The sequence below is a fragment of the Streptococcus infantis genome (genome assembly GCF_047463175.1).
Lineage (GTDB): Bacteria > Bacillota > Bacilli > Lactobacillales > Streptococcaceae > Streptococcus > Streptococcus infantis_AC.
Window position 1 is genome coordinate 172,738 of sequence record NZ_JASHEJ010000001.1, and the last position, 57,671, is coordinate 230,408.

At 35.4% G+C, this 57,671-nt stretch carries 65 protein-coding genes and 2 pseudogenes (1 of these 67 running past the window's edge); 58 read left to right on the top strand and 9 right to left on the bottom strand.

From position 1 onward, the window contains the following. Positions 1-453, bottom strand: partial view of a hypothetical protein gene (locus QM859_RS00890; protein ID WP_024388626.1) — the 5' portion only. The gene continues 378 nt to the left of window position 1, outside the view; the window shows 453 of its 831 coding nt (coding positions 1-453); its start codon is at positions 451-453; the stop codon falls past the left edge of the window. Between the two features lie 103 nt (positions 454-556). Between QM859_RS00890 and QM859_RS00895 the strand changes: the two genes are divergently transcribed. Continuing rightward, positions 557-2,425 (top strand): XRE family transcriptional regulator, encoded by a 1,869-nt coding sequence (locus QM859_RS00895; protein ID WP_414261778.1) that lies wholly within the window; start codon positions 557-559, stop codon positions 2,423-2,425. 240 nt (positions 2,426-2,665) lie between these two features. On the opposite strand, the gene QM859_RS00900 is transcribed toward QM859_RS00895, so the two are convergent. Then, positions 2,666-2,794: a hypothetical protein gene (locus QM859_RS00900; RefSeq protein ID WP_257375206.1), complete on the bottom strand. Its 129-nt coding sequence runs from the start codon at positions 2,792-2,794 to the stop codon at positions 2,666-2,668. A 39-nt stretch (positions 2,795-2,833) separates the two neighbouring features. Between QM859_RS00900 and QM859_RS00905 the strand changes: the two genes are divergently transcribed. Beyond that, the gene (locus QM859_RS00905; protein ID WP_414261780.1) at positions 2,834-3,439 is read left to right on the top strand and encodes a hypothetical protein; all 606 of its coding nucleotides are present in this window, start codon (positions 2,834-2,836) and stop codon (positions 3,437-3,439) included. A 41-nt stretch (positions 3,440-3,480) separates the two neighbouring features. Here the strand turns inward: QM859_RS00905 and QM859_RS00910 are convergent, their stop codons facing one another. From QM859_RS00910 to QM859_RS00930, 5 genes are all read right to left on the bottom strand, one after another. Beyond that, the gene (locus QM859_RS00910; protein WP_414261781.1) at positions 3,481-5,436 is read right to left on the bottom strand and encodes a DNA polymerase; all 1,956 of its coding nucleotides are present in this window, start codon (positions 5,434-5,436) and stop codon (positions 3,481-3,483) included. Positions 5,437-5,670: 234 nt separating this feature from the next. Beyond that, positions 5,671-6,219 carry a DUF2815 family protein gene (locus tag QM859_RS00915; RefSeq protein ID WP_046391433.1) on the bottom strand — a complete coding sequence of 183 codons (549 nt, stop codon included), beginning with the start codon at positions 6,217-6,219 and terminating at the stop codon, positions 5,671-5,673. A 4-nt stretch (positions 6,220-6,223) separates the two neighbouring features. Continuing rightward, entirely contained in the window at positions 6,224-7,345 is a 1,122-nt protein-coding gene (locus QM859_RS00920; protein ID WP_139658613.1) for a DUF2800 domain-containing protein, read from the bottom strand. Continuing rightward, positions 7,338-7,661 (bottom strand): hypothetical protein, encoded by a 324-nt coding sequence (locus QM859_RS00925; protein WP_125841166.1) that lies wholly within the window; start codon positions 7,659-7,661, stop codon positions 7,338-7,340. Before QM859_RS00925 ends, QM859_RS00920 begins: the two co-directional genes overlap by 8 nt. Beyond that, positions 7,636-7,770 (bottom strand): hypothetical protein, encoded by a 135-nt coding sequence (locus QM859_RS00930; RefSeq protein WP_255296299.1) that lies wholly within the window; start codon positions 7,768-7,770, stop codon positions 7,636-7,638. Before QM859_RS00930 ends, QM859_RS00925 begins: the two co-directional genes overlap by 26 nt. A 309-nt stretch (positions 7,771-8,079) precedes the next feature. On the opposite strand from QM859_RS00930, the gene QM859_RS00935 reads away from it, so the two are divergent. The 42 genes from QM859_RS00935 (at position 8,080) to QM859_RS01140 (ending at position 46,186) form a co-directional block, all read left to right on the top strand. Further along, on the top strand, positions 8,080-10,365 hold the full coding sequence (locus tag QM859_RS00935; RefSeq protein WP_414261782.1) for a phage/plasmid primase, P4 family: 2,286 nt from the start codon (positions 8,080-8,082) through the stop codon (positions 10,363-10,365). 278 nt (positions 10,366-10,643) lie between these two features. After that, on the top strand, positions 10,644-10,925 hold the full coding sequence (locus QM859_RS00940; protein ID WP_006153521.1) for a VRR-NUC domain-containing protein: 282 nt from the start codon (positions 10,644-10,646) through the stop codon (positions 10,923-10,925). Then, a complete protein-coding gene (locus QM859_RS00945) occupies positions 10,906-12,273 on the top strand; it encodes an SNF2-related protein (protein ID WP_414261783.1) in 1,368 nt (455 codons plus the stop codon). Before QM859_RS00940 ends, QM859_RS00945 begins: the two co-directional genes overlap by 20 nt. 1 nt (position 12,274) lies before the next feature. Further along, on the top strand, positions 12,275-12,757 hold the full coding sequence (locus tag QM859_RS00950; RefSeq protein WP_142557328.1) for a hypothetical protein: 483 nt from the start codon (positions 12,275-12,277) through the stop codon (positions 12,755-12,757). A 185-nt stretch (positions 12,758-12,942) separates the two neighbouring features. Then, complete coding sequence (locus QM859_RS00955; RefSeq protein ID WP_139658617.1) at positions 12,943-13,170, top strand: DUF7678 domain-containing protein; 228 nt, start codon at positions 12,943-12,945, stop codon at positions 13,168-13,170. Positions 13,171-13,226: 56 nt separating this feature from the next. After that, on the top strand, positions 13,227-13,421 hold the full coding sequence (locus QM859_RS00960; RefSeq protein ID WP_049520278.1) for a DUF6900 domain-containing protein: 195 nt from the start codon (positions 13,227-13,229) through the stop codon (positions 13,419-13,421). A gap of 49 nt (positions 13,422-13,470) precedes the next feature. Next, positions 13,471-14,508, top strand: a complete 1,038-nt coding sequence (gene metK, locus QM859_RS00965; protein WP_414261785.1) for a methionine adenosyltransferase — start codon at positions 13,471-13,473, stop codon at positions 14,506-14,508. A 1-nt stretch (position 14,509) separates the two neighbouring features. After that, positions 14,510-14,875 (top strand): HNH endonuclease, encoded by a 366-nt coding sequence (locus tag QM859_RS00970; protein ID WP_156672182.1) that lies wholly within the window; start codon positions 14,510-14,512, stop codon positions 14,873-14,875. Between the two features lie 263 nt (positions 14,876-15,138). Continuing rightward, positions 15,139-15,570, top strand: coding sequence for a helix-turn-helix domain-containing protein (locus QM859_RS00975; RefSeq protein WP_125841173.1), 432 nt, complete (start codon positions 15,139-15,141; stop codon positions 15,568-15,570). 1 nt (position 15,571) lies between these two features. Continuing rightward, on the top strand, positions 15,572-16,828 hold the full coding sequence (locus QM859_RS00980) for a site-specific DNA-methyltransferase (RefSeq protein ID WP_414261786.1): 1,257 nt from the start codon (positions 15,572-15,574) through the stop codon (positions 16,826-16,828). After that, the gene (locus tag QM859_RS00985; protein ID WP_414261787.1) at positions 16,825-17,997 is read left to right on the top strand and encodes a DNA cytosine methyltransferase; all 1,173 of its coding nucleotides are present in this window, start codon (positions 16,825-16,827) and stop codon (positions 17,995-17,997) included. Before QM859_RS00980 ends, QM859_RS00985 begins: the two co-directional genes overlap by 4 nt. Positions 17,998-18,056: 59 nt before the next feature. Further along, positions 18,057-18,269: a DUF4314 domain-containing protein gene (locus tag QM859_RS00990; RefSeq protein ID WP_368396542.1), complete on the top strand. Its 213-nt coding sequence runs from the start codon at positions 18,057-18,059 to the stop codon at positions 18,267-18,269. A gap of 277 nt (positions 18,270-18,546) precedes the next feature. Beyond that, positions 18,547-19,020 carry a phage terminase small subunit P27 family gene (locus QM859_RS00995; protein WP_001007670.1) on the top strand — a complete coding sequence of 158 codons (474 nt, stop codon included), beginning with the start codon at positions 18,547-18,549 and terminating at the stop codon, positions 19,018-19,020. Next, complete coding sequence (locus QM859_RS01000; RefSeq protein ID WP_414261788.1) at positions 19,017-20,609, top strand: terminase large subunit; 1,593 nt, start codon at positions 19,017-19,019, stop codon at positions 20,607-20,609. Before QM859_RS00995 ends, QM859_RS01000 begins: the two co-directional genes overlap by 4 nt. A gap of 65 nt (positions 20,610-20,674) precedes the next feature. Further along, positions 20,675-20,968 carry a type II toxin-antitoxin system RelB/ParD family antitoxin gene (relB, locus tag QM859_RS01005; RefSeq protein WP_061421032.1) on the top strand — a complete coding sequence of 98 codons (294 nt, stop codon included), beginning with the start codon at positions 20,675-20,677 and terminating at the stop codon, positions 20,966-20,968. After that, positions 20,961-21,299 carry a type II toxin-antitoxin system RelE/ParE family toxin gene (locus tag QM859_RS01010; protein ID WP_061421031.1) on the top strand — a complete coding sequence of 113 codons (339 nt, stop codon included), beginning with the start codon at positions 20,961-20,963 and terminating at the stop codon, positions 21,297-21,299. Before relB ends, QM859_RS01010 begins: the two co-directional genes overlap by 8 nt. A gap of 69 nt (positions 21,300-21,368) precedes the next feature. Next, positions 21,369-22,655 carry a phage portal protein gene (locus QM859_RS01015; RefSeq protein ID WP_414261789.1) on the top strand — a complete coding sequence of 429 codons (1,287 nt, stop codon included), beginning with the start codon at positions 21,369-21,371 and terminating at the stop codon, positions 22,653-22,655. Then, positions 22,648-23,346: a head maturation protease, ClpP-related gene (locus tag QM859_RS01020; RefSeq protein ID WP_414261791.1), complete on the top strand. Its 699-nt coding sequence runs from the start codon at positions 22,648-22,650 to the stop codon at positions 23,344-23,346. Before QM859_RS01015 ends, QM859_RS01020 begins: the two co-directional genes overlap by 8 nt. A gap of 18 nt (positions 23,347-23,364) precedes the next feature. Continuing rightward, entirely contained in the window at positions 23,365-24,570 is a 1,206-nt protein-coding gene (locus QM859_RS01025; protein WP_045616002.1) for a phage major capsid protein, read from the top strand. Positions 24,571-24,572: 2 nt separating this feature from the next. Further along, the gene (locus QM859_RS01030) at positions 24,573-24,830 is read left to right on the top strand and encodes a head-tail connector protein (protein WP_414261792.1); all 258 of its coding nucleotides are present in this window, start codon (positions 24,573-24,575) and stop codon (positions 24,828-24,830) included. After that, on the top strand, positions 24,830-25,183 hold the full coding sequence (locus QM859_RS01035; RefSeq protein ID WP_414261793.1) for a head-tail adaptor protein: 354 nt from the start codon (positions 24,830-24,832) through the stop codon (positions 25,181-25,183). The genes QM859_RS01030 and QM859_RS01035 overlap by 1 nt, the downstream gene beginning before the upstream one ends. Further along, positions 25,161-25,529, top strand: coding sequence for an HK97 gp10 family phage protein (locus QM859_RS01040; protein ID WP_414261794.1), 369 nt, complete (start codon positions 25,161-25,163; stop codon positions 25,527-25,529). Before QM859_RS01035 ends, QM859_RS01040 begins: the two co-directional genes overlap by 23 nt. Positions 25,530-25,536: 7 nt before the next feature. Beyond that, on the top strand, positions 25,537-25,863 hold the full coding sequence (locus QM859_RS01045) for a hypothetical protein (RefSeq protein ID WP_414261795.1): 327 nt from the start codon (positions 25,537-25,539) through the stop codon (positions 25,861-25,863). A 2-nt stretch (positions 25,864-25,865) separates the two neighbouring features. After that, positions 25,866-26,435 carry a major tail protein gene (locus QM859_RS01050; protein ID WP_045616007.1) on the top strand — a complete coding sequence of 190 codons (570 nt, stop codon included), beginning with the start codon at positions 25,866-25,868 and terminating at the stop codon, positions 26,433-26,435. Positions 26,436-26,446: 11 nt separating this feature from the next. Continuing rightward, positions 26,447-26,866 carry a hypothetical protein gene (locus QM859_RS01055; RefSeq protein WP_414261797.1) on the top strand — a complete coding sequence of 140 codons (420 nt, stop codon included), beginning with the start codon at positions 26,447-26,449 and terminating at the stop codon, positions 26,864-26,866. A gap of 182 nt (positions 26,867-27,048) precedes the next feature. Further along, entirely contained in the window at positions 27,049-30,102 is a 3,054-nt protein-coding gene (locus QM859_RS01060) for a phage tail tape measure protein (RefSeq protein WP_414261798.1), read from the top strand. After that, positions 30,099-30,821, top strand: a complete 723-nt coding sequence (locus tag QM859_RS01065) for a phage tail protein (protein WP_414261800.1) — start codon at positions 30,099-30,101, stop codon at positions 30,819-30,821. Before QM859_RS01060 ends, QM859_RS01065 begins: the two co-directional genes overlap by 4 nt. After that, a complete protein-coding gene (locus QM859_RS01070) occupies positions 30,822-35,168 on the top strand; it encodes a phage tail spike protein (protein WP_414261801.1) in 4,347 nt (1,448 codons plus the stop codon). Continuing rightward, positions 35,122-35,328 (top strand): hypothetical protein, encoded by a 207-nt coding sequence (locus tag QM859_RS01075; RefSeq protein WP_001090723.1) that lies wholly within the window; start codon positions 35,122-35,124, stop codon positions 35,326-35,328. Before QM859_RS01070 ends, QM859_RS01075 begins: the two co-directional genes overlap by 47 nt. Continuing rightward, complete coding sequence (locus QM859_RS01080) at positions 35,328-35,579, top strand: hypothetical protein (RefSeq protein ID WP_049520299.1); 252 nt, start codon at positions 35,328-35,330, stop codon at positions 35,577-35,579. Before QM859_RS01075 ends, QM859_RS01080 begins: the two co-directional genes overlap by 1 nt. A 12-nt stretch (positions 35,580-35,591) precedes the next feature. Beyond that, complete coding sequence (locus tag QM859_RS01085; RefSeq protein ID WP_045616014.1) at positions 35,592-36,020, top strand: phage holin family protein; 429 nt, start codon at positions 35,592-35,594, stop codon at positions 36,018-36,020. Continuing rightward, entirely contained in the window at positions 36,010-36,954 is a 945-nt protein-coding gene (locus tag QM859_RS01090; RefSeq protein WP_000451462.1) for an N-acetylmuramoyl-L-alanine amidase family protein, read from the top strand. The genes QM859_RS01085 and QM859_RS01090 overlap by 11 nt, the downstream gene beginning before the upstream one ends. 153 nt (positions 36,955-37,107) lie before the next feature. Beyond that, a complete protein-coding gene (locus tag QM859_RS01095) occupies positions 37,108-37,236 on the top strand; it encodes a putative holin-like toxin (protein WP_173276792.1) in 129 nt (42 codons plus the stop codon). Positions 37,237-37,580: 344 nt separating this feature from the next. Further along, positions 37,581-38,822, top strand: coding sequence for a recombinase family protein (locus QM859_RS01100; RefSeq protein WP_185757939.1), 1,242 nt, complete (start codon positions 37,581-37,583; stop codon positions 38,820-38,822). Beyond that, positions 38,749-40,071: a recombinase family protein gene (locus QM859_RS01105; RefSeq protein WP_462217805.1), complete on the top strand. Its 1,323-nt coding sequence runs from the start codon at positions 38,749-38,751 to the stop codon at positions 40,069-40,071. The genes QM859_RS01100 and QM859_RS01105 overlap by 74 nt, the downstream gene beginning before the upstream one ends. 96 nt (positions 40,072-40,167) lie before the next feature. Continuing rightward, positions 40,168-40,767 carry a hypothetical protein gene (locus QM859_RS01110; RefSeq protein WP_414261802.1) on the top strand — a complete coding sequence of 200 codons (600 nt, stop codon included), beginning with the start codon at positions 40,168-40,170 and terminating at the stop codon, positions 40,765-40,767. A gap of 286 nt (positions 40,768-41,053) precedes the next feature. Further along, on the top strand, positions 41,054-41,755 hold the full coding sequence (gene pcfF, locus QM859_RS01115) for a lantibiotic protection ABC transporter ATP-binding protein PcfF (RefSeq protein WP_070678834.1): 702 nt from the start codon (positions 41,054-41,056) through the stop codon (positions 41,753-41,755). A gap of 4 nt (positions 41,756-41,759) precedes the next feature. After that, positions 41,760-42,500: a lantibiotic protection ABC transporter permease PcfE gene (pcfE, locus tag QM859_RS01120; protein ID WP_123159203.1), complete on the top strand. Its 741-nt coding sequence runs from the start codon at positions 41,760-41,762 to the stop codon at positions 42,498-42,500. Beyond that, on the top strand, positions 42,500-43,240 hold the full coding sequence (gene pcfG / locus QM859_RS01125) for a lantibiotic protection ABC transporter permease PcfG (protein WP_061564359.1): 741 nt from the start codon (positions 42,500-42,502) through the stop codon (positions 43,238-43,240). The genes pcfE and pcfG overlap by 1 nt, the downstream gene beginning before the upstream one ends. Before the next feature lie 72 nt (positions 43,241-43,312). Then, entirely contained in the window at positions 43,313-43,972 is a 660-nt protein-coding gene (locus QM859_RS01130) for a response regulator transcription factor (protein WP_004252839.1), read from the top strand. Beyond that, positions 43,963-45,330, top strand: a complete 1,368-nt coding sequence (locus QM859_RS01135) for a sensor histidine kinase (RefSeq protein ID WP_414261803.1) — start codon at positions 43,963-43,965, stop codon at positions 45,328-45,330. Before QM859_RS01130 ends, QM859_RS01135 begins: the two co-directional genes overlap by 10 nt. A gap of 379 nt (positions 45,331-45,709) precedes the next feature. After that, positions 45,710-46,186, top strand: a complete 477-nt coding sequence (locus tag QM859_RS01140) for a GNAT family N-acetyltransferase (protein WP_414261805.1) — start codon at positions 45,710-45,712, stop codon at positions 46,184-46,186. Positions 46,187-46,233: 47 nt separating this feature from the next. Here QM859_RS01140 and QM859_RS01145 read toward each other — a convergent pair whose 3' ends face one another. After that, positions 46,234-46,566: an Rgg family transcriptional regulator gene (locus QM859_RS01145; protein WP_414261806.1), complete on the bottom strand. Its 333-nt coding sequence runs from the start codon at positions 46,564-46,566 to the stop codon at positions 46,234-46,236. Between QM859_RS01145 and QM859_RS01150 the strand changes: the two are divergent. The 13 genes and pseudogenes from QM859_RS01150 to QM859_RS01205 all read left to right on the top strand — a co-directional run bounded on the left by QM859_RS01150 (position 46,554) and on the right by QM859_RS01205 (position 54,899). After that, a pseudogene (locus tag QM859_RS01150) lies at positions 46,554-46,944 on the top strand (VOC family protein). The gene QM859_RS01145 and the pseudogene QM859_RS01150 sit on opposite strands and share 13 nt — an antisense overlap. 64 nt (positions 46,945-47,008) lie before the next feature. Next, entirely contained in the window at positions 47,009-47,323 is a 315-nt protein-coding gene (locus tag QM859_RS01155) for a TfoX/Sxy family protein (RefSeq protein WP_250307174.1), read from the top strand. 361 nt (positions 47,324-47,684) lie between these two features. Beyond that, positions 47,685-48,437, top strand: a complete 753-nt coding sequence (locus QM859_RS01160) for a CPBP family intramembrane glutamic endopeptidase (RefSeq protein WP_414261807.1) — start codon at positions 47,685-47,687, stop codon at positions 48,435-48,437. Positions 48,438-48,525: 88 nt separating this feature from the next. Beyond that, positions 48,526-49,017: a phosphoribosylanthranilate isomerase gene (locus QM859_RS01165; RefSeq protein WP_414261808.1), complete on the top strand. Its 492-nt coding sequence runs from the start codon at positions 48,526-48,528 to the stop codon at positions 49,015-49,017. 261 nt (positions 49,018-49,278) lie between these two features. Next, positions 49,279-50,085 (top strand): alpha/beta hydrolase, encoded by an 807-nt coding sequence (locus QM859_RS01170; protein WP_414261809.1) that lies wholly within the window; start codon positions 49,279-49,281, stop codon positions 50,083-50,085. A gap of 11 nt (positions 50,086-50,096) precedes the next feature. After that, complete coding sequence (locus QM859_RS01175; RefSeq protein WP_414261810.1) at positions 50,097-50,225, top strand: ADP-ribosylglycohydrolase; 129 nt, start codon at positions 50,097-50,099, stop codon at positions 50,223-50,225. 104 nt (positions 50,226-50,329) lie between these two features. After that, positions 50,330-50,947: an SAP domain-containing protein gene (locus tag QM859_RS01180; RefSeq protein WP_414261811.1), complete on the top strand. Its 618-nt coding sequence runs from the start codon at positions 50,330-50,332 to the stop codon at positions 50,945-50,947. 40 nt (positions 50,948-50,987) lie between these two features. Then, a pseudogene (locus QM859_RS09040) lies at positions 50,988-51,101 on the top strand (ADP-ribosylglycohydrolase family protein); the annotation flags it as partial. A gap of 308 nt (positions 51,102-51,409) precedes the next feature. Continuing rightward, a complete protein-coding gene (locus tag QM859_RS01185; protein ID WP_414261812.1) occupies positions 51,410-52,381 on the top strand; it encodes a DUF6892 domain-containing protein in 972 nt (323 codons plus the stop codon). A 199-nt stretch (positions 52,382-52,580) separates the two neighbouring features. Next, positions 52,581-53,462: a diacylglycerol/lipid kinase family protein gene (locus QM859_RS01190; protein ID WP_414261813.1), complete on the top strand. Its 882-nt coding sequence runs from the start codon at positions 52,581-52,583 to the stop codon at positions 53,460-53,462. A 45-nt stretch (positions 53,463-53,507) separates the two neighbouring features. Beyond that, positions 53,508-54,386 carry a DUF4300 family protein gene (locus QM859_RS01195; protein WP_414261814.1) on the top strand — a complete coding sequence of 293 codons (879 nt, stop codon included), beginning with the start codon at positions 53,508-53,510 and terminating at the stop codon, positions 54,384-54,386. Positions 54,387-54,400: 14 nt separating this feature from the next. After that, entirely contained in the window at positions 54,401-54,583 is a 183-nt protein-coding gene (locus QM859_RS01200) for a hypothetical protein (RefSeq protein WP_414261815.1), read from the top strand. Between the two features lie 4 nt (positions 54,584-54,587). Continuing rightward, positions 54,588-54,899: a hypothetical protein gene (locus QM859_RS01205; RefSeq protein WP_414261816.1), complete on the top strand. Its 312-nt coding sequence runs from the start codon at positions 54,588-54,590 to the stop codon at positions 54,897-54,899. Positions 54,900-54,951: 52 nt separating this feature from the next. Here the strand turns inward: QM859_RS01205 and QM859_RS01210 are convergent, their stop codons facing one another. Next, positions 54,952-55,971, bottom strand: coding sequence for a hypothetical protein (locus QM859_RS01210; RefSeq protein WP_414261817.1), 1,020 nt, complete (start codon positions 55,969-55,971; stop codon positions 54,952-54,954). A gap of 251 nt (positions 55,972-56,222) precedes the next feature. Here QM859_RS01210 and QM859_RS01215 point away from each other — a divergent pair, with 251 nt between their 5' ends. Then, on the top strand, positions 56,223-57,239 hold the full coding sequence (locus QM859_RS01215) for a hypothetical protein (protein ID WP_414261818.1): 1,017 nt from the start codon (positions 56,223-56,225) through the stop codon (positions 57,237-57,239). Positions 57,240-57,671 lie beyond the last annotated feature (432 nt).

The window sequence follows — 57,671 nt, forward strand, 5'->3', positions numbered from 1 at the left end:
AGTTAGAATATCCTCAATGTTAAATATATCGGTAAAATTATCAAAAGTTTTTCCAGCTCTCTTACCGAAACAAATACTAACGCCTACAAAAGGTGCATTTGTACTTTCACTCCATTTATTAGCCCAACAAGTAGCAGCAGTAGTCATCCTTTGAAATGCTTTGCAGCCAAATTCATCTATAAACCTTTTATGCCCATACCAATTTCCAAAGTAGTCAGCATTTAATAACTTTGCAGAAATTTTTATTGGAGCCCCTTCTGATAAATGAATAATCACATCTGTTTTATTTTTACTGTCTTTGCTACCTATACCTTTTACATCTTGAATTATAGCTCCTGGTACAATACCTTCGTCAATCATCCATTTGGGTAATTGACTTGGCAAAGGTTGGTTAATATTCTGTTTTACAAATTCCACAATATTATTTTCAAATTCATCAGATCTTTTAGACATGGCATTACCTCCTAATTTATAAAATAATTATATCAAAAATCGTAAGCCTTTACAAAATGTGTTATAATCTTATTAAAAAATACACTTACTTAAAGGTGATTCATTGTTCGATAAATATATTTTTGATACTTACCATGAGTTAATCATAAAAACTGTTAGAGGATTCATTTTCAATAATAAAGATAATACTGATTTATCTACTTACATGGTGCCCGAACCTAATGGATATATTGAGTTTGATGATTTCGAACTATATAAGATTTACTATGAAGTAGTTGATAATTCTAAACTGAAACTTGAAATTATTGTGATTGCGGATGTTATTGTTCGTCAGTACATCAAAGGTGAAATGGAACTAGATACGAAATCGAAGTACGTTTCAGTCTATGTAGATATGGAGCTTGATTCAGGTATTAAAGTTTTTAATATTTACAATGCAGAGTTCAAATCTGACCAATATAAAAAAAATAAAAATTTGATGCTTAGTAGGGATTGGGTTCCGTACATCCCTAAGAAAGAATTTGATAACATTGCAGAATCATTTCTAAAAAAATATTATCCTGTAGCACTTAGGCAGCCAACTCCTATACCGGTAGAGTTAATTGTCGCTGAGATGGGACTTTCGATACATCGAGAGAAGTTAACATTTGACGATTCAGTTTTTGGTAAAATGGTTTTTAAAGATACTAAAGTAGAGGTGATAGAAAATGACCAACTTGTCTCGAAGCATTTTAGCAAAGGAAGTATATTGGTAGATAAAGATGTTGTCTATAAGAGAAATGTTGGATCTTTCAATAATACTGTCATTCATGAGTGCGTGCATTGGGAATTACATAAAGTATTTCACGAAGTAAGAATGATACTTGATAATAGATACTCAGTATCTAGTAGTTGGACAGAGGAAAATCAGGCAGATTCTAGCATGTGGTCTCCACTTGATTGGATGGAGTGGCATGCTAATGGGATTGCTCCTCGAATCCTTATGCCAAAAGTTCAAACGAAAATTAAGATTAGAGAGTTATTTCAAACTTTAACCTTAGTAAATCCTGACATCAGTCGCTCTGAACTTGTACGTGAAGTGGTTGATGAACTTGCTGAATTCTTTAATGTATCCAAGCAGGCAGCAAAAATTCGAATGATTGACTTGGGCTTCAAAGAAGCAAACGGTGTTTACAATTACTTAGATGATAGGTATATGCACAATTTCGCTTTTGAGCTTGAAGCTTTTGATAATGGAAGTAGCTATACAATCACTTCGAATGATTTATGCTTTGAATATTGTTTTAATGAGTCATTCAGACAAATCATTGATGGAAATAAGTTTCTTTACATTGATAACCATCTTTGTTTAAAAGATAAAAAATATATATCCATGACAAAAGATGGACCAGTGATGACTGATTATGCTTATGAACATATGGATGAATGTTGTCTCCTTTTCAAGGTAAAGTCGAAGAAATATACTACCATATCTGACGAAGACTATTATGATTATGTATTGAATCGTGGGGTAACAAGAGAGAGCGAAATAAAAGCTGACTTTGTGGAGATTTTACAGAATCCGAGTTTAATGGATCAGTTACCACCTTTAGAAATGGTGAAACTTTCAAAAAATATTTCTGATTTATTAAAGGAATTACCTTTTGAATTCTCTGGGACATTACGTAGTCACAGAAAGAGGAAAAAATGCTCTCAACCATTATTAGCGAATATTGTTGGTATTACGGAAAAAACTCTCAGAAGTTATGAAACCAAAGAAGATAATCTACCTAAGCTTGAGTTAGCATTGGCATTTTGTTTTGCTTTAAAACTTATGCCTCCTATAAGCGAAGATATGCTTGAAAAGGCGGGACACAAATTAACTAAAATTCACCAGCATCAAGTTTATAAACTGTTACTAACGACAAGTTATTACAAACCATTAGCTGAAATAAATACGATATTACAAGCAGCACAAATGAAGACACTATAGACTATCAAATTTTTGATGGTCTTTTTTTTTTTAATCCAAAAAGCGGAAATTGAATTTCCGCTTTTTGCTCATTAATTGATTATTTCAAGGCTTTTTCTTATCAAGAACATTATAGCCAATAGGGTTTAGATACGGAAGTCTAGACTACCTGTTTTTTAGGGTTGCAAAGATCTATACTTATGTTGTAAAGATTAATCCTACATTTTATTGACTTCTTAAAGATACTTTGTAATGGGGAAATTATCCTACGTTATAGGCTTTAACTGTGTCTTTAAGAAATAGCAGTTCAGCTATAAAGCCAGCTGACCATGATTTAGCAAAGGAACTGCTGATGTGGTCAGAAACAAAATTTAATAGTTCTTTTGGCATGTCCAATTCCTTTGTGTACGAAGGAAAAGGAGACAACACATGTCAAATAATGAACAAAATCGAAACTCAAAATATACTCCAGATCGCTATCAAAGTGAAAAGTCTTATAATGGTGTAGAACCTACAGATACACAAGTATTAGCTCCTTTCGTTTTTAGAGATAAAACGATGCTAGTTAACGAGGATGTAAATCGAGATAATCTCAAAACATTTAATATCTATGGAAAGCGAATTCTTGTTGGATTTGTACCTGTTGAGCGAGAAGAGTTTGCGAATGTCCTTCGTGTCTTTAACATGGATACCAATGAATACTTGAGCCGTCATTCTAAAGGTAAGCATGATGATTTATCTTTAGATGAGATGTTACAGAATATGGATAATGATGAGAAATTTGGATACGATCCAACTGGAATCCCATCTCACGAGGAGAAACTGATGCTTATTGAAATACTTGAAGAATTGATTGATGTTGTTTATCAACGTAATGAAAAGTACGGTAAAATCCTCAAACTGATTTACCATGATTTCACGATAAGCAAACAGGAAATCATTGAAAAACTTGGTCTGAAAAAGACCCAAGGGTATGATGCAATCAAGAAAGCCCATGCACTCGCAAAGGAGGTATATAATGAACTAAATCAATAATTGAAAATCGCCATCTCAATTTCTGAGGTGGCGATTTTTTGCTAATCTTTCTGATAGAATAAGCATTCGTATCCGTCAGCACGAAGGTTAATATCAGACAACCAATCTGGTGCAATCCCCATTAATGACGCAACTTCATCGAGTTTTTGTTCCATTGGGCATTCTATAATAACTTCATCATGTACATGGCCTACAATTTTAAACTTTTTCAGTTGCTTCAAAGAGTAAGCAAGAATATCACGACTGATGGCTTGGACGATATTCTCCACAAATTTTGGGCCGTAACTTTCGAGTCGTTCCCAACGTTTGGCAGTTCCAGTTCCTTCGTAAGTGATGGACTCTCCACCGAACTGGTTCTCGCCAATTCTTGGCTTGATATACGCTAATTTACGACCAGAAGGAAGGGTGATGAACAATATGCCACTTTTGACTTCAAATTGAATATTTTGAGTAGATGTTGGAATTTGTTCCTTTACAGCAGTCTTTACAGCATTATCGACATCCCACCATAAGAGAACGATATTGGGATTTGCTTGTCGCCATGAGTTAACAAGTGGTTGGAGTTCGTCCTCTGATAGTCCCATATCAAGTGCACCCATGGCTTTGAGTGCACCAACTGCTCCACCATAGCCACAGGCCAACTCCGCAATCTTCCCTTTTTGACGTAGGTCTGCATTTTGACCATGTTTCTCAACTGGCACACCGAACATTTGTGACGCAGACATACAGTAGATATCCTTACCTTGTTCAAAGACCTTACTACGCCATCTCTCACCAGCTAAGTGGGAGAGTACACGAGCTTCGATAGCTGAAAAGTCGCAAACAATGAATTTCTTTCTTTCACTTGGAACGAAAGCTGTACGGATAAGTTGCGATAAGGTATCCTGAGTATCGTAGAGTAGCTCAGTAGCTTCTAAGTCACCTGTTCTGAAAAGTTCTCTAGCTTCCTCTAGGTCACGAAGGTGATTCTGTGGTAAGTTCTGAAGTTGCACCAAACGGCCAGCCCATCGACCAGTTCGGTTTGCTCCATAGAATTGAAACATCCCCCTTGCTCGACCGTCCTTACAAACACAGTTCATCATCGCTTGGTATTTGGAAACACTTGATTTGGTAGCTTGCTGACGAAGTTTGAGAACTTGAGCAGTTGTTTCATCAACTGTTTTGAGAAGTTCTTTCACAGCTTTTTTGTCTAGAGAATCTGTTGCTACTTCGTGTTCTCGTAACCAGCCAATCATCTGCAGAACAGAGTTGGGATTTTCAAGGCCTGTTAAGGTTTTTAGTTCTTCTTGGATTTTAGCTTTGCTCTCTGAATCAATTTTGATAGCCGACTGAACAAAGTCAATGTCAATACCAATTCCACGGTCATTGATAATCTGATCTTGGTGGTACTCATCCCACATAAAGGCAGGTACTGGGAAGTTTTTTAGCCGTTCCTTGATGGCCAATTCGACCTCAACATCACGTCTGTTGTAATCGATAAAAGTAGACCACTTGTCAGGCGCGTGATGAGGGAGGTTACGTGTCCGTCCACCGTTAATTTTCGTCTGCTTACAAGGTACGCAGAAGTAGCGAATGAGGTCAGTCCCCTCTCTCATCTTTTGGTCTTTGAGTTTGAGAACTGTTCCAACTCCCTCAAGGGAGAGTGGAAGTCCTAAATAGGCTGACCAAATCATGCTACACCTCCATGAAATTGGTGAGAGAAATCCATCTGATAACAATTCGGGATGAAGTTTCTTGAGCCAGTTGGATAGACAAATTCGTTCAAATGAAGCGTTGAAAGCCCATTTGATAACATTATCGTTTACTAAAGCTTCAAGAATATCTTGTGGTAACTTCTCCTTAGTTAAGTCGTAAACAGTCACTGGTCTATTATTGACAGATACAGCAAACAAAAGGATTTCAAAACTGTCATCTTCCGCATAGCGATAGACACCAGATTTTCGTAGGTCAATCTCACAATAGGTTTCGATGTCAATGCTGAGTTCTTTAATTGGCATAGTACGTCCTTTCTGAAAAAGGTGACAGAAGTACTGCCACCTAAAGTTCTATTTATTTTTTCGACTGAGTGGTGTTTGGCTAAGTTTTTCTTTATTTTGCTTCGCCTTTCGTTCCAATTCATTTCGAATATCATCTCTAATAGTCATATACCCGAAGTATAGTCCGATAAGCACCCAAAGTCCCATAATTGTACAAGTTAAAATAGTATACATCATCAATCTAATTCTCCATTTCTAGTTCAAAAAGTCATCATCATCTTCAGTCGCAAAATCATCCTCAGCACGAGTGCGTCCTCCGAGCGGCTCACCATCACGTAATTTTTGTAAGTTATTCAAACCGCAAGCAATACCTTTGTTGCCATTAGAATTGAAAGCATAGAAGGTAATAGAAGCACGACCGTAGATACCTGAGTACAATTCTGAAGTATCAATGATTTCTTGACGATTGCCATCAACCACACCAGGTTTATGCGGAGAGTTAGCATTTACGAAGTAAGCATTTTTGTATGCTTCATCATCAGGGCGTTCAAGGTCACCGTCACGAAGTGGAGTTTTCAGAGTAGATAATGCAGGTACAGATTTGCCATTGCCTTTGAGTTTTGACTCACCTTCTTTGTAAGCTTGCTCAATGGCTGCTTTAATCTTGTTAATGGTGACAGTATCCTCTTTTGGAATAATGAGTGAGGCACTATACTTGGGAGTGCTACCATTGATAGATTTTGGTTCGTTGGCATTTAAGTAGCTGAAGCGAGTGTTTGGTCCTGTAATTACTTTAGTTGTCATATAGTTATTCCTCTTTAAATTCATTTTTTGCTAGATTCATCTCTTGACGGCTATCGTCAATTGGAACGAGTGTTGGTTTACCACTTGGTTTTATTACGAGACCACCAAGTAGGTCGTTAAAAGTTTTCTTGCCAAGTAACTTTGTCATGGCAGTGATAGTGAGCAGCTTCTTCTCATAAGGATCATAGCCTGCTTCAATCACAGCTTGGCTAACGGCTGACTCATCTGAGAATTTACGAACTGAGCGACCTTCAACCAGTTTGTATCCTGGGATAGGATATCCATCTGTGGCTTGATTTAATGCATAAGCTTTGATGTCGTTTGCCCATGAAATCAACAAGTCTAGTTTAGGCAAAATCTCTGCAATGTCCTCGTTATCAAGAGTAGCTGGATTTGCAAACTCCATCTTGGCAAGAGCCAAATTATCCTCCGAACGTTTGCGACAGATATTCTTTAGTTTACAGAATTGGCAGTGTTTACCAGACTGCATATCCCCCTCACCTTTGAATGCAAGTTCAGCTTTTGGAGCGAGTACATTTTCAGCCCATTTAAGCAACTCAGTCTTTTCTATCTCAAAGGTAGATATGTTATGTTTTCGTGGTTGAAAGATAGTCATGGTAACTTTATCAAAATCATAAAGACCGTCAAACATCTCAAGAGCACCAAGTGCATAACACATCATTTGCGGGTTATAGTCTGCATCAACTAGAACACCAAGTCCGTGCTTATAATCAATAACCTGAAGAAGTCCGTCTGCCACAATAAGGCAATCTCCAGTTCCAAATCCTTCAGGTACCCACTTAGAAAAGTCCAGTCGTTGTTCGACAAGAACTGTAGGGTCACGTGAGTAGCCTCTGGCTTTCTCGATTTGTTCCATGACATAATTGCAGTATTCTTCTGCGCAATCCTGCATTTCATGATTGTAAAATGCTAAATCCTCAGTTGGATCACGCGCATTCCTACCTAAAGCTTTCTCGACTAGATAAGCACATAACTCGTGAGCATCCGTACCTTCAAGGGCAAACTCAGAGTTTACATCTGGCATATCTTCAGTTAACCGAACGGAAGGTGGGCAGTTCAACCAACGATGTGATGCAGAAGCAGATAGAATGGCGTGGTTAGTCATTACCAATCCCTCCAGCTTCTTCAAGGACTGTCGCAAAGTATTTAGGGTCAAGAGCTGATAGAGAAGAAGCACCGTAAGCATTTAGAAGAGCACGAACCTCATTCTTAAAGCCATCTTTTGCCTTTATAGCAAGGACTGCACGGACATCCTCCAGTTGAATTTCCCTTTTTGATTCAGATTTTGGTGATATTGGTTCAGGAACTGTTTCATTATCATTAGATAGGAGTTTTTTGAACTCATCCACCAAGCGAAGGTAGTACTTTGCGGTTTCTTCCATATCATGAATTAGTCTATTCAGTTCTTTCATTTTGCTCATTGTTTTCTTCCTCCTTTATCTTACGAGCGAGTTGCTTTGAGATGACGCTGATGGCAGTTAGAGTATCGACCAGTTCATCATTGTGATTCACAGTTATTTCTTTAGTCATTTTGTGACCTCCTATCTTATTAGGTAGAGATGTGAACAGTAATTCCGGTTTTTATTAAAAATTTTTTTGAATCGATGTTTTTCATCTCTTACACCTATATAGGTAATACTGGGTTGAAATTTTCCGCTTTTTTATAAAAATTTTTTTAATTTGTTATGCAATAAAATAATCTTCCTCTAGCTATATAAAGGAAGATTATTTTTTTTGAAAAAATTTTTATTAAGAGGCGGAAAAATGAGTCGTAGTTCTACCTATTAAGGTAGGAGGGAAAATCTCCCCATATCATTAATTACATTTGGAGGGCGCATAATGCAATTTACCTTATCTCATTCTGGACAGACTGGGGTTCAGACAACCACGGTCTATCCCAATCAAGTAACCATTATTGATGAAATATCATTACAAACTGTTGTGCAATTTGACCATGTGGCAGGGATATTCTTAAACAATGCACGCTCAAATGCCAATTTTATCAAGTCGGACGTTTTGGTCATGGATATTGATAATGACCATTCTGAAAATCCAGATGAATGGATGACAGTTGAGCGATTAAAAGAAATCTTTGCGGATTGCAACTTTGCCTTGGTAACTAGTCGAAGTCATATGCAGGTAAAGGCAGGAAAAGTTCCAAGACCTAAATTTCATATCTACTTCCAAATCAACGAGGTGGCAGATAAGGATATCTATGTGGCCATGAAGGAAGAACTTTGTAATCAGTACAAGTTCTTTGATGATAATGCCAAAGATGCGGCACGTTTCTTCTTTGGAAATCCACAAGCAGAAGTTGTTTGGCATGATTCATGGCTAACTATTGATGAAGATTTGTTTCAAGCTGTTTCTATTGATGACGAGGAAGATTTTGATGCAGAATTCTATACTCCACCAAGTGGTCCAATCCAGCAAGGGAGTCGTAATTCAACAATGTCGGTTTTTGCGGCTAAGATTCTCAAACGTTTAGGCGTGACCCAAGAAGCAAGAGATGGCTTTGATGAGCAGGCACAGAAATGTGTACCGCCACTTGATAAAGCAGAGTTGGATACCATCTGGGGAAGTGCAATCCGATTCTACAACAGAACTATTAAAACCTCGCAAGGTTATGTGGCTCCAGATGCTTTCAATAGAGAAACATTAAAACCGGATGATTACTCGGATGTTGGGGAAGCGGGAGTTCTTGCTAGAGAGTATGCCAAGAAGTTAGCTTACACCAATGCAACGGACTATCTTTACTATGATGGAACTCACTGGCGTGAGAATAAGCAGTTGGCATTAGGTGCAGTTGTACACTTTACCGATGAACAACTTGCTGAAGCGAATGTACTCTTGGAATCTGCAGAGAAGCAACTTCAGTCTTCAGGTATTGAGGAATTGACCATTAAGGCAGGAGGAAAGCGTCTAGAAAATGCAGTTGAAACTCCACTCCAATTAAAATATTTAAAAGCCTATCTTGCAGCCAAAGAGTTTCATAAATTTGTTATGAAACATCGTGACTATAAGAATTTGATGGCTGTCTATAATACAGCAAAACCAATGCTTTCAGTAGAATTGTCAGAATTAGATAGTGATGACTTATTACTCAATACCCCAGAGGCTACCTATGATTTACGAAAAGGAATAAATGGGTCACAAGAACATAATCCTGAAGACTATATAACTAAAATAACCGCAATCTCTCCTAGTGATCAGGGACTGGGATTATGGCAGGAAACATTGGCTACCTTTTTCTGTAATGACCAAGAATTAATTGATTATGTTCAAGAAATAATTGGTATGGCAGCTATTGGAAAGGTCTACCAAGAACACATGATTATCGCATACGGTGGTGGAGCAAATGGCAAGTCTACTTTTTGGAATACCATCGCTCGTGTGCTAGGGAGCTATTCAGGAAAACTATCTGCGGATGCTTTAACCATGTCAAACAAGCGTAACGTGAGTCCTGAGCTTGCTGAGCTAAAAGGGAAACGACTGGTCATTGCTTCTGAGATGGCAGAAGGCATGAGACTCAATACAGCTGTTGTTAAGCAGATTACTTCAACTGATGAAATCCAAGCTGAGAAAAAGTACAAGGATCCTTTTCACTTCGTGCCGTCACACACGCTAGTTCTTTACACTAACCATCTGCCTAAAGTAGGAGCGAACGATGATGGAACGTGGCGACGTTTGGTTGTTATTCCTTTTAATGCTAAAATCACTGGCCGCTCTGACATCAAAAACTTTGCGGACCATTTGTATGACAATGCGGCACCAGCAATTTTATCGTGGATTATTGAAGGAGCGGAAAAAGCCATCAAAGCAAATTTTAAAACATCAGTTCCAAAAGCAGTAATAAACTCTGTCAAATCTTACCGTGAAGCTAATGACTGGTTGGGGCATTTCATCAATGAAAGTTGTGTCGTGGGAGAAACATTAAGTGAGAAATCAGGAGAACTGTACAGTAAGTATCGTGCATATTGCCTTCAAAATTTGGAATACACACGAAGTACAACTGATTTCTATGCTGCACTTAATCAAGCTGGTTACGAACGAAAACGAACTAATAAAGGGAATTTTATTATGGGGTTATCATTAAAAGCTGATGACGATGATTTTCTAAACTAATGACTTACACAGTGAGGCTGTATCACCAGTAGATTTTAAATGAAGTATTTTTTGAGTGTAAGTCGTTGAAGTATTCAGTGAAAAATAATTTGTGAAGTATGGTCAAAAAGTTTATGGATTAAGTTCCATGACTTCCATTTCTTTGTTTAGTGTAAGTCAATGATGGTCTTTTCTAAAACTATCTCTATAGGAAATATAACTAAGAAAAAGTATATAAGGAAAGTTTAGGATATGACCTCATTAGACCTCCACCATTTAAATCTGATGAGAGGACAAGTATGAGAGAAAAAGTGATAGAACAAAAGTTAGCAAGCGAGGTTTTAAAGCGTGGTGGTATCTGTCCAAAGTGGGTATCACCTTCCTTTTCAGGAGTACCTGACCGATTGGTATTCTTACCCAATGGCAAGTTTGGTTTGGTGGAAGTAAAAGCACCTAATCAACATCCTAGAGCTTTGCAGGTGTCACGGCATAAGTTATTTGAACATTTAGGATTTCGAGTCTATGTTTTAGATAATAAGAAAGATATTGAGGGGATATTGGATGAAATTGAAACTGCATGACTATCAAGAAGTCACCAAAGACTTCATCATAAAAACTCCTTATGCAGCAGTCATTTTAGACATGGGGATGGGAAAAACAGCTACAACCTTATCAGCTATTAATGAACTGATGTTTGATCGCTATGAGGTCTCAAAGGTCTTGGTAATTGCTCCACTTAGAGTCGCAAATACAGTATGGAGTGACGAAATAGAGCAATGGACAGAACTGTCTCATTTGAGATATTCAAAAATTGTGGGTACTCCTAAACAACGACAAGAAGCACTCCAAAAAGATGCAGATATCTACATTGTAAATCGTGAAAACATCCCTTGGTTAGTTGAACAGTGTCATCCGCATTTCAAGTGGGATATGATTGTCATTGATGAATTAAGTTCATTCAAATCATGGCAATCAAAACGTTTTAAAGCTTTTATGGCCATGCGCCCCTACATGAAACGAGTGATAGGTTTAACAGGAACACCGAGTTCCAACGGATTGATGGATTTGTTTGCGGAGTTCAAGGTCATTGATGGTGGTGTCCGTTTGGGTCGTTTTATTGGAGAATACCGAAGTCGTTATTTTAGAGAGGGACGTAGAAATGGAAACGTCGTCTATGAATATATACCAATGGACTATGCAGAGTGTCAAATCTTTGACAAGATTGATGACATCACAATTTCTATGAAAGCAATGGATTATCTACAAATGCCAACATTAATCTCAACGAAAAAATTAGTCCATCTCACAAACGCAGAAGCAAAAAGATATAAAGAGTTTAAAAAGGAATCTGTTATTTCTGATTCTAACGAAATTGAAGTAACAGCAGCAAATGCTGCTAGTTTATCCAATAAACTGGTTCAAATGGCAAATGGTGCAGTTTATTCTGATGATCATAGAATTATCAAGTTACATGATCAAAAACTAGATGCACTTGAAGATATTATCGAAGCAGCAAATGGAGAACCTGTGTTGGTTGCTTATTGGTTCAAACATGATTTACTTCGTATTCAAGAACGATTGAATAAACTTAGGATTCAAAGTACAGTTCTTAAAAGTGAAACTGATATTCATGAATGGAATAAAGGGAATATCTCTGTGGGTTTGCTACACCCAGCTAGCGCAGGACATGGTCTAAATTTACAAAAGGGAGGTCATCACTTAGTGTGGTTTGGGTTAACTTGGTCTCTTGAACTGTACCAACAAACCAATGCTCGACTTTGGCGACAAGGGCAACAATCAAACACAGTGATTATTCAGCATATTGTAACAGAAGGTACAATTGATGCTGATATTCTAAAAGCTTTAACTGCCAAAGACGCACAACAATCACGTTTGATTGAAGCAGTAAAAGCACAAGTAGGAGGTTGATATGGATAAAGTAGACTACTATTTTCAACACTATCAAGATGCAAAAAGAGATTTAACAATTGCAAAGAACTTGATTGAAAACTATAAACCCATTTCAGAAGATGCTTTTCTCTATTCTCTTGCTACTAGACAGACAAATGAAGAACGTGTTAAAACGAGTAAAACTAATGTTAGGACAGAAAATATGGCTCTATCTTTTCATGATAAGTTCTTAGCAGAGGAAAAAGAATATCAGGAGTCACTGTTTGAAAAGTACTGTCATTTAAAAACCGATCTCGATTTCTTCGAACTTGCTGTTTCTTCTGTTGATGAAATAATGAGGGATGTAGTTGTTGATTTGGTCTTAGCTGGATTGACATGGGATGAGTTACTACCTAAGCATAATGTTTCTAGAATGACAGTTAGTCGATATAGACAAAAAGCCTTAAAACAAGTAAAAGAATATTACCGTTTTGCTGGTAAAACCTTGAGTATAAATGGATAATGATACTAGGGTGTTACTAAGGTGGTACTACCCTGTTACTAAGTTGTTACTAAGATGGTACTGCTTTTTAAAAATGACTGTGATATACTTAAGATGTCAAAAAAGATAGAAAATCGGCTATGTTCACTGGATAAAATTCTGGTTCTACGGTAATGTACACCTAGAAAAATAAGAGGAGAATAACCATGTGGACCAGAGGGCAGATTCATTATCACGGACAAATAGTTGATTACATAGCAAAAGTCAGTGACCAACCTTCTGATGTAGGTATTGATTTAGGATGTGTATTCAAATTAGAGGTTGATGTTGCTGAAAAGACTATCATTTCTTATGACAGAGGATGGGATATCTACCCAGAATCTGATGAACAGGAAGCTATACTTGAAGTGGTTTTGAAAGCTTTAAAAGTTTAAAAATATCTTTAAAATAATGCACAAACGACTGGATATATCCTGCTCTTAGAGGTAATATGGTTACAACAAAAAAGAAAGAGGATAAAACCATGAAGAAAGAGGATATTTTAACAAAAATCGCAAAAAATAGAATTGGCGCTGAAACACTAGAAACGAGAAATAGTGACAGCCTTGACTTTTATGACATCAGCGTTTGGGCATTGAAAGAAATGCTTGAACAAGCTTATGAAGCAGGTAGAAAAGCAAAATAAAAAAACAGAGCCTTACCCAAATTGGAAGGCTTTTTGCGTGGAGGAAAGAATGATTATTACGAGTGAACAAGTATCTAATGGCCATCCAGATAAAATTTGTGACCAGATTTCAGATGCAGTTCTAACAGTATGTTTAGAACAAGATAAGAATAGTAGGGTTGCAGTAGAAACTCTTATCAAAGATAATCATATAGTTGTTGCTGGGGAAATGAAAACAACAGCCTTGTTTGATTTAAAAACAGTTGTTCGAAATGTCGTTAAACCACTAGGAATGGAAAATATTATTGTGACGAATCTTATCGGTTTACAAAGTGATGATATTTCTCAAGGTGTTGATACAGGCGGTGCTGGAGACCAAGGGATGATGTATGGCTATGCAACTGACGAAACCGATGAATACTTGCCGCTTCCCTACGTTTTAGCAACTCGTGTTCTTGAGAAACTTATGGAACTTCAGCATCCGCTCTTAGGGAAAGATGCTAAGGCACAGGTTTCTTATGATTATGACAATAAAAGAATTACAACATTCTTAGTATCAATTCAGCATAGCGATGAAATAACAATTGAGAATTTAAGATCTATTGTTAAAGAATCCATGATGAAAGTTGCAAAACAGTATAAACAAAACCTTAATTTTAACATTTTAGTGAATCCAACTGGTCGTTTCGTTCTTGGTGGTTCTTATGCAGATGCTGGAGTTACTGGAAGAAAAATTATCGCTGATACTTATGGTGGATTTGCCCATCATGGTGGTGGTGCATTTTCAGGAAAGGATCCAAGTAAAGTGGATCGCTCAGGAGCTTATATGGCACGTAAGATTGCAAAAGACATCGTTCGTGAAGGATATGCTAAACGATGCGAAGTTCAATTAGCATACGCTATAGGGGTCGCAGAACCGGTTTCTATTCATGTAGAAACATTTGGAACAAGTAACTATACGAGCAAGCAATTGGTAGGAATGATTAAAGAACGGTACGATTTAACACCGAAAGGGATTATCAAGGAGTTGGATCTTCTAAACGTAGACTACACTCAATCTACATGTTTTGGACATTTTACGAAACCAACTCTTCCTTGGGAGCAGTAAGATGCCACGTAGACCAAGAACTCCCTGCAAGCAGAATGGTTGTCCAAACCTTGTGACCTATGGAAACAAGTACTGCAATGACCACAAGACTAACCACGTACTTGACGCCAAGACAACCAAAGCTAAAGGTTACAATTCACGGTGGAATAAGGCGCGGATTCGTTACTTAAAGCTCAATCCTCTCTGTGTTTACTGTCAAAGAGAAGGTCGACTGACCAAGGCAACAGTGGTTGATCATATCACTCCCCACCGAGGTGACCAAGAACTCTTTTGGAATCAATCTAACTGGCAAGCTCTCTGTAAATCTTGTCATGATAGAAAGACCAAGACAACGGACCTATATGTGGAATATACCTATCGGTTTTAATATTGTAGTTACGTTCTAAAAATATCTCTCTTTTATAATTTGGGGTAAGGGGGGATAAAATCTCTAAATCCTTGTCCGTAAAAGACCGACGCCCCCTTAAACGTAAAATTTCGCAAAATTGATAGGGTGGGATATAAAAATCAATTCAAAATAGTAAAGAATCCAGTAAGAATATAGAATTAAGTGAGTGTTATTTTCGTAAATTTGTTTAAATTTAGGTACGAAAATAACCTTATTTTTTAGTATAAAAGTGAGGAACAGGTATGAATAACTTTCAACGAGAACAAATTTGGTTACTTAGGAAAAATGGTTTAGGATATGGTGAAGTTGCTAAAGCAATTGGTCTATCTAAGGACTCTGTTAAGAAGTATTGTAAAAGACATCCTGAGTTAAAGGGACAAGGAACATTACCGTATTTGATGGTTGAGAAACGAGTTCAAGATGGTACAAACTGTCCTCAATGTTTTCAACCTATGGTTCCTAATAAAACTGGACGACCGAAGAAATTTTGCTCAGACAGGTGCAGAATAAATTGGTGGAAAAATCATCAAGAGGAGCATGATAAGGAACTAACTGCATATGAAGAAATGACTTGCCAGTGTTGTGGTAGGTCATTTTTATCTTATGCCAATCCTAATAGAAAGTATTGTAGCCATGCCTGCTACATACAGATAAGATTTTACAAAGGAGTCTAAAATGACGAACCAACCAACAATGGAAATAAAAGAACTCTCTCTGAAAGAATTAAAGCCTGCAGCTTATAATCCTCGAAAGAAACTCAAAAAAGGGGATAAAGAATATGAGAAGATTAAACAGTCGCTTCTTAAGTTTGGATATGTGGATCCTATTATTGTCAATGAAGATTTAACTGTAATTGGTGGTCATCAACGCTTGACAGTTCTTAAAGACTTAGACTATGAAACTGCTAAGTGCGTCATCGTTAATTTACCCAAAGAAGATGAGAAAGCATTGAACATTGCACTCAATAAGATTACAGGTCAATGGGATGAAACTCTCTTAGCGGACTTACTTTTGGATTTACAGGAGTCTGATTTTAATCTAGACCTGACTGGTTTTGAACCGCCAGAGATTGATAATATCCTCTCTAATGTCCATGACAAGGAGTTGTCTGAAGATGAGTTTGATGTGGAAGAAGAATTGAAGAAACCAACGGTATCAAGACGTGGCGATATTTGGCAACTCGGAAAGCACCGAGTCATTTGTGGTGATTCTACCAAATCAGAAACCTACGACCAATTACTTGGTGATAAGAAAGCTAATTTAGTTGTAACAGATCCGCCTTATAACGTTGACGTTGAAGAGACGGCTGGGAAAATCCTAAATGATAATATGTCTGACGGTGACTTCTATCAGTTTCTCCTTTCTATGTTTACTCAAGTAGAAAATCACATGGAAGATGATGCGTCTATCTATGTTTTTCATGCGGATACGGAAGGACTCAACTTCCGTAAAGCTTTTAAAGATGCTGGTTTCTATTTGAGTGGGTGTTGTATCTGGAAAAAGAACTCACTTGTATTAGGCCGTAGCCCATATCAATGGCAACATGAACCTTGTTTATATGGGTGGAAGAAAAAAGGAAAGCATCAATGGTTTAGTGATCGGAAGCAAACTACCATTTGGGAATATGACCGTCCTAAGTCTAGTAAAGAGCACCCAACCATGAAACCAATTCAACTTATGGCTTACCCTATTCAAAACTCTTCTATGCGTGGAACAATAGTTTTAGATCCATTTTTAGGTTCTGGTTCTACTTTAATAGCTGCAGATCAGACTGGACGTGTTTGTTATGGAATCGAGCTGGATGAAAAGTTTGTGGATGTCATTGTTAAACGCTATATAGAAGTTACAGGCGATACTGAAGTAACCGTACAACGTAATCATGAGGTTTTAACTTATAACCAAGTGTTAAAGGAGTTGGAGGAACAAGTATGACACTAACATTTCTAGATTTCTTTTCAGGAGTTGGTGGCTTTCGACATGGGCTAGAATTAGCAGGTATGAAATGTATAGGATTTTGCGAAAAAGATAAGTTTGCACGCAAGTCTTATGAAGCAATGTATGATACGAAAGGAGAATGGTTTCATGACGATATCACAACAATCGATCCATTACGATTACCAAAAGCAGATCTCTGGTGTGCGGGAAGCCCTTGTCAAAATGTGTCTATCGCAGGGAAACGAGCCGGCTTATACGGTGAGCGAAGTGGACTCTTTTTTACATTTGTTGAACTCATCAAAAGCCAAAAAGAAGAAGATAAACCCGAATGGGTTCTCCTTGAAAATGTTAAAGGACTTTTATCAAGTGGTGGGGGACGAGATTATCTCGACTATCTCTCTATCTTGGACGAGGCAGGGTACGACCTTGAGTGGCAAGTGTTCAACTCAAAAGATTACGGAGTACCCCAAAACAGAGAACGAATCTACACTCTCGGACATCTTAGAAGAAAAGGTCGACGACAAGTACTACCTCTCAGCAGAGAAAGCAGTAGCCATCTTAAGCAACTTGTAGGCGGTATGCAAAGCTACCGTGTCTACGACCCTAGTGGTATTGCAACAACACTTGTTGGAGAGGGTGGTGGACTAGGAGCTAAGACAGGTCTATATCTGATTGACCAATCGCTAACTGGACCAAAGTTAACTGAAGAAGCAAGATGTATAACTGCTCGTTATACTGCTGGTGCAACAAAGCGTACAGCAATGAACTCTGGAGTGCTTGAGGTTCAACCAATTTTGACACAAGGTATCAAGGTTAGGAACGGAACAAAGCAAGGTTACCAATTGGCGGAGGTTGGTGACTCGGTTGATCTTTCTTATCCAAGTTCATTAACGAGAAGGGCAAGAGTAGGGAGAGGAATAGCTCACAACCTTTCATGTAGCTGCCAGATGGGCGCAGTAGTTTGGAATGGTCGTGTTGTCAAAATTAGAAGACTTACTCCAAAAGAGTGTTTTAGACTTCAAGGTTTTAATGATGACTTATTTGAAAAGGCAAAAGCTGTAAATTCAGATGCACAACTTTATAAACAAGCAGGAAACGGAGTCACAGTACCAGTTGTTTATGCTATTGGTTGTGCTATATTATCTTCAAAATATCATCAGAAATAACTGGATAAAGATGAACTTTAGAGTTAATATGTACTAAACAAAAGAGAAGAGGTTATATTATGGATGATTTAAAAGTGAAGACTTTGAAATCATTGTATCCCAATGGAACTCGAGTCAAATTACTCGAAATGGAGGATCCATTTGCACCACCTATAGGTACTCTCGGTACGGTAATTGGTGTTGATGATATTGGTTCAATTTTAGTGAATTGGGATAATGGACAAAGTTTAAATGTACTTTACGGAATTGATAAAATAATGAAATTGGGATAGTTATGTGGGAAATGATAACTAGAGAGTGCAATGGTCGGCACTATCATATTGGGTTTCTTAGGGAATACAGTACTTATGATCGACATATTGATGGAGCTTGGATAGCAATCCTAAAAATTAAACGAAATAAAGAAATAGTTTTTCATTATGAATATGGTAAAATTACTGACCGAATGGATGATTTGGATAAAATTATCTATCAAGAAATAGTGGATACATACAATAAATTATAATTTGGAACTCAATCTGAGTTCTTTTTATTTTAGGAGGTGAATTAGTGGCAATTAGAGGACGTAAACCGAAACCTACAAATTTAAAAGTTCTAGAAGGTAATCCTGGTAAACGGCCTCTCCCAACGAATGAAGTAAAACCTCAAAAGAAGGCTCCACGTTGCCCCCAGTGGCTTGAAGAAGATGCTAAGAGGGAATGGAAGCGGATGGGAAAAATATTGGAACAAATGGGATTACTGACGGAAATGGATATGACCGCATTTGCAGGTTATTGTCAAGCTTACGCACGTTGGAAAGAAGCAGAGGAGTTTTTATCAAAACATGGTTCTATCTTAAAGACACCAAATGGGTATTTACAGCAAGTTCCACAAGTTTCAATTAGTCAAACTAATTTAAAAATCATGCTGAAGTTTTGCGAACAATTTGGTCTAACCCCATCCGCTAGGAATCGTTTAGCTACTATGGATTCAGAGGTTGGTAATGGTGACGAAATGGAAGATTTGTTGGGAGGTTTACTATGACTTTTCATTATGAACCAACTCCTTTTATGCTAGCTTCATCACATTATGATAAAAGTAAGGCTGATAGAGCAGTGACTTTTATTCAAAACCTTTGTCATACTAAAGGAAAATGGGCAGGTCAGAAGTTCATACTTTTACCTTGGCAGGAACAGATAGTACGAGATATATTTGGGATTGTTAAAGAAGATGGGAATAGACAATTTCTAACTGCTTATATTGAAATTCCCAAAAAGAATGGGAAGAGTGAACTAGCAGCAGCAATAGCTCTTTATCTACTTTATGCAGATAATGAAGCCAGTGCAGAAGTTTATGGTGCAGCATGTGACCGAAATCAAGCTTCTATTGTATTCGATGTAGCAAAACAAATGGTACTAATGAGTCGACCTTTAGAGAAACGTTCAAAAATAATGGGTGCTACGAAACGAATTGTTAACTACTCTAATGCAGGTTTCTATCAAGTTTTGTCCGCTGAAACTGGTACAAAACATGGTCTCAACGTTTCAGGACTCGTGTTTGACGAAATACATGCGCAACCCAATCGCCACCTTTATGATGTCTTAACTAAAGGTTCAGGAGATGCACGAGAACAACCCTTATTTTTCATCATTACTACTGCAGGAACAGATAAGAATTCAATTTGTTACGAGTTACACACAAAAGCACTTGATATTTTAAAGGGCAGAAAGAATGATACATCTTTTTATCCTGTCGTTTATGGTTTATCTGATGAAGAGGACTGGAATGACGAAAGTAATTGGTTAAAAGCAAATCCGTCATTAGGTCATACCATTGGTTTAGACCGCGTCAGAGAAGCCTATAAACAAGCACTCGATAATCCTGCTGAAGAAAATGTATTCAAGCAACTACGGCTAAATATGTGGACAAATTCTACAGTTGCTTGGATTCCAGAACATGTATACAACAAAGGGGATGCACCAATCAATTTTGAAAGTTTGAAAGGTCGTGAGTGTTATGCTGGACTAGACTTGTCAAGTACATCCGATATCACAGCCTTTGTTTTAGTTTTTCCACCTAGGAATGAACTAGAAAATTACATCATTCTACCCTATTTCTGGTTACCAAAAGATACTCTTGAACTTCGTTGCCGTAGGGATCATGTTTTGTATGATGTATGGGAACGGCAAGGTTATCTAAAGACGACAGAAGGTAATGTAGTTCATTATGGCTTTATTGAGAAGTTCATTGAGGACTTATCAAAGCTATACAATATAAAAGAAATCGCCTATGACAGATGGAATGCCACACAAATGGTGCAGAATTTAGAAGATATGGGACTGACGATGATTCCTTTTGGTCAGGGGTACAAGGATATGAGTCCACCGTCAAAGGAATTATTTAAACTAATGATGGAAGGTCGTATCCAACATGGAGGACAACCAGTTCTAAAATGGATGTCGCAAAACGTAGTCATGCGCCAAGACCCAGCAGGAAATATCAAGCCAGATAAGGAGAAATCAGTTGAAAAAATTGATGGAATTGTTGCTCTTATAATGGGGATTGATAGATGTATTAGACACCAAAATAATGATAGTAGTATTTATGATGAGCGAGGAATACTAAGCTTTTAGTTGAATTTTAAATCTAAAGATGATACAATGTATTTACAAAACATCTTTACAAAGAGGTATTAATCATGGCAAGTACTCAACCTGTTAATTTTAGAGCAGATTCGACTTTTTACCAACAAACGAAAGAAATCTTAGCTGATGAAAAGTTAACGCTGTCAGATATTTTTAATGCTGCACTTCGTAAAATTGCGACAGGTGCGGTTGACCCTAAAGAGTTCGTATTTAGTGATTCACAAGAGACCCAATATCAGGTTGCTTTTGAAGACTTGAAAAAAGAGATCTTGTTGGGACATCAAGAAATTGAGCAAGGTAAACTAACCTCTTTAGCAGATGTAAGAAAGGAATTTGGACTTGGTTAATCATAAGCGTTACCATGTTTCTCTTACGGATCAAGCTAAGAAAGACTTGAGAGAAATACATGATTATATTGTACTGAATTTTTACAGCCAACAATCTGCCGATAGTAAACTAGACCTTATTTTAACGGCACTAGAAACTTTAGAAACCTTTCCAGAAGCATGCCCTTTGGTGTCGAGTCGAGGTTATGGTGAATTAACAGATGACGGTAAACGTTACCGATATATGCCAATTGAAAATTACTTAGCTTTTTATTATATAGACAAATATGAGGTTTATGTCTCCAGAATTTTAAATTCCAAGCAGAATTGGGCTAAGTTATTCAATAAGTAAATTCAATTATAATTTGTAGAGCATCTCATAAATGAGGTGCTTTTATTGTGCTCAAAAATGGAGGATTAGATGAGATTTTTAGATTTTATTGGAAGAAAAAGATCACGAGATAAACCGCATAATAGCTATGAAGGGCAGGACTTTTCCTATCTCTTTGGACGAACTTCTAGTGGTGAAAATGTCGATGAATTTAAAGCAATGCAGACAACAGCCGTTTATGCTTGTGTGAGAATATTAGCTGAAGCTGTCGCCTCTCTACCCATTCACATTTATGAAAGAACATCTAATGGGAGGGAGAAAAAATTTGAACACCCTCTATATTTCTTACTTCATGATGAACCAAATCCTGAGATGTCTTCTTTTGTCTTTCGTGAAACTTTGATGACTCATCTTTTGATATGGGGAAATGCCTATATTCAAATCATAAGGGATAAGAGCGGTCAGGTTATCAGTTTGTATCCCTTATTACCAGATAAAATGTCAGTACACCGTGATGAAAATGGGAAACTTTACTACAAATATCAACGTCAGACCGAAGAAAATCCAAATTTCAGGGATAAAGGCAGTGTTATTTTAAAACAAGAAGATGTCCTTCACATTCCAGGACTCGGTTTTGATGGATTGATTGGTTATTCTCCCATCGCATTAGCAAAGAACGCTATTGGAATGACCTTGGCTACAGAGAATTACGGATCATCATTCTTTAAAAATGGTGCAAATCCTGGTGGTGTATTGGAACATCCAGGGATTTTGAAGGATCCAAAAAGAGTACGTGATTCTTGGAATGCGGTTTATAACGGTGTCACAAATGCACATAAAGTTGCAGTTCTAGAAGAAGGGATGAAGTACACTCAAATAGGTATTCCACCAGAAGAAGCGCAATTCTTACAGACTCGGAAGTTTCAAATCAATGAGATTGCACGTTTGTATAGGATACCACCACATATGATTGGTGATTTAGAAAAATCTTCATTTTCAAATATCGAGCAACAATCACTAGAGTTTGTAAAATACACATTAGACCCTTGGGTAGTTCGTTTAGAACAGGCCTTCAAGAGGTCTCTTTTTTTACCTGAAGAAAAGAAGAAGTACTTTGTTAAGTTCAATGTAGATGGTTTATTACGTGGAGATTATCAAAGTCGTATGAGTGGGTATGCTATTGCAAGACAGAATGGCTGGCTATCTACAAATGATATTCGAGAACTTGAAGATTTAAATCTTTTAACAGATGAAGAAGGAGGAAACCTTTATTTGATTAACGGAAATATGACTAAATTAAAAGATGCTGGTGGTTTTATGACAAAACAGGCAATTGAACAACCTCAAGAAAAACCAAAGGAGGAAGAAGATGCGTAAATTTTGGAGTTTTTCAGACGAAGGGAATATTCGCACTCTTCGTATTGAAGGACAGATTGCTGATGAAACATGGTTTGGAGATGAAGTTACTCCACAACTCTTTAAAAATGATTTAAATGCAGGAAAAGGTGATATCACCCTCTGGATTAATAGTCCAGGGGGTGATGTTTTTGCTGCAGCACAAATCTATAACATGCTGATGGATTACAAGGGAAATGTGCATGTCATAATTGATGGCCTTGCCGCTAGTGCTGCCAGTGTGATTGCCATGGCTGGAACAACAGTATCCATGAGTCCTGTTGCAATGATGATGATTCACAATCCGTGGACGATTGCACAAGGTGAAGCAAAAGATATGGAAAAGATTATTGAAATGTTGGGGGAAATCAAAGAGTCCATTGTGAATGCCTATGAGTTAAGAACAGGATTATCTAGGGCAAAAATCTCACATTTAATGGATTCTGAATCATGGTTTAATGCGAGAAAAGCAGTTGAACTTGGCTTTGCGGACAAGATTATATTCGATAAAGATGAACCTAAAGAAGAGCTAGAAATTAGCAGTTATTCATTTAGTAGAGCCACTGCGGATCATAACCTTGTTGTTAAACTTCAAGCCAAAATAGATAGCTACAAACCTTTATCAACGACTCCTCTCAATCAGTTAAGAAAACGATTAGATTTATTGAAATAATGAAAGGAAAACTAACCTATGTCTAAATTACTTGAATTAAAAGAAAAACGAAATCAAGCTTGGGAACAAGCAAAAACTTTCCTAGACTCAGTGCGAACTGAAGATGGTTTAGTCTCAGAAGAAGATTCTCAACGCTATGATGAAATGGAAAGTAAAATCAATCGCTATAATCAAGAAATCGCTCGCTTAGAACGACAAGAAAAGATTGATCTAGAACTTGCTCAACCAACTTCTCAGGCTTTGACAAGACAGCCTACCACTGTCTTAAAAGATAGTGAGGTAGAAGATGAGAAGAAGGGAACAAAGTCTGATGTCTATTCCAAAACCTTTTGGACGAATGTCCGTAAGCGTAACTTCTTTGATGTTAAGGATGTTCTTCGTGTTGGAGAAGATACAGAGGGTGGCCATTTAGTACCTGATGAGTATGAGAAAAAACTAGTTCAAGGTCTTCAAGAAGAGAATTTCTTCCGAAGTCTAGCAACCGTCATTAAAACATCAAGTGGAGAGCGGAAGATTCCAGTTGTTACAGGGCATGGAACTGCGTCATGGATGGATGAAAATGGACTTTATCCTGAAACTGATGAGACATTTGGTCAAGTAACACTTGATTCACATAAGATTGGAACAGCTATTCGAATCTCAGAAGAATTGTTAAATGACTCAGTATTTGATTTAGAATCCTATATGACTAGTGAGTTTGCACGACGTATTGGTACAGAAGAAGAGAAATCATTCCTTATTGGAGATGGCTCAAAGAAACCAACAGGAATCTTTACGCAAGCAAATGTTACTGGTCCTACAACGACGACTAAAGACATTACGTTTGATGACATGATTGAATTGTATCATTCTCTTCCTGCTCCGTATCGTAAAAATGCAGTATGGATTCTTCATGATACAACTGTCAAAGCAATCCGTAAACTGAAAGACAATAACGGAAATTACATTTGGCAACCATCTACACAAGCTGGACAACCAGATTTAATTCTTAACCGTCCATACTATACATCTACCTTTGCACCTCTACCTGAACAGGGGAATAAAGCTATTGCATTTGGTGATTTCTCTTATTACTGGATTGCAGATCGCCAAGGACGTACTTTTAAACGTCTTAATGAACTTTATGCTAATAATGGTCAAATTGGTTTTCTAGCTTCTCAACGTGTTGACGGAAAATTAGTATTACCAGAAGCAGTGAAAATTTTAACTGTGAAAGCAAAATAACCATGATAAGTCTAGAAGAAGCAAAGCTTTACCTTAAGGTAGAAAACAAGGATGAAGATGACTTGATTATGCAATTGATTGAAACAAGTAAAAAGCTATGTGAAGAAACATTAAGGAAAAATACTTATAGTGAGGTTCTAAGAATGGCAATCCTGTACGGGGTTGCCTATCTTTATGAACACCGTGAAACAGCTAATTATAAAGAGTTAAAACAAATGTTATATCACCTACTATTAGCTGATAGGAAGGATATCTTTTGATGAAAATTGCTCCATTACGTGACCGTCTTACATTTGAAGTGCGTAAAATTGTGGTTGATGAAATTGGAAATGAATCTTCAGTTTGGAACACGGTTTTCCAAAGATGGTGCTCTAGTCGCCCATTAACCTTGACAGAAAATGAGGGGAGTGTGTCTAAACTTCTTTATAACAAAATTCAATTTACACTAAGGTACGACAAAGCGGTACTAAATCTAAGTTCATTAAAAGCTAGGATAAAGTACAGAGACGCCTACTTTACGATAGATTCAATTGATGGTGATAGCGTTCCTAGGCAATTGATTTATATTGTAGCAACTAAGGAGAATGACTATGAACAGGATAGGAATGGATGAGTTGGAAAAAGTAATTGATCAAGAGTTGGGTGATTACATTAAAGAGACGACATCTGCAATGCGAGAGGTAGTAGAAGAAGTAACAGATAGTGCTGTAGATACTTTAAAGATCTCTTCTCCACGAAAAACTGGTAAGTATGCACGAGGTTGGAAAAGTAAGACCACAAGTGACAGTCCTACAGGCTTAACAAAAACCATTCATAACCGAACACCAGGCTTAACTCATCTCCTAGAAAATGGTCACGCTAAACAAAATGGTGGTCGAGTAGAAGGGCAAAAACATATTGAAATCGTTGAAAAAAGTGCCGTTAAGTCACTTGAAGATAGGCTGAGACAAAGATTGTGAGGATTTCATGACATTAAAAGATTTCTATAACATTTTAATAAAATCAAAGTTGCCAGTAACTTATCATCATTTTGAAGAAGGAAGAAGTCCAGCTCCACCATTTATTGTATATCTTGTTAAGGACTCTGAAAATACTGGAGCTGATAATTGGAGCTATCATAAGACTCTTAATCTTCAAGTGGAACTATATACCTTAAAGAAGGACTTAGGAATCGAAACTAAGATGGATGACTTATTTGATAGTCATTCAATTTTTTTTGACAAAGTAGAGACTTATATCTCAACTGAAAAACTCTATCAAATTACATATTACATTTCATTAAACGGAGGATAGTTATGACTGAAAAAAATAAAGTTACATTCGGATTACAAGATGTTCATTGGGCAGAAGTTACAACTGAAGCTTCAAATGGTGCATTGACTTATGGAACGGTTGAACGATTACGAGGTGCAGCAGAACTAACCTTGGAACCGACTGGTGACAAAGGTTCATACAAGGCAGATAATATCAACTTTTATACTTCGGAATCAAATGATGGTTATGAGGGAACATTGAAGCTCGCCTTATTAACTCAAGAATTTTTAACTCGTGTCTTAGGAGAAAAATTAGATCCAACAACTAAAACGATTTCTGAAATCGCAAATGCTGAAAAGAAGAATTTCGCTCTGATGTTTCGTTTTGAAGGAGATAAGAAAGAAACACTTCATGTTTTGTATTACTGTTACGCATCACGTCCGTCAATGGGATCAAAAACAAAATCTGGTTCTGATATTAATGAGGTTGAGCTAAACTTTACTGCAAGTCCTCGGCCACTTGATAAGGTGGTTCGTCGCAAAACTACAGAAGAAACAAGTGATGAGATTCGTCAGAATTGGTTCAAGGAAGTCTTTGAACCTCGTGAATAAAGGAGTTACAGATGAGAGATAGTATTACAATTTCAGGAAAGACCTATGAATTAGCTACTAATGCCTATACACCGATTGCTTATAAAGAACAGTTTGGTAAAGATTATTTTCAAGACTTGTTTTCAATGGTGAATACGCAGTCAATTCTCGATAAGATTGAACACCTAAATGAGGAAGAAAAACTCGAAACTGGTGACATTGATCTATCTATCCTGACCAATTTTGATATGACTTTTTTTCACAGAATTTTTTGGGTATTTGCGAAATCTGCTAATCCAAGAATTAAACCATTCAAAGAATTCTTTATGGAGATGGAGGAGTTTCCAGTTCAAGAAGTAGCAACTATCTTAATGAACATGCTTAATCAAGGGATGAATACAAGAAAAAAGCAGATCAAACAGAAACAGCAAGTGAAGAAATCTTTACGGTAGAAAGCTATCTATTTTGTTGTAAGGAAACTGGTTTATCCATAGACGACTTAAAACATATTTCAATTGGTATGGCTCTTGATTATCAAACTGACTATGTAAACTTGCGAACAAATGAAACAAGCAACACAAGAAAAGCGAATCAAAGTGATTTTGATAATTTTTAATAGAAAGGAGATGTGAACATGGCTGGAAATATAAAAGGCATCACAATAGAAATTGGTGGTGACACACAACCCTTGCAAAATGCCTTAAAAGGGATAAATAAACAAGCCGCTGAATCAACTAAAGAATTGAAACAAATTGATAAGGCTCTTAAGTTTGATACAGGAAATGTCACACTCCTTACTCAAAAACAAGAAGTGCTTGCTAAACAAGTTGAAACTACTAAAGAAAAGTTAGCTACCTTAAGACAGGCACAAGCACAAGTTGAAGCTCAATTTAAGTCTGGTACTATTGGTGCGGAACAATATCGAGCCTTTCAAAGGGAAGTAGAAACTACACAGACAGTACTGAAAAGTTACGAAGGCAAACTAGAGGGTGTCAACCAAGCCTTATCGGAAAATGGTAATCGAATAGGTAGTACTAAAAGTCAATGGGATAGCTTGAAACAAGAACAAGCTCGTCTAGCTTCTGAGAGTGAAAAATTAACGAGTCAATTTAAATTACAAGAAAGTGAACTTTCTTCAAGTTCTAGTGAATCTGAAAAGCTAGCTTTAGCTCAAAGAAAAGTAAATGAAAGTTCCTCTTTACTAGAAAAACAGATTCAGAATTTAGAGAAACAGCTAGAACTAACAAAATCTCAGTATGGCGAAAATTCAATTGAAGCCAATAAACTGGAACAGACTCTAAATGATACCAAAACGGCCTATAATCACCTTCAAAATGAGATGGAAGAGATGAGCACTAGTTCAATAAGTGCAAAGGATAATCTATCAGACATCAATCATCTCTTAAAAGCAGAAATCCTAATGGAATTCAGTGACCGTTTAGCAGAATTATCACAAAAACTGATTGATTTTGGGAAACAGTCGCTTGAAGCTTTTAACGAAGTTGATGAAGGGATGGATATCATTGTCACCAAAACTGGTGCTTCTGGCCAATCTTTAGAAGAAATGACAACTATCGCAAAGAACCTTGCTACAGAAATTCCTACAGATTTTAATACTGCTGGAAGTGCTGTCGGAGAGTTGAACACTCAATTTGGTTTAACCGGTGATAGTTTAAAATCAGCTTCAAGTTATCTCATCCAATTCGCGTCTATAAATGGGAGTGATGTTACCTCATCAGCTATTTCAGCTAAGAAAGCTATAGAAGCATATGGCTTACAGGCAACGGATTTGTCTAGTGTTCTTGATACTGTCACCTTTACAAGTCAAGCTACTGGGGTGGGAGTTCAAGATTTGATGGATAAGGTTGTTTCTGGAGCACCACAAATTAAGGCATTAGGACTTTCATTTGATGAGGGCGTTGCTTTAATGGGGAAATTTGAAAAAGCTGGTGTAGATTCATCAGCCTCTTTATCATCCTTATCAAAAGCTTCTGTGAAGTATGCGGCATCAGGAAAGACTTTGCAGCAAGGTTTATCTGAAACCATCGAAAAAATTAAAAATTCAACTAGCGAAACTGAAAAGTTAACCCTCGCTTCAGATATATTTGGAACTAAGGGTGCTCCACGAATGGTGGATGCTATTAATCGTGGTGCTTTATCTTTTGATAACTTAGCTGAAACAGCAAAGAAAGCATCAGGAACAGTCGGCTCAACTTATGAAGCGACACTAGATCCAATTGATAAATTTACAACTGCTCAAAATGAAGCGAAGTTAGCATTGGCTGAAGTTGGGGATGCTATAGCTGTCACTTTTGCACCGATACTAGAGATTTTAGCTGATTTGTTACGTTCAATTGCAGAGTGGTTCTCTAGTTTATCAACGCCAGTAAAACAATTTATCATTATTGTAGGTAGCCTCATTACTGGATTAGGATTATTACTCCCTATATTTTTAGCACTTCAGGCAGCTGCCTTAGCAATGGGTGTCACAATTGGTGGCTTAATAGCAAGTGTAGCACCTGTTATTGCTATAGTATTAGGAATTATAGCTGTTCTAGCTTTGTTAATTGTTAGTATAAAAGAACTTTGGGAACATAACGAGGGATTTAGAACAGCAGTAATGGATATTTGGAATGCTATATATTCTTTTATATCTGCTATCATTCAAGAAATATCAGACTTTATTTTAAGCATTTGGGGGACTCTAACTTCATGGTGGACTGAGAATCAAGAGTTAATTCTTGCAGCTGCAACCACAGTTTGGAATGCAATCTCAACAGTCATAACTACCGTTATGTCAATTCTAGAACCCTATATTCAGGCAGCATGGGAAAATATAAAACTGATTATCGGCACAGCTTGGGAAATCATCAAACAAGTAGTTGAAACGGCAATCAATCTTGTCTTAGGCATTATTAAAGCAATCATGCAGGTTATAACAGGAGATTGGTCTGGTGCATGGGAAACAATAAAGACAGTTATTTCAACAGTATGGGAATCCATCAAGTCAATTGTAAGCTTAGTTCTAAGTACTATTAGTCAACTTATATCCAACACCTGGAATGGGATTAAGAACACAATTAGTAATCTCTTATCAGCAATTAGTAACGTTGTCAGTACAATTTGGAATAGTATCAGTTCAACTATTTCTGGTATTTTAAATGGAATTTCAAGTACAGTGTCCAATGTTTGGAATGGAGTAAAAAATACAATTTCAAATGCAATTAACACTGCCAAAAATGCAGTTTCAACTGCTATAACTGCTATCAAAAATCTCTTTAATTTCAGATTTCAGTGGCCACACATTCCTTTACCTCATTTTAGTGTGTCAGGATCTGCAAACCCTCTGGATTGGTTAAAGGGACAAATTCCTAGAATCGGAATTGAGTGGTATGCAAAAGGGGGAATTTTAACAAAACCAACTGCCTTCGGAACAATAGGGAATTCCCTAATGGTAGGAGGAGAAGCAGGAAACGAAGCGGTACTCCCTTTAAATGAATCTACTCTTGGGGCAATCGGAAGAGGTATTGCAAGAACGATGGATTTAAGAATGCCAGACATCAACATTTCGATTACTGGAAATATTATCCGAGAACAGGCAGATATTGAAAAAATAGCAAATGAAGTAGCAAGTCGAATTGCAGAAGAATTAGCACGTCAAAAACAATTGAGAGGAGCCACTATATGATTAAAAGAAACGAGTTACTCATAGATGGAATTGGAACTTCTAGTTTTCCTTTTAAGGTGATTGTCCACGAATCGCCTTCTGTTATCCTAGCGGAGAGTAAGACGAGTTTATTAGAACATAAAGGAATGAGTGGGGCTCTTTCGCAAACAAATCGGCACCGAGATTTGATTGAAAAATCATATACGATATACATTGTTAAGCCCTCAGAAGAACAACTTCATCAATTTATGGGTCTATTTATCAAGGAGCAGTTTTGGCTTGAGAGTGAACGGATGAAAACCACACGTCTTTGGTGTTACCGAGTAAAATGTACTGAGGTAAAACAAGAGAGAGATGGTGTGTATGCAACGAAAGCTACCTTTATTTGTCATCCTACAAAGTTTTTTAAATCAATGGATAGACAAACTTTGACATCAAACGGTGTACTTAGAGTTCAAGGGACGTCTCTAGCGTTCCCCAAAATAACGATAATGGGGAATTCGGCAACTGAGACTCAGTTTACGATTGGAGATCAGGTTATTAAAATTGAAAAACTTACAGAACCTCTTGTGATGGAAAACGAACCAAATAGTCCAAGTTTTCTAACGGTTAGCAAAAAGTACATCAAATGGTCTGGTGATTTTATCACTATTGATCCAAGCGCTAAAAAAGAAGTGGGTGTTGTTCTTGGTAGAGGTATTACTTCTTTAAGCTTTGAAACAAATTGGGGGTGGGCTTAAATGCTATATTTGTTGAACAAAGATGTTAGAACTGCAAAGTGGAATGGATTACCTCTTCATGAAACTAGCTCTGCTATTGTAAAAGAAACCCTGAACGGTGATTTCACCTTATCTATTCGCTATCCAATTACCGATTCTGGTATCTATAAACAAATAAAAGAAGATATGCTTATCAAGGCTCCTGTGCCTGTCTTAGGATTCCAGTTATTTCGTATTAAAAAACCAATTGAAAACGATGATAGTTTGGATATAACCGCCTACCATATTTCAGATGATATTATGCAACGGTCTATCGAACCAATTAGTGTTCTTAATCTTACTTGTGGTATGGCCTTATCCCAAATGGTCCAAAATACTAAGACCAATCTTGGTGATTTTTCATTTACGAGTGATGTTACAGATCGCCGTACTTTCAATACAAATGAAGTAAAGACACTCTATGCTGTCTTAATGGATGGTGCCCATTCTATCATAGGAACTTGGGAAGGGGAGTTGATTCGTGACAATTTGGCTCTGACAATCAAGAAGAATAGAGGTGAAAATAGGGGTGTTGTCATAACAACACATAAGAATCTAAAGTCTTACAAGAGAACCAAATCAACTCAATCAATCATTACTCGTATTCATGCAAAATCAACATTTAAACCAGATGGTAAAGATAAGGACCAGACAATTAAAATTACTGTCGATAGTCCTCTAATCACTTTCTATCCATATATCAATGAAAAAGAGTACGAAAATAATACTCTTAAAAGCATTGAGGAGTTAAGGAAGTGGGCTGAGGCTAAGTTTAAGAATGAAGGAATTGATAAGTTATCGGATGCTATTACGATTGAAGCCTATGAACTCGATGGGCAGGTTGTACATTTAGGGGATACAGTAAACATCAAGAGTTTGAAACATGGGATCGATATTCCCAAAAAGGCAGTTGCTTATGAATTTGATGCACTGACACAAGAATATATCTCGATTACTTTTGATGATAAACCAATGGTAGGTAGTTCAACTTCGAATAGTGCAATTTCAACTGTCGCAAATGAAATTTTAGACTCTGGTTTCACATTACAAGAAGTCGCAATTGAAAAAGTTTTGAGAAATGCGAACACAGCATTTGATGCCGAATTCACTAAACAAAAAGAATCAATTCTAGATGATATTGAAAAAGTCAAAGCTAGTGCAGAAGTTTACGCAAATGGTATTCGTCAAGAGATTGAAGGAAAGATTGCTGATGTTGATTCTAAAGTTCTATCTAATGAATTACTTAATGAAAATAGATACAACGATGTGTTGGTTAAAGCAAATAGTAGTAGAGATTTAGCTAATCATGCCTTAGAGGTCAGTAAAGAAGTTAAAGAAACTACTAATACAGTACTAACAGATACCTTAAATTATAAAAAAGAAGCTATTGCTGAAGCAAATCGGTTGGTTGAACTCAGCAAGAATAGCTTATTGAATCAAATTACGACAGTAGAATCTTCAATTGATAAGCTTAAGGGGGTTATTACTAACAAGGTTTCAAAGACAGACTTCGATGCTATCAAAAATACCGTAGAGCAACAACGAACGGAAATATCACAAGCCAAGGATAAAATAAATCTAAAAGCTGAAAAGACCTATGTAGAAATTATTAAACAAACAGCTAGTGAAGCACTCCAAAGAATATCAGAGAACGCATTAGCAATATCTAAAACTAAAGCTGATTTACAAGTTGCTGCAGATGCTATAAAGACTAAAGTATCACAAACAGATCTTAATCAAACGACAAATCGACTTGCTAGTACTGAAACAACAATTAAAATTCAAGCAGGTGAAATAGCCAAAAGATTGACTAGTAGTCAGGTAGAAACTGTAATCAATTTAAAAGGATTTCAAACTAAATCAGATGTTGATAAAAATATTTTAGATAGAGGTTATGTAACGAACTCTAGCGTGCAAAACTTAGTTAGAGAAACATCTAATAGTTTCACTCGGACTATTAGTGAAACTAAAGCTTTAATACCAACTAGTGTTTCTCATCGAAACTTAGCATCTGGTTCCAGTGATAGTTGGACTTCATACAAAGAAATAAACTCGAAAATCAATTGGATTCAAACATTAGGAAAAATTCCTTATGGTGATTCGACTGGCATTTATGCAGGGACAAAAATCAATCTATTTGTTTATATTTCTGTCGATAATGTTGTTTTAGATTCAACCGTTACTCCTAGAATTATCTTACAAGGTCCAGGCTATAAAAAATCAGATAATAGTGCTGTATGGAGTGTTCATTCTAATCCCTTTCATACCTCTTGGTCTAGTGCCTTAAAAACTGGTACAAACTACCATCTTATTAAAATTTCTCGAATCGTAACAGATGAGATGTTCAATAATTTTAAAAACTTTGAATTACAATTTCGTATTGATGGAGCAAGTTCAGGTAAGTTTCATTGGAGAGCTTTAATGATTACTACTGGAGATATCTTTCCAAATTATTGGACTAAGCCTATCGAAGATTTAACAACTGTAACGGCTTTTAACGAAGTAAAAGATACTCTAGTTAGTCATACAAGAACTATTAGTGAACAAGGCAAATCAATTAGTCAGGTTATGCAAACATCTGAGGGACTGATAACAAGAGTCAGTGATTTAATTGATAACCAAAACTTAGTATACGATCCAACCAATTTTAGTAAATATAGAGAACGTGAACCGAATTCGAATTTAGTTATGACTGGAACTAATGAATACAAGCTGCTAAGAATTGCACAAAGTGGTAGGACAACAAATGGTTGGCGTGGTTTCCAAATGCCTCTTCATAGTCAAAAATTTGTTGCTGGTGAGAAACTTTCTTATAGGGTCAATTTATGGATAGATGTACTACCTGATGGAAAAGTTGGTTTTGAAATTAAATCAGGTAACTCAATAGGAGGTTTCACCATTAGTCCGACTAGAACGGGCGCAGCTCAAATTTTTACAGGAACTTTTACGATAAATAAAACCGTGACAAAAACAGATGATTTTGGGCTTCATATTTGGCTAGAAAAGAACGGCACTGTGGCAGTTGGCCAAATTTCAATTGTTCGAGGTAGTCAGCCACCTAATAACTTTGTAGATAGTACATCCTTTCAACAAATTGCAACAGAAAGTCTTGTTCAGCAACATCAAGGTTCCTATTCGATTCAAAATTTAACTAATGCTGGATCTTTAATTTCAGGGATTAATTTAGGTGCAAATGGAATCAATCGAATTATTGGCAAGGCAACTCATATCACTGGGGATACTTTAATTGATAGAGCAGTCATTAAATCAGGAATGATTGATAAATTAAAGACATCAAACTTTGAAGCTGGGTCTGTAACTACTATGGTATTAGCGTCAAATTCAGTAACTGCAGATAAAATTGTCGTGGATCAAGCGTTTTTTAATAAGTTAGTTGCAAATGAAGCTTATTTACGACAGCTGTTTGCTAAGAATGCTTTTATCAATAGTGTACAAAGTGTTAGGATCGATGCTAGTCAAATAAAGTCAGGCTTACTAAGTGGTGACAGAATTCAGGGTGGCACAATAACTGGAACCACAATTTCTGGTGGATTATTAACTGGAGAAACAAAAATTAAGTTAGGTGCTTATGGTTCATTTGACGCTATCAACGGTGGATTACAGATTAATGTTCCTCGTCAGTTTAATTCTAAAGATGGTTTAGGCGTACAATTTATAGGTTCTTATGGCCGAGGAGACAATGTTCCTTACGGCTTATTTATTTACAAAGATTCAGATTTTACTACTGGAAACACTGCAAGTGATAGTGATGATTTTCTATTGACGGTCGAAGGATACATTAAGGCAAAAGGAATTGGCTGGTTAAAGTACGGCAAAAGTAGCATTAATGGCTCAACTACAGGAACTATTAGTTATTGGAATTCTAATAATGTATCTCTAGACTTTGGTGGATCAGGAAATGATATTTACTACTCATATAACGGAAATGCTTATAGCTTATGGCAAATTGTTAACCAACATTTTTCTGATAAAAACTTAAAAGAGAATATAGGCTTATCTAACTATAAAGCACTCGATTTTATCAAAAGATTTCAATTTAAAGAGTATGACTGGAAGAAAATAGGGAATCGTATTCAAAAGGCTCATACCAAAATTGGACTCATCGCTCAAGATGTTCAACAAATTGACTCGTCACTTGTGTATGAAAATGGTGGTTTTCTGAATCTTGATAATACAAGATTAACGAATATCGCTTTAAAAGGAATTCAAGAGTTAATACTTGATATTCGAAAATTAAATAAACGATTGGAGATGTTAGAAGATGAACACAGATTTAATCCATCAATTAGCAATGGAGTCGTTGACTAAGAAACTAGCACAAACCGAAGGTCAAGCAGCACAAAATGAGGCTCTTTATTTGGTTGTTGCAAGCGAATTGCAGTTAATGAAAGATGTATTAGAATACGACTCAGACCTAAAAGACTTATTTGAGGAAGTAAAAACTAAAAGAGAGAAAGGAGAAAGTTAATGGCATTAGAAATTACTAAAACAACACGTTTGGTTGGAAATTTGAAGATTGGGGATGAAGTAGTTAAGCAGTATACTGTTGATGTTGATGAACATGGTGTTTCTACAGTATCTGAGTTTCTCTATCATTCAGAGCTCTATGCGGAGCATCGTCTCGAAATGAGAAACCAAGAAAAATTGTTCCGAGATAAACGATATGAATTAGAAGATGCTGTTTTAGCTGAAATTGAGTCAAATAAAAAAGAACTATAGGGAGTATTAAAAATGGATATTGAATTGTTTAATTTTTTAAGAAAGCTCATCGAAACAGAAGATGGGCTTATTTTGTATGCGTTAGCGTTAATTGTCATCATGGAAATTGTAGACTTTGCATCAGGCACATTTGCTGCAATTGTAAATCCTGATGTTGAGTATAAGAGTAGAATTGGAATCAATGGATTAATTCGAAAAGTCTTAGGGATTTTTATGTTACTGTTATTGATTCCGATGTCTGTTTTGTTGCCTGAAAAAACTGGATTTATGTTTCTGTATTCGATTTATATCGGATACCTAGTTTTTACTTTCCAATCACTAATTGAGAACTATCAAAAAGTAAAAGGGAATATTCTACTTTTTAAACCAATTTTAAAAGCTTTTGAACATCTAACTGAAGGAAAGTCTAACGATGATAAGGAGGATAATCATGGAAGTTGATAAAAGTAGATTACGAACAAATCTTCCTCAAATCGGTGAGCAACCCTATCGACAAGTTCATGCTCACTCTACAGGTAATCCTAACTCAACAGCACAAAATGAAGCGGATTACCATTTGCGTCGTCCAGTTGAGTCAGGATTTTTCTCCCATGTGGTAGGGAATGGTCGTATCATGCAAACTTGGTTAGTAGACCGAGGTGCTTATGATGTTGGTGGCGGATGGAATGTTGAAGGTTACGCTCAAGTTGAACTAATAGAAAGTCATGAATCTAAAGAAGAATTCATGAGAGATTATCGACTTTATGTCAAGCTATTACGTGAGTTAGCTGACGAGGCTGGAATCCCTAAAACTCTAGATTCTAGTAGTCTTGCTGGGATTAAAACTCATCAATTTTGTACTTACAACCAACCAAATAATGGAAGTGATCATGTAGATCCCTATCCATACCTTGCAAAATGGGGCATTAGTAGAGAACAGTTTAAGAAAGATATTGAATCTGGTCTAACTGAAGGAAACTGGAAACGAAACGAAGTTGGTTGGTGGTGGGAAGAAGCAGATGGCTCTTATCCAAAATCTCAATGGAAAAATATCAAAGGAGAATGGTTCTACTTTGATAATAGAGGCTACTGTTTCATCAATAAATGGTTCAATGATGGCAAGGATTGGTTTTATTTAGATAAGCGTGGTGCCATGGTTACTGGTTGGATGCATATCGATCATCGTTGGTACTATTTTAAGTCGGATGGTAGAATGGCTAAAGGTTGGGTAAAATATCGTGAAACTTGGTATTACTTGGATGAAAAAGATGGGGATATGAAATCTAAGCAATTTATTAAATCAGGAAACGGATGGTACTATCTCAAGTCTGATGGTTCGTTATCAGTAAAACCAGAATTTACGATTGAACCTGATGGTTTGATTACTACTAACTAAGAGTTTGTAGATACTACTCTTAAAATAAATCTTTAAACAAAATAAACCACCGAAGTTGGTGGTTCATGTGGTATAATATCTATTGTAGAAAAGTGAAGACGGTGGCTCCTTATACCGAAAGAGAGGTGATGCCTATGGGCAGTTCATCAAAATCTGACGGAAAGGAGGGGCACTCTTTTGACCGCATTTGAAGTTGTACAGACAATACTTGGTTTTGGTAGTTTTGCCATTACTTTGATTGGCTTGTGCTATAAAATCTTCAAAGACAAGGACAAAAAATAATCCGTCCCCACTTTTGAGCGAGTAGGACGGATTAAATCTGTTATACGAGCTACCGTCTTTTTAACGGTTCTACGTTGGAGTTGAGTTGGTAGCTCAGCTCCTTTTTCTATGTTTATTATAACATATTGCGATTAAATTTCAAATAAAAAATCTAAGCCTGGTGAAGTACATCAGGCTTTTTCTTTTTGATTTTTTCTTAAAACCGGAAAAATCTATCTTGAAAGTACCTATTTAGGTAAGAGGACAATAAAGACATTTTGTTAAAGTACAGGGTTGCTGATTACTTGACTAATATAGTGTTTAGAGGGATATATAGTGTGTAAAAACTTCTTGTAGGAGGAAAAATGAATATAAGAAAAATTGAAGCAAAGAATAACAAAAGAAAAAAGAGAATTTGTGCATATGTTCGAGTTTCTACAACCAACGGAAGTCAACTTGATTCGCTAGAGAATCAAAAAGTCTATTTTGAAAAGTTGTATGCTGAACGTGATGATGTTGAGTTTTTGGGTGTTTTTTGTGACAAAGGGATTTCGGGTTCAAAGTATGATAGACCTGATTTTCAAACTATGTTAGGTGCTTGTAGAAAAGGACAAATTGATGTTATCCATACTAAGTCAATATCAAGGTTTGCAAGAGATCTCATCAATGTTCTTGAAATAAGTCGAGAATTAAAAACTCTTGGTATTGATATCTTTTTTGAAGAGCAGAATATCCACACTTTATCAAATGAAGGTGAGGTTGTCTTGACTGTGTTAGCAAGTTTGGCTGAGGAAGAGTTACAAAGCATGAGCGGAAACCAACGATGGAGTTTTCGTAGAAAGTTCCAGAAAGGAGAATTACTCATTAATGCTAAACGGTTTTTAGGGTATGATTTAAACGAAAAAGGTGAACTTGTTATAAACAAAGCAGAAGCGCAAATAGTAAGAACCATCTTTTATAGTTATTTGGAAGGAATGGGTACACATAGGATTGCTAAAAAACTTAATGAGGGCAAGGTTTCAACTGTAACAGGAAAGAAATGGTATGACAGTACAATTCGTAATATCTTAAAAAACGAAAAATACAAAGGCTCTTTACTACTTCAAAAATACTTTCATGACGGTGTAAACGGTCCAAAGAAATTAAATCAAGGGCAGGTTGAACAATACTATATTGAAGATAATCATGAAGGAATTGTATCTAAGGAAATATGGGAAAAGGTTCAGGTAAAAATGAAAAGCCGTTCTCGGATCCAAGGTACAAATAAAACCTATAAATTTTCTAGAATGTTAAAATGCCAATATTGTGGTTCAACATTAAAAAGACAGGTATCTTATAAGAAAAAGATTGTTTGGTGTTGTTCCAAATATATCAAAGAAGGAAAAAATTCCTGTAAAGGTATGAGAGTCCCTGAAAGGGATATTGAAGATTGGAAACTAAGTTCACCAGTAATTGTGTTAGAAAGGATTGAAGATGGAGAAAAACATTACAGTTATACCGGCCAAAAAGGTACATCAAACAGTCATATCTCAAATTCAGAAAAAAATCAGAGTAGCCGCTTATTGTCGAGTGTCTACAGACCAAGACGAGCAGCTATCAAGTTATGAGAATCAGGTCAATTATTACCGTGAATACATCTTAAAACATGAAGATTATGAGTTAGTAGACATCTATGCAGATGAAGGCATTTCAGCAACTAATACAAAAAAACGTGATGCTTTTAACCGACTAATACAAGATTGTAGAGATGGTAAGGTGGATAGAATTTTAGTTAAATCTATTAGTAGATTTGCCAGAAATACATTGGACTGCATCAAATATGTAAGAGAACTGAAAGAACTAGGCATCGGAGTAACGTTTGAAAAAGAGAATATTGATAGCCTAGATTCAAAAGGTGAAGTACTACTTACCATTTTATCCTCACTCGCACAGGATGAATCGAGATCTATTTCAGAAAATTCAACTTGGGGAATTCGTAAGAAATTTGAGCGTGGTGTAGTTCAGGTAAACACTACAAACTTTATGGGATATGACAAAGATGAAAAAGGAAATCTCATTATAAACCATGAACAAGCTAATGTCGTAAGGTATATATTTGATAGATTTCTAGAAGGATACAGTCCAGAATTTATTTCCAAAGAGTTAAGAGAACAGGAAATACCAGGTTGCACAGGTAAAGCAAAGTGGTGCCCAAGTGCTATATGGAAAATGCTTCAAAATGAAAAATACAAGGGTGATGCTTTGCTTCAGAAAACCTATACCGTTGATTTCCTGACGAAGAAAAGAATTGATAATGATGGACAAGTTAATCAATACTATATCGAGAACAATCATGAACCAATCTTAGATAGAGAGAAGTGGGAGATTGTTCAGTTAGAAATAGCAAGAAGAAAGAAATTTAGAGAACAACATAAGCTCCAATTTTATATCATGCAGAAAGAAAACAATCCCTTTACAACAAAAGTATTTTGCGCCGAATGTGGTTCAGCATTTGGTAGAAAAAATTGGACTACAAGTCGTGGTAAACGGAAGGTATGGCAGTGTAATAATCGATATAGGATTAAAGGCCAGATTGGATGTTTAAACAATCATATCGATGAAGAAATGCTTGAGAAAGCCTTTATGAAAGCAGTTGGACTGTTGCAAGAGCATAGATCTGATATGGTAGCTAAGTGGCAAAAGCTAGAGCAAGGAGCAAATCTTCTCCATAAGCACTATGCAAAGCAGATGTATCAGATACTAGATTTAGATAAATTTGATGGAGTTATCATGAATCAAGTTCTCGACCACATCAGTATTTCAGAAGCTGGACAAATTGTAGTAACTTTCCTTGAAGGAACTGAGGTAGATTTATAAGAGACTGTGACTGGGAAGTTGCAGTCTTTTTAGGGGGTTAATGGTATAATGAAATTATAAATGTGGATATTGTTTAAATTCTCTGGAGGACACATAATGTTGAATTTAGTAAAAGGTCACCAAGTTAGCTTGGTAGAAAACCTGTTTGAATCATTTACAAAGTTAACTGAACATCATTTGACGGCCAATGTACACGCAGAAAAAATATTAGAGGTTTTTCAACACTTTATTGCGATTCATGATGAGCCCTTGTTTTTTATTTTGGAATTGCCTGTCAGTGTTGATAGAGAAAAAGTGATAGCAAAGAATATTATCAAGGAAACCCATAAGGATGTTTATTATATTGATGGTTGTTCAAGAGAGGAATGCCTAGCACTGTTGATTAGATACGGTGACTTACTTGTTAATGATGGACTAAGTAAGTTTGGATTTGGTGGGCATAAAAGTCAGGATGAGATCATGCTTGATAGCTATAATGTTGTGACAATTTATAGTGAAGAACTATCGAAATTTAATGACTTTTTTGAACCTCATAATATTCAATTTGTAGAAGAACTAGTGACAGCTTGGGGAACTTTTTCTAAGACTTCACCAGGAATCTCTGAAATCTATGAAAGTAATGGGAAAACTGTTTATGATTTGCCTAGAGAATTAGCTGAATGGGGAATATATTTAGCTGAAACTCGAACTGAATAGGTATAACTATAGATTAGAAAGAGAATATATCAATTCCTTAAAATTTGATTTAGAGCAAGGTGGAGATTGAAGTTGTAAGATAAATAATGGTTATTTATGGCAGAACTCTGATTCTGCCTTTTTTATTTATGAAGTATATGAAATATGGCATAAAAGACTAAAGAAAAAAATGCAAAACGTTTAATATATTAGAATTTTCTTGCTACTTTTTGAAAAATATTTTTTCCTTACAGAATCCTTAAAAATATTTTTTATACTATTTACAAGATTAAAGGAGGAACAAAATATGAGCAAATATATTTTGGAAACAAATGAGCTAACAAAAGTTTTTGGAAAACAAAAAGCTGTAAATAATGTGTCATTAAAAATTGAGGAAAATTCAGTATATGGATTACTAGGACCTAATGGTGCAGGTAAATCTACGACATTAAAGATGATTACAGGTATGTTACACAAGACGTCAGGTGAAATTATGTTTGAAGGACATGAATGGAGTAGAAATGATTTATCAGATATTGGTGCTTTAATCGAGATGCCACCCTTATACGAAAATTTAAGTGCAAGAGAAAATCTAAAAGTTAGAACATTATTACTTGGATTGCCTGATGCAAGAATTGATGAAGTTTTAGAAATTGTAGATTTAAAAAATACCGGAAAAAAGAAAAGCGGTCAATTTTCTTTGGGGATGAAACAAAGATTAGGTATTGCAATTGCTTTATTAAATAATCCTAAACTATTGATACTAGATGAACCGACAAACGGATTAGATCCATTAGGAATTCAAGAATTACGAGATTTAATACGAAACTTTCCAAAAAAAGGAATAACAGTAATTCTGTCTAGTCATATTTTAGCAGAAGTGGAACAAACTGCTGATCATATAGGAATTATACATGAAGGAGAATTAAAATATCAAAACACAATTAATCATAATGAAAATTTAGAAGAACTTTTTATGAATGTTGTAAAGAATGGAAAGAGGGTGTAGCTTAATGAAAAATTATATTTTTGCAGAAAATTTGAAACACAAACATAGCTTTTTGTTGAAGATATTACTCATTGCCCCGATTATAGCTTTACTAAATGCATTTGTATTAATGTCATCATATTTTAGCATAAACGCATACAATTGGTGGTATGTGATTTTAATGCCGGCAACTTTCGCTTTAATACCTGCAATGATGCATAGAAAAGAAGAGAGAAAATTAAACTACCGAGCAATTTTTCCACTCAATATTGATTTAAAAAAGATATGGATTTCAAAAATATTAACAGCTTCAATTTATCTAAGTATAACTGCTATTTTGCATATGCTAGGAGTATTTGTTTTTCAATTTTTCATTGGAGAACAATTAACAGGAAACTATGCATTCACGACATTATTATTCGCAAGTGTATTATTGGTTATAACTAACATATGGCAAGTTCCATTTTGTTTTTTCCTGGCTAAAAAGTTTGGGTTTATAGTAAGCATTGTAGTAAATGCTGTATTAGGAATTGTGTTAGGAATTTTGTTAGCTGACGGTTCTATGTGGATTTATTGCCCTTATTCTTGGGGGATTAGATTGATGGTACCCGTTATGCGTATTTTACCGAACGGTATCCCAACAGAAGTATCAAATCCAATGATTTTAAACACATCCTTACTTGTTCCTTGTATTTTATCAATATGTTTGTTTACATTATTGACTTTCATTACTGCAAAATGGTTTTCTAAGCAAGAGGTGAAGTAATGATGAATATATTAAAATCAGAGTTTTATAAATTGAAGCATACTTGGATTCCATGGGCTCACTTTATCTTACCTGTTTTATATGCTCTAATATTTTATTGGGCAGCAACATTTACAAGTCTAAAAAATTTTTCTGATATGGATATCATACTGAATTATTTTGTGCTTTTAGGTGCTATCTTACCAATAATATTTGGTGCTATCACATCTAAGGTTGTTGACATGGAAGCAAGTGCTGGACGATTTCAAGTTATTCTATCAACTACAAAATCAAGAAGTAAGGCTTATGGTGGAAAACTTATAATGCTCTTATTGAGTTTCCTATTTTCTATAAGTTTAGCAGTTTTTATATTTGCAATGCTATTTGGTAATCAAGGGACTATGGCTTGGTTAATTGAATTATTATTAGTTTTTATAGGATGTTTATCTACATATATGATTCATTTATGGGTATCACTTATGTTAGGTGGTGGTGCATCTATAGGATTGGGATTTGTGGAAACGTTGATTGCTTTACTTTCAATAACAAGTTTAGGTGAAAATATTTGGTATTTTTTACCTTGTACTTGGGCATCGAGATTATCTGCAACATATATTGTTGGAAGTGAATTGGCTGATAGCTCATATTTAATTAAAGAGTTTACCATGTGGGGCTATGTAGCAATACCTATTACAGTAGTCATTTTTACTGGCTCTTTATTATGGTTCAATAGGTGGGGTGGAAAGTCAATCAGTGAATAATAGCTCTAAATGTATTTGTAAATGGAATATGGTATAATAATAAAATATTTATAAATATGGAGGTGGTTTGGTATGGCAAGAATTCTTGCTATAGATGATGAATTAGATATGCTGACTCTAATCAAGAATATTTTAATAAAAGGAGATCATATTGTTGATATTTACCAAACCACGGTAGATATTGATGAAAATAGTTTGGGGAAATATGACTTAATATTACTTGATGTAATGATGCCAGAGGTTGATGGAATCAGCTATTGTAAAAATATACGTAGCAAAGTGGATTGTCCGATTATCTTTTTAACTGCAAAAGCAATGGAAACGGATATTGTAGATGGCTTATTAAGTGGAGGAGATGACTATATTACCAAACCATTTGGTGTTGGTGAATTGTTAGCAAGGGTAGAAGCTCATCTGAGAAGAGAACAAAGAGAAAAACATTCGAGTTTAAACCTAGGGAATATAAGATTTGATTTATCCTCCAATCAAGTATTTGTGAAGGAGGAAGAAATTCATCTGACAAAGTCTGAATATCAAATTTCGAAGCTTTTAGCAAAGAGAAAGGGACAAGTTTTTTCAAGAGAACAAATATATGAAATGATTTTTGGATTTGATGGGATTGGTGATTCTTCTGCCATATCAGAACATGTAAAAAATATTAGAGCAAAGTTCTTAAAATTTGGTGAAAATCCAATTTCTACAGTTTGGGGGATTGGTTATAAATGGAATTAATTAGAAAAGGACAGTCGCTCAAAATAGTATTTCTTAAATACTTAATGACTGTTGGAGTTGGTTTAGGATGTGCCCTCGTACTAGCTTTATTAACTTTTACAGCGTTTTATAGTGTTGGTTTGATTCTTCCGGCTAACCATACAGAAAATTTATTACAAGAAAATAAATATAAAATTTTAAATAAAATAGACTTTGATGAAGCATTGATACCTAAAGGAGCTAGCTATATGTTTTTATCGCCAGATGGTGAAGTGATAAAAACTAATATGGATGAAGCTATTCAACTGAAAGCTAAGAATTTTCACAATCATGAGGGATTTTCAACTCCATATTCTTCATTTATAGAATTTAAAAGGAATGATGGATATGTATTAATCCATTATTCACTAGAGCCACACTACAATAATGATTGGATGGAAAAATATTTCCCTAGTGTAGATTTACTATTAATATTTTTATTAATCATTTTCTTTTTAATGAGTGCATTTGTGGCTACTCTAATCTGGGCAAAACGAATAACAAGGCAATTATCGCCAATGCTAGAGGCATCAGATAAAATCGCCAACCAAGAATTAGACTTTGAAATAGGAAGTTCAAATATTAAAGAATTTAATGATGTCTTAAATAGCCTTGATATAATGAAAAAAGCCTTAAGTGATTCATTAAGAGAAAATTGGATTAAAGAAGAGAATAAGAGAAGTCAGATATCGGCATTAATGCATGACTTAAAAACTCCGGTTTCTATTGTCCAAGGTAATGCTGAATTGTTAAAGGTAACTGATCTAACTGATGAACAAAAGGATTATGTAGCGTACATTTTAAAAAATTCAACACGTATATCAGATTATACAAAAGCTCTGATGGAGATGAATCAGTCAATTAAATTAAACTCGTTGAATTTACAAAAAGTAAAAGTGTCAGAAATAATCGAAAGAGTTAGTGAAATAGCGAGAGAGATTACACTAATACATGACCGCACTATATCTAAATCTATTAATTGTGAAGATTCAGATGTAATGATAGATATACAATTATTTGAAAGAGTCATTCAAAATATATTTAGTAATGCTATTCAATATTCACCAGACAAATCCAACATTGAATTACTAATAATGACTACAGATAAGATACTTTCAATATCTGTGATAGACGAAGGCCCAGGATTTTCTAATGAGGATTTAAAACGAGGAACGGAGCAATTTTACCGTGGAGATAAGAGTAGACATTCAGCTACAAACTATGGTTTAGGTTTATATAATTCTTGGAAAATAATGTTATTACATAATGGACGCGTCATATTAGAAAACAACTCGGATAAACATGGTGCAAGTGTAAAGTTAGAATTACCATTACTATAATAGAACAGGAATTGTTTTCAAATGGAATTTATTAAAAATATATCCTTTTTGCTTTTGGTGTAGAATAGAAAATTTACTCCGCTATCAAGCAAGAATCTTACATAGTAGAAAGCTAAATGAACTTTGATAACTGAACAAATTCTAAAAGTTAACTTATAAATTTCTAGAAGGAACAGAAGTAAATCTGTGTTTAACTGCAACTAGTAAGTTGCAGTTTTTTATTTTGAATAATGATATAATAGGATAAGAAAATAATGAAAACGCTATATATTTGAAAGTTGAATAGGAAAGTAGAAAGTATGAAAACAATTGATATGATTATTAAATCATCAACTGATTTAGTTATGTATCTTACATAAAGAGAAAGGAATTAATTATCATGAAATTATCTTTGTATAGTGAAGTTGAACATTACCATTCTTTAAGTTCTTATTCTTTAAATGATATTACACATACTGATACCCCAAAAAATATTATTGAAAAGTCTAAAAAAGATAAGGATAGATACCCAATAGTAATACTTAATAAAGACCATAAAGTAATTGGGTTTTTTTGCCTACACCTAAACACTGGTCCTAAAGAGTACGGCCATTATCAAAATGATTATGCGCTTATTAGAGGATTTTCTATTGATGATAATTTCAGAAATCAAGGATATGGTTCTAATGCTCTGAATGGCATATTTGAATTCATAGATTCAACTTTAAAATTAGAAATTAACCATATTATATTAGCTGTAAATGAAAAAAATATATTGGCTCAAAAAGCATATAGAAATTCAGGTTTTTTTGTTGTGAAAAAAGATTTAGAAGGAAAAAGGGGGAAATTAATTATTATGGAGAAAAGCAAAAACTAGTATCATTACTAGTTTCTGCTTTTCACTAAGTCTTTAAAGTTAGTATTCTATCTTATTTCCACATTTTGAGAGAAATGATCTATATACTGAGATTTCATATTTTGCTCTTCTAAAATATCAAAGACTTGGATAGCCTGTTTCATTTTTTCAACACCAGTATCTAAATTCTTTTTAAATTCAAAGTAGCCCTTAGCATAAAGGAAAACAGTTTGTTCATAGTAATTTAATTCGTTATCTAATAGTTTTGTAATCTCTGCAATAAGAAATGTGCAATTATGAAATTTTTCTTTATCAATACTTAATATCAAACAGTTAATGGCAAGTTGAGTAACTAATCTTTTATTTGTTTTGTTTAGGTGTGAAAGATATGGAAAGGTCAATAAAGTTTTATAGAGATGGTTAAGGATATAAGACTGATTGCAGAGAAAATAATCCGTCAGTATGCTTTTTTGATACTCCGGGAACAAAGTTTGAACTATTTCCTTTGGAACAATTAGCAAAAGATATTGATGAAAATAATCCACCAAAAGGGAATGGATTTTCAGGAATTACATTAGCCTACAATGTTGAACATAAAGAAGATGTAGAGACTGTAATTGCATTAGTAAGAAAAGCAGGTTGAAAAATTGTAAAAGAGCCAAAGGAAGTATTTTGGGGTGAATAATCACGCATATTTTTCGGATTTAGATGGATACTATTGGGAAGTTTCATGGGGACCGAATTTTCAATTTGATGAAAATGGATTGCTGAAATTTTGAGGATAAATAGGGAAAGAGTTTGCCATAAAGTAAGGAATATTTGATTTTGAAGGAGGTAACCATAGTGAATGAATTTAATGAATTTGTTCGTGAGATTTTTTCTGCAGCAGGTGATATTGTCATAAGATCCATGATGGGCGGCTACCTTATATATTTTAACGGTAAGCTGATAGGTGACATTTGCGATAATGAACTATTTTTAAAGAGAACGCCGACATCGGACAAACTTCTTGCAGACTCAGAATTGCGTTATCCGTATGAGGGTTCAAAGACATTGATGTATGCATTCGACAGATTTGAGGATATGGATTTGATTAATGAACTACTGAAAGGTATGTATGCGGAACTGCCAGAAAAGAAACCTAAGAAAGCTAAATGAGACAAACAAGCTTCAGTTTGTTGAATTTAGCAAGGTACAAGTTTTTATGAGATGAAGCCTATAAAATTTGTACGGATACTGTAGGGTAAGAAAAGAAAAAATATTTTCATTCTAAAGTTTAAGTTTAAACATTAACTCTATCCCTTTCGTTCTATAATATAGGAGTTTGTTATCACCACATGTTGAGTGTGTAGCTTTGCTCGTAAAAGCCTAGAAAGCTTGGTATGAATCAATAATGAAAAGCCTTGATTGTAAGGCTTTTTTTGTGTTTTTGTGATAGAATATAGGTAGTTATAATCGATAGCAACTAAGAAGCAGTAACAAATATTACATATAAAATAATCAAAATAAGGAAGATAAAATGACAGAAATTGACAAAAAGAATTTAAAAAATTATCTTTATTGTACATTTGGAATTACTTATATAGCTTGGGGGATTCTTGCCATCTTTACGCAATCTCATATTTTTGGATTAGAAACAATTATAGGAAGAACATTACATATAGTAGGTGCACTTGGTCCAGCTATTGCAAGTGGTTTTTATTTGAAAAGGAATAATATAAAATTTCAACATTTTCTATTTAGTAAGAAAGGAAATAGTAGTATTTATTTCATTATTCATTTGTTAGCAATTTTGATACTATTTTCTGTATCTTCCTTAGAATTTAATGAAGTATCAATTTATCTGATGCCATTATTCTTTATACAACTAATTTTTTTTGGTGGTGGACATGAAGAATTAGGATGGAGAGGTGTATTACAACCGTTACTTGATAAAAAATATACTTATTGGCAATCTAATTTGATTGTAGGATCAATTTGGGGAATATGGCATCTGCCTTTATGGTTTATAGTTGGAGAAAGTCATCAAGGATTTCCTTTTATTTTATTTTTTATATATACATTATTTTTAAGTTTTGTTTTAGGGCTTCTTTATCGTCAAACGAAATCTGTGGGATACTGTATATTATTTCATGCGTTCGCAAATTTGTTAAATCTCTATTTTGTGTTAAAAATTAATGTTATTTTTATTATCATTTTTATTGCTTATTTAATTTATACAATATTGGCGAGTAATAGAATTAGTAAGGAAAAGAGTTTGTATCCAAAATAACTGGATAAACTCTAGAAAATGAAGATGATTTTGTTCAAGGTAATAAAGAAGAAATAACGAAGATTTATATGAAAGGTTTAGAGTAAACATGAGTCTCTTATTTGAAGAATTTAAAACCATTTGTTTCCATTTAAATCGAGTTGGAATTACACCGACACTGATGGGTTCTTTGGGATTGGAGTTTAGAACGAAAGAAAATTGGGTGCCGTCTGACATTGACATTCATGTACCTGGTGACCCTAGAGGTTGGGAAGCACCTGACCATCTCAGAATTTATGACTGGGACAAGATAATGAAAGTGATGAAAGACTTAGGCTACGTCTTAATAGATATTCATGAGCATGAATTCCAAAAGGATAGAGAGAGTGTTGAATTTGGAAGTATCGATTCCTTACTTGATTTTGCAGGAGTTTCGGAATCGGATATAGAGCTCATTCACATTGAAGGCATCACTTTTCGTCTTCCAAGTCTGGAGCAGTATCTAAGTATTTACAAAGCTTCTTCTCAAGACTCCTATCGAAATGAACAAAATAACAATAAGGATTTTAAAAAGATCGAGTGGCTGGAAAAACATTTGTAAATTATCATATGAAAAGTAGTAAGTTGTAAGACTGGCTGCTATGTTATTTTTATTGGTTATTTGATTTATACTATATTGGCGAGTAATAGAATTAGTAATGAAAAGGATTTTAAAATTTAGATCAGGATACCCATTATTAAAGGTAACATTCTATCTAGATAATCGATGTTAGAGATTGTCTGTTTAAAGTGGTATCACAGCTTGTTCAAACAGATTAAACAAAGATGTAGCTAGGAATGTCTTACAGTAAGGAGTTTAAATATGAAATTCCATGAATTTGGTGATAAGAATTTGCCTTCTATCTTGCTGATACATGGCGGTGGCAGTTCTTGGTGGAATTATCTTCGTCAAGCACGGATCTTATCGGAGAAGTATCGTGTCATTCTACCCACCTTGAATGGCCACGGCGAAGAATATCAACTTGATTATGTTTCTACTGAAGATTCTGCTTTGGAGATTCTGGACTATATCAAAGCAAACTGTGGTGGGAAATTGTTTGCAATCGGTGGTGTTTCACTTGGTGGTCAAATTACTATGGAGCTTTTGTCAATAGACAGAGATATAGCTGAGAAAGCCATCATAGATGGAAGCCTCTGTATTCCTCAACCAAGGTTGGCTAAAATCAGTATTTTTCTGGTACGTCTATTTGGCAAACTAATGATTAGTAAATTCTCTTGCAAACTTCAGTTAAGCATGATGAACAAACTCTATCCTAAACTCGCTTATCCAGAGGAACTAAAAGATTATTATTTGGAGGATCTGCCAAGGACGCCTATCAAAACATTGGTGACCATTTACAAAACCTATATGGGGCATTACAAGCTAAAGGATACGATTTCTGTTAATAAGGCGCAGGTTCTTTATATTTATGGTGAAAAAGAATTGAACTGTGTGAAAGCATCAGCGAATTTATTTCAACAACTGCATCCAAATACGATTTTGTATGAAGCTAAGGGCTATAACCATGGCTATTTATCAGCTTACCTGCCTCAAGAGTGGATTAATTTGGTGGTGCCATTTTTAAAGAGTGATTCATTGGAAATGTGTAATGAATCTGATATATCATAAGGAGGAATCTGATGCTAGGAGCAATAGTTGGAGATATTGTTGGTTCTGTTTATGAATGGGACAACATTAAAACGAAAGACTTCCCTTTATTTCGTGAGGATTGTTTTTTCACTGATGATACGGTAAGTTCGAACCGCTGAGTGTGTGAGTTTGTTAGTGAAACGTAGTTAATCCTCAAAATAAAGAAACTAAAACTCCATTATTTTGAGATGAAAACCTAAACTGTTTTTAAGGAGGTGAAATATTGATAGAAAGCAGACCTATGTTTGAAAAAATCTCATCCTTTGATGAATTTAATAAATATTACTGGTATCGTGATGAACTTTCACAGATATGCAGGTCATTAGGACTTGAATATAGAGGTACAAAACAGGAACTCAATGATATTATTGAGCAGTACTTCAAGGGGAATTTGATTAAAAAATCATCAGTAAAAAGGAAAAAGAAACGAGTAGAAGTCGTTACTTTAGATACGCCCTTACTTGAATGTGGATTCTCCTTTAATGCAAACTTTAGAGAATATTTCTCAACTTTAACAGGTGTTTCACCCTTTAAATTTACTGCTAATATGGCCACTGCTTGGAGAAAAGTAAAAAAAGAAAATGATTTGAATTTCACAATCCAAGATATGCTAAAAGTCTATTATGGAGATTCAGATTATGCCAAGTATGACCATTCGGTTTGTCAATGGAATCAATTTTTAAAGGATTTCTGTGCAGACGAAAATAGTGGCAACTACTCGAATAAACTAAAAGTAGCTTCCATTCTTTGGAAAGAAGTTAGAAATTCAAGTAATGCAAAAATTTATTCAAAGAATCTTTTAACTAAATATGCAGATAAAATAAAAGAGTATGACAAGTAGAAATGTCAGTCTAAATCAATAGTTTGTAAGGAGGCATGCCATGCTAGGAGCAATTATTGGAGATATTGTAGGTTCAGTTTACGAATGGAACAATATCAAAACGAAGGACTTTCCTTTATTTCGGAAAGACTGCTTTTTTACAGATGATACGGTAAGTTCGAACCGCTGAGTGTGTGAGTTTGTTAGTGAAACGTAGCTAATCCTCTCACCTTTTCATTTTAAGGTAAGAAGGCTTCAAAGCTCCACTGGAGCTTTGAACTCTCCAAACCTTTTGAGTTCCGCAAACGTGCAGAGGCGGTAAGTCTATTAGTGAAGAGTAATTAATTTTCAGAAGGCTTCCTTCTTTTTTAATCCTACGGACGAAAAAATACAGCAAAACCTTATTTTATACAGTAAATTTTCTAACGTTAGAATAATAGACTTGATGCATTTAGATAAACAAATTATAAATAGGAGAATCAAATGTTTAGTTTTTTTAAAAAGAAAAGTCCTAAAAACCTCGAAATCAATTTTCATGACAATTCAATGGTAATGAACGGAACCAGCTTATCTTTTCCTTTGTCCTTGAAAGATATTGAAGCTGTATTGGGGAAGCCTGACCAGGTTGTCAAAAGAGATAATAAGTTTATTAAATACATTTATGACAATATTGGTATTGTATTTGAACATTCTTTCTCAATTAAAAATCATTTAAAAAAATCTAAAACCTACATTGATGAGGAACATTTGATTTCTACTGTTTTCCTCTACTATGGCGATGTTGTAAAATCTATGACTGGAGAGAAAGAATTGCCAAAGCAACCATGTCAAGCTGTGGTATTATCAGATGGAAAATCTCCTTATTTCTTTTCTGATAGGCATAGAGTAGGGGATTTTAACCTTATTTTATGGACTCCTTATGGAACTAATTTTAATGGAATTACAGAGACAATCACAGACACACTTTCTATTTCCTACTTTCCAGAGATAAGACGTGAACGGGAAAGTTACAAGTTAAAAACAACTGATGAAGAAGTGCTTCACTTTGACAATATAACTTTTAAACTAGCCATTATCCAGGTTTTAATGTATGATTTAGAGGTTTTGAAACCTGTTTTTAATATTTTTGATTTTGCAGAGGAAGCCAGTGAGTTGAACATCGACACAGAAAGTATGGAGATTATTCAGCCAGCACTTGATTATATGATAAATCTTCCCATACCAAAGAAATATGCTGAACAAGTTCAAGAAATCGATATGGATGGAGGTAACGAGATTTATATGAATTTGATACCTCAGTGGGACGGTGAAGATGATAGTTTCGATCTAAATGAAGTTAGTCTTAAAGAACTGCAACAGTTTCCAAATCTGAAGAAAGCGACAATTATGACTAGTAATTATGAACACGTTAAGGATATTTTTAAGAGTCAAGGAATAAAAGTAGAACTACTATAAACGTCCTTTTTAACTAGATTTATTAAGTTCTCTCAAGAGGGAGTGTCAAAGGATGACGTTTAGAAATTAGCTATTTTAGATCTGCTCTTTTTAGTAAGTTATTGTATTTGCTCCTCCAAGCTTATAGATGGAGTTTAAATAGTGCAAATGGTATAATCAGTTACTAGAATTTTTGAGATATCTTTAAGGAGAATTATAAATGAAAAAAATTATGGTAATCATCAATCCAACCTCTGGTGGCGAAAAAGCCCTGGATTATAAGGTTAAACTGGAAAATAAAGCTAGAGACCACTTCGAACATGTGGAAATGAAGATTACGGAAAAAGCTCAAGATGCAACAAACTTTGCAGAAGAAGCGTCTCGGGAGCATTATGATGCTGTTCTTGTTTTTGGTGGGGATGGTACTGTTAATGAAGTAATCTCTGGGATCGCGGAAAAAGAATATACTCCTAAACTTGCGATTATTCCAGGAGGAACTGGAAATCTTATCACCAAACTATTAGAAATCAAACAAGATATTGACGGTGCCATTGACGAGCTTGATTTTAGTTCTACCAACAAGATTGATATCGGAAAATCAAATGGAAATTATTTTGGTTATATCTTTAGTATTGGGTCACTACCAGAAGCCATCCATAATGTTGGAATTGAAGATAAAACAAAGTTTGGCATGCTCGCCTATGCGATTAATACCATGAAGTCTGTGGTTACAGATCAAGCATTTAATATTAGAGTTGAGACAGAAAATGGAAATTATATTGGCCCAGCCAGCCATGTTTTAGTTCTCCTCACCAATTATTTCGCTGACAAAAAGATCTTTGATGAGGACAAAGATGGTTATGCTAATATTTTGATTTTAAAAGATGCCTCAATCCTTACTAAATTGTCAGTTATCCCTGATTTATTAAAAGGAGATGTTGTCGTGAATGAGAATATCGAGTATATAAAAGCTCGTCATATCAAAATCTCTTCAGATACTGAATTAGAAACGGATGTTGATGGTGACAAATCCGATAATCTACCTGTAGAAATCAAGGTATTAGGGCAGCATATCGAAATCTATTCTCAACCGAAAGAATGATGTTTTTCACTCTTAACAACAATTTTATTTTAAAAAGGAACGCCTATGAAATATAAAAGATTAGCGTCTATCGGTCTTTTCTCAACGCTTCTTTTGACCTTAGTGGCTTGTAGTCAACCACAAAAGGCAAGCGATGCTACTTCGGAAAACTCAGTCACTCAATCGCAGTCTAATCAGGTTTCCTGGAAAGCTACTTATAGCAATATGAACAGTAAGCCCAGTGAAGAAGAAGTCAGAAAAGCCTTGGCTGCGCATTTAAATAAAGATAGTGTCGATGCATTTTTCAACCTTGTCAATGATTACAACACGACTGTCGGTTCAGTAGGCTTAACTGGAGATTTTTCTACATTTACCAAAACAGACTATGATGTTGCAAAGATAAGCAATCTTTGGACACCTAAAAAGGGAGATTTTGTCGGTACCAACTGTCGTATTAACAGTTATTGTTTATTGAAAAATTCTATTGAAATTCCTAAGTTGGAAAAAGATGACTCCTTGTTATTCCTAGATAACGATGCTATTGATAAAGGAAAGGTCTTTGCTGCAGAAGACAAGTATGCTTTTGATATTTTATTCTCAAGAGTCAAGACTGAAGCGACGACAGATGTTAAGGTTCATGCAGCAAAGATGGAACAATTCCTTTCTCAATTTAAGTTTAATGAACATGCAAGAATGCTATCTGTAGTCGTCCATGATGACTTGGATGGGCAATCCCTCTTTATCGGCCATGTTGGGATTCTTGTACCAAGCGAGGATGGCTATCTTTTTGTTGAAAAGTTGACCTTTGAAGAGCCTTATCAAGCCATTAAATTTGCGAACAAGGAAGATTGTTACAAATATCTAGATACAAAATACGAAAACTATACAGGTGAAGGTCTAGCTAAACCGTTTATTATGGATAATGATAAGTGGGTTCAAGTCTAAAGGAAGTGATTATTATGGATACTTTGCTGGGACTGGTCGTTTTATTCTTGATAGGTATATGGGCTACTACGACAATCAAGGGTACTCAGTACAAACCAAAAAAGAATGAAAAATTTATTGGTTATATCAATCGATACGATGAAGATGGAGAACCCTACCAAGCTGAGATTTGGGAAGTCAGTGAAGATAAGGAGTAAAAATATGGAATTACAAGATTTTACCGAAAAAGAACAAGAAATGATAAAAAAGGGATTAACTTTCTCTAAACTTAGTGATAAAGAAACTGCAGATAAGATTATCGCCTTAATCCCTCAAGAATATATAAAACGTATACCATTTTTTGTTAGAAAACATGCGATTACACGTACTGTTAAGAGAATTTCTCTTGAGTATCCAGAGTTGTATGCTATAGCTGAACAAGAAGGCCAGCTTCCAGAAAAGGAAGCCCAAGAATTGCGACAAATTCTTACAAATATTTTCCAAGAAAAAATGAACAAGCATAAGATTAAGTAGTTTTTAATCATTTACTTAATCTTATACTTGCTCGTATTGTAATGATACTAACCTATTCCCACATACTGTGTTGGGCTCTAACACCATAACTCTCTATGGAACCATCTGAATTGAACTTGGCTTCAATCCTGTATCTTTTCCAGAGGTCGTAATCTGCTGTTTGAATGGTTAGGGTGTAGTTTGCGTCAGTCTCAGCGACATTATAATCAGCAGGATTGACTTTAAAGATATCGTTTAATTTTCGTGTTTGAAAATCTTGAAGCTTGAGATTGGCTAGCTTGACATGATTGATGGAAATTTCTTCTAGTTGATTCTTATCCTTAGGTGTTCTGTAATAGGTGATGACGCAGTTTTTGAGCTGATCAGTATCTTTACCTGTGGGAGTAAGGCTCATAAAGCCGTAGGACTGATTATCTCGCTTTACTTCGAGAAGCTGACCATAGTAGAAGTGGTCGGTTTTTGGGTTGGTGATGGAACTCTCTGGACTTTTATCTTCGAAGCTAAAGCCTTTGTCAAAAAGCTCAGAAGCCTTGGTCTCCCCGATAATGATAGTGGTATCTTGAATGGTTACTGGAACAGGTTGAGCTGGAAGGCCACTCATCATCATGCAAAACATAAACACATAACTTGTTAAAAAAGCTGTCCCGATAACAGCGTTGGTTGATGCATAGGCATGACTGTTATGAAAGTTTTTTCTTATAGCCAGTACAATAAATTTACCAATACTTTTTAAAACCATACTAACAAGTACGATGAAAAATTGTTTTTTCAAACATTCATAAATGGCTTGCGGGAAGCTATTTCCACGATAGTAGAAGCCAGTCAATACGAGTAGATTTACGATTAGATAGATTAGCAAGAACCAATGAATCTCTTTAAGGGCGTTAGCATCAGTGATTTCTTCATAGTCAACGTGAATTCTTCCTTGAACAGCATGGCCAAGTTTATAAATCCATTTGGGAATGTCTTTGCCTTTTTTAACCGCAACTACAAGTCTGATATAGAGGTAGATAGTAAAGTATAATGATAGAAAGAAAAGAGCATAAAAAATCAAAATAACAGTCGTGAACATGGCTATTTCCCCTTTTTTCGCCAATGAATACAGAACAATTTATTAGCTCCATTATAGCACTTTCTTGGGAAATAGAGCCAGAAATATCAGCAAAAACCTTAAAGATAAAAAGATGGGAATCATTGACATTCATGCTATACCGATTGTACGGATAGAAGGTAGTCCTTTCTTACTAATCGTTTTATTAGTTGGGAATTGGACATTAAAGAGAAAGATAAGATTTGAGAGAGAACATAAAGGAGTAGAGAGCCATGGGTAGAACGGTGATTATAGGTACTTTAATAGTTTTTACAATCTTTAATCTGCTACTCGGTCTGGGTTTTTATCTCTTTCTAAAAAAGAGGAAAGAGAATGGACAGTCATTGTACGAAACTCCTGTAAATCAACAAACTCGAACAGAAAAATTGGGTCTAGGTGAGATATTGGTCTACCTGACACTGATTGCAATCGCAGGTATCTTTGCTTTTCAGACCTTAAACAGAGGCGGTGTGGGGAATTCTATTTTAGCCAAAATGATTCTTCTACCTGCTCTGATGGCCCTTTTTAATGCAAGAAAAAGGACTGGGAAATCAATGCTTGCCCTCCTTATAACCTTTATGGTCTTTCTAGTAGGGGTCATGTTTAATCTCACGATTGGTTTGCCACCTCAAGCACCAATTTTGCAAATTAATGAAAGTAAAATCATTTTAGCAGAAACTAAAGCCAGTGAGCTGATGGATGCTGGATTTGATATCTATGTAAAACAGGGCGATGGTGCTAGTGACTACGAAAAACTTCTGACAGATGGCAGTTTCCAAAAGTACCCTGGAGATAAAACAGTCACTATCGAAAAAGGCTTTAGACTTGATAGCAATGCAGTCCCTTACGCTCCATATCTAATAGCAAAAGATGGTATAGTGCTGGGGAGTATTTCCTTTTACGGGGCAGAAGATAAGGACGTGATTCTAGAAGATTCTAAGGTTATTCAAATTCGATTTAATAAGGACAGTATTGAAGAAGCAAAGAAACATTCTATCGCTTTCAAGTTAGATGAACTCGACTTGACTAGTCGACTGGACCTTCCTCTTGTTAAAGAAACTTTCAAAAAGCATCTATGGTCAATCCCCCCATCAAATACAAGTGATGTCACTCAATTGTGGTATGGATTACAGTGGTCAAGTAACAGTGACTCTCTATTTTGGAATGAGTATTATAGTCTTATCCGTCTAGATGAAAATTATTTGATGACTGATTTTGAACTAGCTGCCAAAGTAGCGCGTGATGAGTAGATATAATTTTGAATAGTTGTATTTACTTATGCTTATCTAAAGGAATTAATTTGTTTAGTTCCTTTTTTTGTTTTTGATTTAAATTTAAAACGATTTCTATTTCTTGGTTGAATAAATTACACGAACTTAAATATTAAATTATTTTAAAAAGTTCTAAAAATACTTTACAAGTCTCTGAAATCATGGTATAGTAATAAAGCTTAGAAAATGAGATGATGTTTTCTAGCAAATATAAACCCGAGTAAAAAATGCTTACGGACAGGCAGGGTTGAATGCCGAAGCGTGGTTGAAAAGCCGCATTATTGATAGGGTTAAAAGCCTACTTTTATAAGTTGATGTTAGGACATTAGTTCTAATTCGTATACATTTGTTAGTGTGGTGAAAGCACACGTCATCTTGTGAAACGATCAATAAAGTACGTAATATTTGCTA

Coding starts and splice junctions, on each gene's coding strand:
- QM859_RS00900 (WP_257375206.1), bottom strand. CDS start 2,794: ATGCCAAAAGAACTATTAAATTTTGTTTCTGACCACATCAGCAGTTCC.
- QM859_RS00905 (WP_414261780.1), top strand. CDS start 2,834: ATGTCAAATAATGAACAAAATCGAAACTCAAAATATACTCCAGATCGC.
- QM859_RS00910 (WP_414261781.1), bottom strand. CDS start 5,436: ATGCCAATTAAAGAACTCAGCATTGACATCGAAACCTATTGTGAGATT.
- QM859_RS00915 (WP_046391433.1), bottom strand. CDS start 6,219: ATGACAACTAAAGTAATTACAGGACCAAACACTCGCTTCAGCTACTTA.
- QM859_RS00920 (WP_139658613.1), bottom strand. CDS start 7,345: ATGACTAACCACGCCATTCTATCTGCTTCTGCATCACATCGTTGGTTG.
- QM859_RS00925 (WP_125841166.1), bottom strand. CDS start 7,661: ATGAGCAAAATGAAAGAACTGAATAGACTAATTCATGATATGGAAGAA.
- QM859_RS00930 (WP_255296299.1), bottom strand. CDS start 7,770: ATGACTAAAGAAATAACTGTGAATCACAATGATGAACTGGTCGATACT.
- QM859_RS00935 (WP_414261782.1), top strand. CDS start 8,080: ATGCAATTTACCTTATCTCATTCTGGACAGACTGGGGTTCAGACAACC.
- QM859_RS00940 (WP_006153521.1), top strand. CDS start 10,644: ATGAGAGAAAAAGTGATAGAACAAAAGTTAGCAAGCGAGGTTTTAAAG.
- QM859_RS00945 (WP_414261783.1), top strand. CDS start 10,906: ATGAAATTGAAACTGCATGACTATCAAGAAGTCACCAAAGACTTCATC.
- QM859_RS00950 (WP_142557328.1), top strand. CDS start 12,275: ATGGATAAAGTAGACTACTATTTTCAACACTATCAAGATGCAAAAAGA.
- QM859_RS00955 (WP_139658617.1), top strand. CDS start 12,943: ATGTGGACCAGAGGGCAGATTCATTATCACGGACAAATAGTTGATTAC.
- QM859_RS00960 (WP_049520278.1), top strand. CDS start 13,227: ATGGTTACAACAAAAAAGAAAGAGGATAAAACCATGAAGAAAGAGGAT.
- metK (WP_414261785.1), top strand. CDS start 13,471: ATGATTATTACGAGTGAACAAGTATCTAATGGCCATCCAGATAAAATT.
- QM859_RS00970 (WP_156672182.1), top strand. CDS start 14,510: ATGCCACGTAGACCAAGAACTCCCTGCAAGCAGAATGGTTGTCCAAAC.
- QM859_RS00975 (WP_125841173.1), top strand. CDS start 15,139: ATGAATAACTTTCAACGAGAACAAATTTGGTTACTTAGGAAAAATGGT.
- QM859_RS00980 (WP_414261786.1), top strand. CDS start 15,572: ATGACGAACCAACCAACAATGGAAATAAAAGAACTCTCTCTGAAAGAA.
- QM859_RS00985 (WP_414261787.1), top strand. CDS start 16,825: ATGACACTAACATTTCTAGATTTCTTTTCAGGAGTTGGTGGCTTTCGA.
- QM859_RS00990 (WP_368396542.1), top strand. CDS start 18,057: ATGGATGATTTAAAAGTGAAGACTTTGAAATCATTGTATCCCAATGGA.
- QM859_RS01000 (WP_414261788.1), top strand. CDS start 19,017: ATGACTTTTCATTATGAACCAACTCCTTTTATGCTAGCTTCATCACAT.
- relB (WP_061421032.1), top strand. CDS start 20,675: ATGGCAAGTACTCAACCTGTTAATTTTAGAGCAGATTCGACTTTTTAC.
- QM859_RS01015 (WP_414261789.1), top strand. CDS start 21,369: ATGAGATTTTTAGATTTTATTGGAAGAAAAAGATCACGAGATAAACCG.
- QM859_RS01020 (WP_414261791.1), top strand. CDS start 22,648: ATGCGTAAATTTTGGAGTTTTTCAGACGAAGGGAATATTCGCACTCTT.
- QM859_RS01025 (WP_045616002.1), top strand. CDS start 23,365: ATGTCTAAATTACTTGAATTAAAAGAAAAACGAAATCAAGCTTGGGAA.
- QM859_RS01030 (WP_414261792.1), top strand. CDS start 24,573: ATGATAAGTCTAGAAGAAGCAAAGCTTTACCTTAAGGTAGAAAACAAG.
- QM859_RS01035 (WP_414261793.1), top strand. CDS start 24,830: ATGAAAATTGCTCCATTACGTGACCGTCTTACATTTGAAGTGCGTAAA.
- QM859_RS01040 (WP_414261794.1), top strand. CDS start 25,161: ATGAACAGGATAGGAATGGATGAGTTGGAAAAAGTAATTGATCAAGAG.
- QM859_RS01045 (WP_414261795.1), top strand. CDS start 25,537: ATGACATTAAAAGATTTCTATAACATTTTAATAAAATCAAAGTTGCCA.
- QM859_RS01050 (WP_045616007.1), top strand. CDS start 25,866: ATGACTGAAAAAAATAAAGTTACATTCGGATTACAAGATGTTCATTGG.
- QM859_RS01055 (WP_414261797.1), top strand. CDS start 26,447: ATGAGAGATAGTATTACAATTTCAGGAAAGACCTATGAATTAGCTACT.
- QM859_RS01060 (WP_414261798.1), top strand. CDS start 27,049: ATGGCTGGAAATATAAAAGGCATCACAATAGAAATTGGTGGTGACACA.
- QM859_RS01065 (WP_414261800.1), top strand. CDS start 30,099: ATGATTAAAAGAAACGAGTTACTCATAGATGGAATTGGAACTTCTAGT.
- QM859_RS01070 (WP_414261801.1), top strand. CDS start 30,822: ATGCTATATTTGTTGAACAAAGATGTTAGAACTGCAAAGTGGAATGGA.
- QM859_RS01075 (WP_001090723.1), top strand. CDS start 35,122: ATGAACACAGATTTAATCCATCAATTAGCAATGGAGTCGTTGACTAAG.
- QM859_RS01080 (WP_049520299.1), top strand. CDS start 35,328: ATGGCATTAGAAATTACTAAAACAACACGTTTGGTTGGAAATTTGAAG.
- QM859_RS01085 (WP_045616014.1), top strand. CDS start 35,592: ATGGATATTGAATTGTTTAATTTTTTAAGAAAGCTCATCGAAACAGAA.
- QM859_RS01090 (WP_000451462.1), top strand. CDS start 36,010: ATGGAAGTTGATAAAAGTAGATTACGAACAAATCTTCCTCAAATCGGT.
- QM859_RS01100 (WP_185757939.1), top strand. CDS start 37,581: ATGAATATAAGAAAAATTGAAGCAAAGAATAACAAAAGAAAAAAGAGA.
- QM859_RS01110 (WP_414261802.1), top strand. CDS start 40,168: ATGTTGAATTTAGTAAAAGGTCACCAAGTTAGCTTGGTAGAAAACCTG.
- pcfF (WP_070678834.1), top strand. CDS start 41,054: ATGAGCAAATATATTTTGGAAACAAATGAGCTAACAAAAGTTTTTGGA.
- pcfE (WP_123159203.1), top strand. CDS start 41,760: ATGAAAAATTATATTTTTGCAGAAAATTTGAAACACAAACATAGCTTT.
- pcfG (WP_061564359.1), top strand. CDS start 42,500: ATGATGAATATATTAAAATCAGAGTTTTATAAATTGAAGCATACTTGG.
- QM859_RS01130 (WP_004252839.1), top strand. CDS start 43,313: ATGGCAAGAATTCTTGCTATAGATGATGAATTAGATATGCTGACTCTA.
- QM859_RS01135 (WP_414261803.1), top strand. CDS start 43,963: ATGGAATTAATTAGAAAAGGACAGTCGCTCAAAATAGTATTTCTTAAA.
- QM859_RS01140 (WP_414261805.1), top strand. CDS start 45,710: ATGAAATTATCTTTGTATAGTGAAGTTGAACATTACCATTCTTTAAGT.
- QM859_RS01160 (WP_414261807.1), top strand. CDS start 47,685: ATGACAGAAATTGACAAAAAGAATTTAAAAAATTATCTTTATTGTACA.
- QM859_RS01165 (WP_414261808.1), top strand. CDS start 48,526: ATGAGTCTCTTATTTGAAGAATTTAAAACCATTTGTTTCCATTTAAAT.
- QM859_RS01170 (WP_414261809.1), top strand. CDS start 49,279: ATGAAATTCCATGAATTTGGTGATAAGAATTTGCCTTCTATCTTGCTG.
- QM859_RS01175 (WP_414261810.1), top strand. CDS start 50,097: ATGCTAGGAGCAATAGTTGGAGATATTGTTGGTTCTGTTTATGAATGG.
- QM859_RS01185 (WP_414261812.1), top strand. CDS start 51,410: ATGTTTAGTTTTTTTAAAAAGAAAAGTCCTAAAAACCTCGAAATCAAT.
- QM859_RS01190 (WP_414261813.1), top strand. CDS start 52,581: ATGAAAAAAATTATGGTAATCATCAATCCAACCTCTGGTGGCGAAAAA.
- QM859_RS01195 (WP_414261814.1), top strand. CDS start 53,508: ATGAAATATAAAAGATTAGCGTCTATCGGTCTTTTCTCAACGCTTCTT.
- QM859_RS01200 (WP_414261815.1), top strand. CDS start 54,401: ATGGATACTTTGCTGGGACTGGTCGTTTTATTCTTGATAGGTATATGG.
- QM859_RS01205 (WP_414261816.1), top strand. CDS start 54,588: ATGGAATTACAAGATTTTACCGAAAAAGAACAAGAAATGATAAAAAAG.
- QM859_RS01210 (WP_414261817.1), bottom strand. CDS start 55,971: ATGTTCACGACTGTTATTTTGATTTTTTATGCTCTTTTCTTTCTATCA.
- QM859_RS01215 (WP_414261818.1), top strand. CDS start 56,223: ATGGGTAGAACGGTGATTATAGGTACTTTAATAGTTTTTACAATCTTT.